Origin of the sequence: Pseudoalteromonas luteoviolacea CPMOR-1, from assembly GCF_001625685.1 — a bacterium.
GTDB classification, from domain to species: domain Bacteria; phylum Pseudomonadota; class Gammaproteobacteria; order Enterobacterales; family Alteromonadaceae; genus Pseudoalteromonas; species Pseudoalteromonas luteoviolacea_K.
In genome coordinates this window covers 115343-173013 of record NZ_AUYC01000021.1, presented here as the reverse complement: position 1 = coordinate 173013, position 57671 = coordinate 115343, and the positions used below count along the sequence as shown (strand labels likewise).

Here is a 57671-nt window from a genome sequence, read left to right as displayed (position 1 = left end):
TGCACAAATTGCACTCAGCCACGCTAAGAAAAGTACAAAGAGCCATTACCAGTTTTACCATCACGATATTAACCAACAGGTAAAACGCAATATTGAGATTGAGCGTCGCCTCACAGCTGTGTATAACGAAGAGCTGCTGTATAATTACTATCAGCCAATATTAAATGCCACTCAAGAGCATATTGAAGGGTTTGAAGTGATTCTGAAGTGGCCAGATGATCCACTTGTTAGCGCGAATGAATTTGCAAAAGCAGCTGAAAAAACGGGACTTGGCATCGAAGTCGTTTTGCAAACAATTGAACGGGCGTTAATAGAACTGAAAGTATGGCATTTAACTTGGCCTGACTTATATATTTCAGTGAATCTGTCTGCGCATGTCTTGCATTTTGAAGGTCTAGTAGAAGGTATACAGTCGACACTGAAAAAAACTAACTTACCCGCGAGTTGTCTTGTATTTGAAATATCAGAGTCCGTGATGATGCACAATGTGACTGAGTCTATTGCGCGAATGAACGCTTTGAGTTCGTTGGGTTGCCGTGTGTTCATGGATGACTTTGGGACTGGGTATTCTTCTTTGATGTATCTGACGCAATTCCCGGTGACAACATTGAAAATAGATGAAGGTTTCATCGTTGATATTGGTAAAAATAAAGACCATGAAAGTATTATTCATTCAACATTGTCATTAGCACATAGTTTAGGCAAGTTATGTATCGCTCAGGGCGTGGAAAATATAGAACAGCTGAGGTTTTTACGCATGCTTGGTTGTGAGCGTTTTCAAGGCTATTTGTTTAGTCCACCTTTACCAGGTGATATGATCGCTCATCTGATGGCCAACACTTGGGAAGATATGTTTAAAAGCTAGAGCTTTTCCCCGCAGTGTCGGCAATAAAGGCTTTGTGCTCGTTCAGAGGTCATCAACTTAATCGCTTGATTGGCCTCTGTAGCACTTAGACCAAGCTCTATTCTAAGTGTTTCAAGATGCTCAGCTTCGTTCTCATCCAACTCGCCATCGACCAAAGCGTGATGCACTGCTTCATGAAATGCATCTCTACGTTTGCGCAGTTGATCTGCAAAGCTGGATGCCAATAAGCCAGTTGGGATTGCTACCATACCCATGCTGAGCAATGTGATCACACCTCCAAAAAACCGCCCGAGCGGAGTGATTGGCACAACATCGCCATAACCGACGGTTGTTAAAGTGGCCATGGCCCACCACATAGCAGCAGGAATAGAACCAAATTTATCCGGTTGCACATCATGCTCAATAAGATAAATGCCACAAGATGCAACGATTAAGACCAAAGACATAATAAAAAAAGCAGCCATCAATGAGCTAGCTTCTTCTTTAAAGGCGGCTAACAGAAGTTGCATTGCTCGTGAGTATCGGGTGAGCTTAAAGATGCGCATCAGACGCACTACGCGCAAAAATCTCAGGTCGAATGTAAAAAATACCATCAGCAGCGTAGGTAAAATGGCTATTAAATCGATAACAGCGAGTGGGGAGCGAATGTACTTTAAGCGAATGTAGAAGTTGCTTTTAGATTTGTCTTTAAAATTAAGCTTATCAACACAACACCAAAGGCGAAGCAAATACTCAATACAAAATATGCCTACGGAGATGACTTCAATATAAAAAAAGGTCTGATAGTACTGCTGTGTTAATGCCGGAACAGATTCTAAAACAATCGCAACGACATTAAACACAATTAAAGCAATTAAAAAGATATCTAAACTGTGTGCTACTTTTCGATATTTACCGCTGCCTTCTAAAATGGCGGCTGCTTTTTGTCTTAGCGTTAAGCTCATAATATACGTGCTATCAATGCGTATTTTGAAGTGGCATGGTCATAATGGCAGCCCCTTCTTCGAAATCTCGTTTTACATCAAAGCCTAGATGTTTCGCTAGATTTATCATGCCTGTGTTTTCAAATAAGGTAATGCCTTCAATGGTATTCACTCCTTTTTCTCGGCAGTAATCAATCGCTGCACTCATTAAGATTTTTCCTAGCCCCAAGCCTTGAGAGTCTGATCGGACAACGACCGAAAATTCTGCCTGTATATTATCTGGGTCCATTAGTACGCGTGAAACCCCTAATGTTCGGTATGCGCTTTTATGGCGTTCACTGATAATAAATGCCATTTCACGATCGTAATCAATTTGCGTCATTTTGGCTAATTGATCATGCGTGAACTGGGGAAGTTGACCAAAGAAGCGCTTATACCGATCTTCTTTGGTGAGTGATTGGTCAAACTCTTGATGATTTCGCTCATCTTCAGGTCTAATTGGTCTTAAAGTCACTTGTTGGCCGTTTTTGAGTGTGATTGCGCGTTCCAGTTCTTTTGGGTAGGGCTTAATGGCCAAACGTTTACGGTGCGCTTTAGGCTGGTATGGAGACAGACCAATTTGAGCATCTAACACTAAGAATTGTCCAGAGCTTGCTAGAATAGGGTTAAGCTCTAGGCTATGTATATCGGGTTGCTCGATAACCATTTGAGAAACTCGCGTAAGGAGTGCACATAGACGATATTTATCTACCTTATCAGGCAGTGTACGTTCTTTTAACACGCCCTTGTCATGGGCTGCGGCAATTAAATACTTGGCTAAGTTCATGTTTAGAGGTGGTAAGGCTACGGCGGCTTGGGAAAAGTTTAATCCAGTACCGGCTTCACCTAATAAAATGACAGGTCCAACATCGGGCTCCGTTTTAATTGCAATACGCAATTCTTGAGTGCCTGCTCGAGAAGCCATTTTTTGTAGAGAAAACCCTTCTATTTCTGCCTCTGGGTAGGACTTTTTAATTCGCAGTAACATAGAAAAAGCCGTTTGCTCAACTTCATTTCCATCATTAAGGTTGAGCACGACACCACCGACTTCTGATTTTGACGGGATGGCGGCACTGATTAATTTTAATGCAACAGGAAAGCCAATTGCTTCTGCCTGTTCCTTGGCTTCACTGGGAGTGAGTGCGACTTCAGTTTTAATACAGTCTATACCATAACATGCAAGGATCTGGCTGGCAGAGTGGGTCGATAGGTATTTATGCCCCGCACGTAAAAAGGTGCCGATTTGCTGTTTTGCTGCACTGCTGTTTATTAATTCATCTTGAATGATAGACTCAGGTGTCTGAGTTAAATGCTTTTGGTTACGACGATAAGTAATTAAGTGCATAAATGCACTGACAGCACCCTCAGGCGTTCTATAGGTTGGGATATTGCTCAGCACGCAAATGTCTCGTGCTGATCGTGCGGCTTCTTCACCCATAAAATTGGTCATGACGAAAGGTCGTGCCATTTTAGGAATTTTATCCAATGTCTGAGCAATGATTTTGGCATAAGCTGAGCTCGGTGCCAGCGCTGAAGGAGTATGGATGATGAGCAGGTTTTTAACTTCATCGGCTTTTAATAGCACCTCTAAAGCTCGCTGATATCGTTCGGGTGATGAGTCCCCAAAGATGTCTACCGGATTGTCGGTTTGTGACGATTGCGGAACGATGTCATTTAACGCGGCAATGGTTTTATCACTCAATTGCGCGAGCTTGCCCGAGCGCATTAAGAGTGTATCTACGGCCATAATGCCCGGACCCCCTCCATTGGTTAGAATAGTCAGGTGCTCTACTTTGAGAAGCTTTGGGTGCAGTGCCAAAGTTTGCGTTGCAGCAAATAATTCTCTTAAATCATTCACTCTCAGCATACCAGCACGCTGAAACATCGCATCATAAACGGCATCATCGGATGTTTTACCACCAGTATGGTGGTATGCAGCACGAGCACCTGCAACTGTTCGGCCTGTTTTTATGGCGATCACCGGTTTACTAAACGCCGCAGCGCGGGCTGCGGATATAAATCGCCTGACATCTTTAATGTTATCGATATAGAGTAAGATGGCGGATGTTTTGCTATCTCGAGCTAAATAATCGAGCAGCTCGTCAAAGTCGATGTCTAGACAATCACCGACAGAAACAAAGTGTGAAAATCCTATGTGCTTATTTTGTGCCCAGTCTAATATCGTGGAACATACTGCAGCGGATTGCGACAAAAACGCTAATTTACCAGGTTTTGCAATGGTGTGTGAAAAGCTTGCATTGAGGCCTATATGCGGCAAAATAAGCCCTAAACTATTGCTCCCTAACAAAGTGACTTCCGCTTGTTGTGCACATTGATTGAGTGCTTGTTTCTCCGCATTATTTAATCCTGCTGCAACGACAATTGCGTGCTTGCAGCCGAGTGACCCGAGTTCTTGTATAAGCTGACAAAGTGTCTTTTTATTGGTACATATAATGGCCAGATCTGGGGTGCAGGGTAAGTGTTCAATATCTTGGTAGGCTAATACGCCATTAACAGCAGTATATTTGGGTGTGACAGGCATAATGGGGCCTTTGAAACCGCCTTGTAGTAAGTTTCTCATCACGACATTGCCAGCTCGATTCGGATTGTTAGAGGCACCGATGACCGCGACAGATTGGGGGTTAAAAAACTGACCTATACGTTTAACACTCATGCCTACTCCTTTGGTTACTTATATCAAGCTAGCTGCTTGCACATGACTGTAACATGTTTACATTGGATTTTGAGCAGATTAGAGAATAACTTTGATCTCACAGGCACTTTTTGACAATACAAAAGTGCCCGATGATAAATAGGGTCGTATGTTTAGACTTTAAATCGAGAGACATCTTCTTGCATTTTATGTGCATCAAACTCAAGCGCTTCGCAGTTTTTACAGTTTTGGCAGGAGTCGACATAGAGCTGCTCTGCCGATACTGAAATATTGGCTGCAGCATTTTCCACCCCTTGTACTGTTGCCATTTGCTCTTCAGTTGCTCCTGCGATTTGAATAACCATATCGCGGATTTTGTCCATGGCTTGTTTGTTATCATCCATACTTTGTTGTGCATCTGTGATCCCTTCGTACATCTGCTCACTTAGCGACAAGCTGGTTTGCATTGCTTGCTCTGAGTCATGAACTAAGCTCTGAAGGCCATGGATCATTCGTTCTATCTCAACGGTGGAGTTCTGAGTGCGTTTAGCCAGCGTACGCACTTCATCTGCAACCACGGCGAACCCTCTGCCGCTTTCTCCGGCGCGGGCGGCTTCGATAGCGGCATTGAGTGCAAGTAAGTTAGTTTGCTCAGTAATACCCCGTATAACAGACGTTACACTCTCAATCTCACTGCTGGCTGAGGACAGCTGTTGCATCAGTTGACTGTTTTCATTGATATGCCCTGTCAACTCAGACATATTGTGATGGGCTTTGTGCATGATCTCAGAACCACGTGCCATATTTTCATCTGCTTCGTTGACATTATTTTGCACAGCGACACTGTTCTCGGCAATTAATGACACCGCTTGGACTAATTCACTCACAGCCACTTTAACGGCGTGTGTATTATTTTTTTGCTCTTCAATGGCTTGCTGTGAACGTTTCGTCACTTCCACGGACTGATGAGCTCCGCTCTCTACGGTTTCCCCTGTATGCTTTATCTCTCGAACGATATCCGCGGTTGTATCTATAAATTGATTAACGGAACCTGCAAACTCGGTGACCTCATCACGGCCAGTTAGCTCAATATGGTGAGTCAAGTCACCTTCACCATGACTTATCGTCGCCATATTGGCGTTGGCAATTTTGAGCCTCTGCACAATGTGGGCACCTTTCCAAAGGAGTAAGCCGGCAATGATCACAGTCAGTATCCCTGCGAGTATCATGCCTTGGTTTTTGGCATGAATAAGTTCATGCTGGATCCCTTGGTCTATATCTGTGGAAAGTTGGTTGACGGTCCCTTCAACTTTATGGATGCTGCTTCTTAGCTCGCCTCTTAAGCCTGAGCTGGCATCTAACCCTCGTTCTACGAGTGCATTTGTGAGTGCACGTGCGGTACTCTCAAATTGGGTGAGATCATTTTGTCCGCCACTAAATTGGTCATTGAAATAGACTTTCATGACCGCGAGCTGCTCTGTCACTTCATTTTTAGTCGACATGTCTAAATTGGTCTGGAAATCATTTTCAAGGAGCACCAGCCTCAGTGCTTTACTCATAGCGGTAATATCGCCAATATTGGTGAGTGACTCATGCAATGCAATTTCTGCCTGGTTGAACTCTCCGCGCAACCCTTGATTGGGGGTTAAGCCAATTTTTTTGTCCAGCGCAACTAAATTACGTAAATTTAACTCATAGTTACTTAAGTCTTTTTCGGCAACAATCAGCGCCTGTTGCAGATCTGTGGGAAGCTCGGCGCTTAATTGTGATATGTTTTGCCTCATGAGTTTGATGCGTGTATCAAACTTGTCGATATATTTTTGTTGTTTGCGAAGTAAAAAGTCTTTTTCATGACGTCTGAGCATCAACAGATCATTGCTAATTTCTTTGCTGGTCGCCAGGCGCTGTCCCAAATTGGCTATATGGCTTGTTTCGTACCACAAAACGCCCACCATGCAGAACAGTGCGATCATGACTAGAGAAGAAAGTAAAATGAAAGTGTGACGGATGGTCATAGTCTACTCCTTAGCTTCGATACTCCCATCACAAAACTTAGAACAGAATTTTAAAATTACCAATCTGTGAAGAAATTTATTGAGATAATTTGTCTAACCACTTTTACATCGCAACGTAATATGTACTTTTTGTTACATTTATATTACATGCATACCTAAACGGTGCCCATGTGTTTGAGTCGTATTATTAAGGTATTAGTGAGGTGGAGGCTGGGGTATCGGTTGTTTTGTTGATGTATCAACCGATTGACTTTTTTGCACCAGATTAGGAGGCGCTAGTCGGTGTGTTTAGTACATGGATTGTTGTGCAACAGGACTATGCATTTCGTCCTGCTACTATTTATATTTATTCGGGTAAATGGGCTCAGTACGCTTATTTTGAGACTTGACTACTTAGTCACAGTTCAACCCCATAATCTCTGTTGCAACGGTCTTTAAAATGGTTAATTCTCGTTGAATAGATTGTCCTTTTTTATCACTATTGGCCAGCGTGTCACGGTTATGTGCGATGGCTTTTTGAATGTTTACCCAAACAGGACGCATGCCATTGGCTTGTTCATAGGACTCCATTTGAGGAGCTGTGAACGTACCGCAAATCTCTACTTCAAAACAGTGTGAAATAATATGTACATTATCGAACTCAGGTTTGTGCCAACGCTGGAACTCTTCATAAATGCCAAATGGCTTGATGTGTGTGATGGATTTTGCACCTGTCTCTTCCAACAGCTCTCTTTCTAGGGCAACTTCTATCTCTTCCCCTTCATCTACACCACCGCCCGGAAGTGTATAGTCATCATATCTTGCGGTATAGAGCAGTAAGATGTCTTGTTGTCGTGTCACGATTGCGCGCGCAGTATGTCTGATAAAGTGACTACCTGACAATGGCTTAGCAGGTTCGATATTGAGTTGCTTCATAAATAATTGTATTGGTTGAGAATGCAAATAGGCAGTGTACCACATTTACATCCTCATGGAATGAAGGCCTTTCGCTTAGAAAGGCACAGGGTAAGTTTTCAGTATGGTATCGATTTCTGCCAACGCTTCTGGGGGCAGTGGCTTATCAAAGGCAGTGATATTTTCTTTTAATTGGGTCATAGACGTCGCCCCAATAATTGTAGACGTTACCCCATCAACTTGATCACACCATGCCAACGCCAGTTGTGCGGTAGAGAGGTGGTGTTCATGTGCGACTTCTTGATATGCGGCTGTTGCTTGTTGTGAATACTGCGTGTCTCTGAAGAGGCCATGGCGCTGCATGAGTGTCCAGCGACTACCTTCAGGCCGAGCGCCGCCTAAATATTTCCCAGATAATAACCCACCAGCTAAGGGTGACCAAGGCAGGTAGGCGATATCTTCATTGACACAGTTTTCTAGCAGATAGGGCCAATCTTTTTCGTGCAGTAAATTAAACTCATTTTGAATAGATACAGGCTTCTCAATATTATGCTGCTCACATAAACTGAGATAGGTATGGATGCCCCAAGGTGTTTCATTGGACAGTCCCCAATGGCGGATCTTACCTTGGTCTAAACATATTTTTAAACCTTCGAGGATATCACTCATTTCTTCTAGCTGCTGTGCTTTGCTTACAGCATGGAGGTCCAACATACCATGCCAATGCTTGCCAAAGTGAGGTGATGTTCTATTTGGCCAATGCAATTGATAGACATCGATATAGTCAGTTTGTAGGCGTTTAAGAGATTGCTCGACAGATTCTATCACGGCTTGTTTGTTAATTGGTTTACCGCCTCGAACCCAGTTTAAGCCTGCGCCTGCAATTTTAGTTGCTAGCACGATTTCGTGCCTTTTCTCTTCATGACGTTTGATCCAGTCGCCGATGATTTTTTCGGTTTTTCCATAGGTATCTGGAGAAGGAGGAACAGCATACATTTCAGCAGTATCGATAAAATTAATACCTTGACTTAACGCGTAATTTATTTGTTCGTCAGCATCATGCTGATTGTTTTGCAGACCCCAAGTCATACTGCCCAAACAAACACGCGAAACCTTAAGTGGTGAGTGGCCTAATTGGCTGTACTTCATAGATACTCCTTGCAAAATTGAACGGGTTTAATCAGCTAAATAAAGTAATAAGATATACACAAGTTCACTTACAGCAGTGTAGAGCATTTCTACTTATTCTGCAGAAGTTTGTTTACACAGAGTTATTAAAGTTAGTCGTTGCATTCTTGTTGTAAACAGGTAATTGAATATACCTAATTAATAAATTATTGTACCTAAGTTCTTACAAGTAGACGATTGTTAGGTTTATCGGGAAGTGGATCATAATATTATTTTGGTAGTAATTGATAAATTAGGGCTCGTTATTCTTTTTTTTGGTTTATTTATTGGTTGGAGTAACCCATTTGCACGGTGGTTGGTTATCAGTTACCTCTTGCTTGAGCTTATTGATCTTACTTTCTATCAAATGACTAAACTCTGGAATACGCATTTCTATATCTTTGAAGCCTTTATGTGCCTTGTATATATGTTGCCGATACTTTTTAGGCGCGACATCACATTGTTTTTATATCAACGAACTCACAGTAGGTTCTTTTTAACGGTTGCAAAACGTAAAGGGCAGACTAAGTATGAAATTTATTTGTTGAAGCTCTTGGCCTTGACTACAGCTGTGAACTTTATCACTTGGATTGAGGTGCTTTGTTACAAGTATTGGCTAATAGACATCCCTTATATCAAGCTCTATTTTAGGGACTATTTTATTTATTTTGTTTTACTGTGTCAGAATATTGCACTGTATGCGTTTATTATGTATTGCTATGCGTCAGAGTCTGCTCCAGATTTAAAACGGCAAATTGATCAATCACCTTCAATAAAGCGATAGACAAATGGTAAGAAAACTGCCAGCATACTGTATAAGTAAACAGTGTTTTGGGGCGTTCATGAAAAAGTTCATTCATATCGATATGGATTGCTTTTATGCAGCGGTAGAAATGCGTGACGATCCTTCATTGGCTAATGTACCAATGGCAATCGGGGGTAGAAGCCACCGAGGTGTACTCTCAACCTCGAATTACATTGCACGCCAATACGGTGTGCGTTCAGCCATGTCTAATTATAAGGCCAAGCAACTCTGTCCTCAGCTTGTGATTGTGCCTGGGCGTATGCAGGTTTATAAAGAAGTTTCCCAACAAATTCGTGCTATTTTTTCGCGATATACGCATTTGATAGAGCCTTTATCATTGGATGAAGCTTATCTCGATGTGACTGATTGTGATGAATGCCACGGCAGCGCCACGTTAATTGCCCAGCAGATCCGAAAAGATATTTTTAATGAGACTGGACTTACTGCATCAGCAGGTATTGCACCGATTAAGTTTTTAGCAAAAATAGCCAGTGATGAGAACAAACCGAATGGACAATGTGTGATCACCCCAGATCATGTCGATGACTTTATTGATAAGTTACCACTGCGTAAAATTCCAGGTGTCGGCAAAGTAACACATGAAAAACTGTTGGCGTGTGGCTTAGTGCATGGTCAAGATGTGAAAGGCTTAAGTCTAGATGAAATGGCGCATCGGTTTGGTAAATTTGGTCGGGTTTTGTGGCGTCGTTGTCAGGGAATTGATGAACGAGGTGTTGAGACGGAGCGCGTGCGCAAATCCGTCGGAGTAGAAACCACATTCGAAAAAGATATTAAAGATTTAAGTCAATTGAAGGCAATTTTATGTGACAAGCTCGTGCCTGAACTGACTCGTCGAAGTACAGGTTACCAAGCTGAGCGCGCTTTTACTAAGCTGGGTGTAAAAGTGAAGTTTTATGACTTCTCTCAAACCACGAAAGAATGCCAGTGTAGCCATATTGATCAAGACATTCTGTGCACACTTTTAGAGCAAGCTATTGCTCGTCATGGTAATAAGCCTGTTCGGTTAGTCGGTGTACAAATTGGACTGGGCGATGCGCCGAGCAATCAGATCCAAATGGGTTTGTTTAATTAAGTATCAGAACTTTACTTCTACTGTAGGGCATTGGTGCGACTAAAATATAACTGAAATTGCAATTTTCCGTGTTAAAGTGGTGTTAATACAACAATAACACAGAGGACAACCCATGCAATCTATCATGATAGTATTGTTTGGTATCTTGGGGATGCTGTTTGGCTGGTTTGTATACTCCAAGTTTATCGCAACGAAGATCTTTAAGATGGACGATAATTTCGTCACACCTGCCCACGAATTTAATGACGGTGTCGATTACGTTCCCACGAATAAAGTGGTGCTTTGGGGGCATCATTTTACATCTGTAGCGGGGGCAGCCCCCATTGTCGGTCCCGCCATTGCCGTTTACTGGGGTTGGGTGCCTGCTGTTTTATGGGTGGTGTTTGGTACTATCTTTTTTGCCGGTGTGCATGATATGGGCGCACTATGGGCCAGCGCCCGGCATAAAGGCAAGTCGATGGGAGCGTTGTCTGAGTCCGTCATTGGCAAGCGCACTCGTTCACTCTTTATGATAGTGGTGTTTTTGGTGTTGCTGATGGTTAATGCAGTATTTGGTGTGGTTATTGCAAACTCATTTGTAGCCAACCCGAATGCGGTTTTCCCAGCTTGGGCTGCCATCGTGGTGGCGCTTATCATCGGCCAGTTGTTAAAGCGTAAAGTGCCTTTAATTCCACTCTGTTTGGTCGGTGTTGTCGTGCTGTATGCAACGATTTATGCGGGGAGTGGGATGCCAATTGCGCTGCCAAGTGATGTGTTTGGGCTAACAGATAAAGCAAGCTGGATATTGATTTTATTTGTCTATGCAGCGGTTGCTTCATTGTTGCCAGTTTGGATGTTGCTTCAGCCTCGCGATTTCATCAATGGGATGCAGTTACTCGTTGGTCTTGTTCTTTTATATGGTGCGGTATTTGTTGTTATGCCGGATATCACAGCACCTGCTTTTAACACGCAAACCGCAATAGATACACCAAGTATTATCCCACTCCTATTTGTCACGATTGCATGTGGTGCGGTCTCTGGCTTTCATGGCATTGTATCCTCTGGTACAAGTTCAAAGCAGCTCAATAAAGAAACCGATGGACGGTTTGTTGGATATCTAGGTGCAATTGGTGAAGGCTCCTTGGCACTGATCACGCTGGTGGCGGTCAGTGGTGTTATGTTGGCGGTTTCTCCAGAAGAGTGGCATGAGATATATAGTCATTTAGGCGCAGGCTCTGTGGGTGCGTTTATTCAAGGTGGGTCAAACTTAATAAGCACAGGCTGGGGGTTGTCTGCTGAGATAGCTTCTACCTTACTGGCGGTGATGGTGGTGTTGTTTGCAGGCACAACGATGGACTCAGGGGTGCGTTTACAACGCTATATAATTCAAGAGTGGGGGGATATTTATAAACTCCCTATTTTGAAAAATGGCATTATTGCTACTTTGGTTGCAGTAGGGTGTTGTTTACTGCTTGCGTTTGGAGCCGGTGGGGCTTCAGGAAGCGGTGGCATGATCATTTGGCCCTTATTTGGCTCTACCAATCAGATCTTAGCAAGTTTGACCTTATTAGTGATTTCTGTGTATTTAATCAAGCTTGGCAGGCCTGCAAAATTTACCCTTATCCCTATGATATTCGTTATTTTAATGGCTTTTTTTGCTGGTCTTATTAAGTTGGGTGAGTACTACGAAAAAGGTAATTGGCTACTGGTCGGTCTAGATATTGTGGTGTTAGTGGTGAGTGTTCTAGTTATGTTAGAAGCATGGAGCGTCGTCAGTAAACTCAAAAGTACAGCGGAAGCTGCTCCGGACAGTGAAGAATCGAGTAGCTAACTTGGCTCTTGAGTTTAAATAACCGATAATTGGCCCTTAAATTACAAGAACAAGGGCCATTTTTATGTCTTTTCCTCTCTCATTGCCAGTATCGAATTGGCAGCAAAGCGACGCTGACGCGGTAATTGTCATCACATCTGATGTAAACGACTTAGGCGATCAGCAGCTTAATGACATAGCCGCACCGTATATAGCCGTTGACGCGCGTTTGGCCACTCAAGCGAATGTTTTGTTAGCACCTCAGGTGCCAGGGCAACGTTTAATCATCGCGCCAACAGGTCCGCTTAATCGTGATTATGATGACGTTCGCCGCTTTTTTGCTGCCGGCCAAGCTGGCATCGCGCAAGCAAAAGCCTCAGGTGCTGTGAAACCTGTGATCGTTTTAGCGGGTGTACCAAGTGATACGCGTTACCAAAATGCGCTACAGGTTGCTTTTTTAGGCGCTTGTCAAACACTTTGGCAACCGCTTGAAGCCCGTGAATATCGTGGTGAGCAGATAGAGCCTGTTGAAAGTATTTTCCTCGTTGGTGCTGATGAGGCGACTTGCGCACAGATCAACGCAATTGCAGCGGGTCAGTATGCAGCACGCGATTTATGCGGTACTGAGCCAGAGCGCATGGCCCCGCCTCGTTTTGCTGACTACTGTGTCTCATTATTTGAAAACACTTCAGTCAAAGTTGAGGTGATCTCAGACATCAATGCCATTGATAAAGACTACCCAATGCTTGGCACTGTGGCGCGTGCATCGTATGCCGTTGAGCGCCATCACCCACGTGTAGTTAAGATGGAATACGTACCTGAAGGTGATATTGAGCGTACCTTGATGTTTGTCGGTAAAGGCCTTGTTTATGACACGGGTGGTGCAGACCTGAAAGTAGGCGGCTTTATGGCAGGAATGAGCCGCGACAAAGGTGGTGCAGCTTCAGTGGCGGGTTTCATGAAATCAGTCGCTGAGTATCAGCCTAAGGGCGTTAAAGTGATCGCATACTTAGCTGTGGTACGAAATTCAATTGGCTCTGACTGCTTTGTACCAGATGAAATCATTGAAACTCGTGAAGGCGTGCGCGTGCGCATTGGTAATACCGACGCAGAAGGCCGATTAGCAATGGGTGACCTATTAAGTGAAATGAAAGACTTAGCTAAGTCTGAAATCAATCCTGAATTATTCACTGTTGCGACGTTGACTGGTCATGCGGCACGTGCAATGGGTCCATACAGCGCGTTTGTAGAAAATGGCCCAGCAAGAGCCAATGCGGTTTCTCGTCAAATTGCTGATCAAGGCGACATTTGGGCTGATTGCGCAGAAGTATCGCGTAGCCGCCGTGAAGATTATGATTTTGTCCAGCCTCGCACACTGGCGGATGATGTGCTTTCAAGTAACAATGCGCCATCGGCAGTAACAGCGCGTGGTCACCAGTTCCCAATGGCGTTTTTGGCAATTGTGGGTGGCTTGGATAAACATGGCTGTGATTCTGAGCTACCTTTACCGTATGTACATATGGATATTGCAGGTAGCGGTGTCGAAGGCGGCGATTGGCAGCATGGTAAACCAACGGCTGCCACTGTGAGCAGTTTGTTTGCACGTTATTGCCTGTAAGCATTGATAGAGTCTTTTGTGCTCTAACTAAATAAAATTACCCTAAAGCAGATACTCGTTATCTGCTTTTTTATCGGAGTAGAAAACATGGCATTCGAACTTGCCCCAGAATTACAAAGAGATTGTATTGAATTAGCGCAGTGGCCTTTGAGTACGGTGCTTTTAATGAATGATAGCCAATACCCTTGGTTTATTTTGGTGCCTAAAGTTGACGGTGCGCGTGAGATCATTGATTTAAATGAGCATCAGCAACAGCAGTTTTGGCAGGAGTCAAAGCAGCTAAGTGAACTGCTGATAGAGGTATTTTCACCAGATAAACTCAATGTTGCTGCGTTAGGTAATATGGTGCCGCAACTACACGTACACCATATTGCGCGCTTTACGCATGATGTCGCGTGGCCAAAACCTGTTTGGGGTCTGTATCCTGCAATACCGTATACAGATGAGCAGCTCATAGAATTGAAAAAGGCGCTCGCACTGTAGCGCCTTTAGCCATTAAAGGCCCAATACTGTTTTACCTTGTTTGAATGTCACATCTACTGGAATATTTGCATTCGCAAGTTTATCTAAATCGGCTTGTAGAGCGGCTCTTATGTCACCATGGGTTGCAATGAGTTGGTCGACTTTTTGGTAATCACCATCCCCTTGTAGTGTAAGAATAAGACTTGATAGTTTTTCCATTGCTGCGCCCATCTTATCCATATTTACTTGATAAAGGCCTTGCTCGTTTTTAGAGAACGCACCCTCTTGTTCAAAGAAATTAAATCGGATCATATTTGCTTTTCCGTGGGCACTTGAGGCGCCAAAACGCACTGAACGGAAAATCCCAGCCATAAAGGTGACGTAATAGTCTTCTAATGTGCCTTCTGTAATTTCACCTTTTTTCAAAAGCTGTTCAACCATATACAAACCTAGGATATCGGCTTTGCCTTCTTCTATGGCACTGGCATGTTCTTGTAAAGATTGACGTACCGTACCTTTCCCTGTGATGGTATTTTTGATGCCTAGGCCATGGGCCACTTCGTGAAACATGGTATTGGCAAAAAATGCGTTAAAGGTAATGTGTTTACGTTGTTCTGGTATAATTAATTCATCAGCGATAGGGACTAAAATTTTGTCAAACTTCGCGCGCATAGCATTTTTAAGCTGGAGTCGGCGCGTACCTTTTTCTAACTGAACCTGTTCATCGTTAGGTAGGTTAATGGCAATGGTTTTACTGCCTGCGTTTGAGTGTCCCGCGTAGTAAATCACATCGTATGCGTTTAGATCTGCATCAGAACCTGGTACTTCTTGCTTGTATTGTTGTGCAACTGGTAGGCCTGTTTGTAATTCTGGTAAAAACGCAGCGAATTTGGCCAAACGTTTACTCCAAGCCAGATCTTTAATTAAAACATATGACTCAAATGCACTGCGATAACCAAATAATTGATCTTCGTATGTTTCTATAGGACCTATAACGACATCTATGGGATTATTCTTCATATCCATCCATGCAAAATCAGATGGCTGATAACTATTGTTCAATAAAGCATCTGCACGTAAATTTAGGTAGTGAGCAAATTGCTTATCAACGGCCAATGAACTGGCTTCTCTGAGAAGCTGGGCTGCTTGTTCGAGCTCTGCTCTAAACTCAGTTGCATAGGGCACAGCGTATAATTGACCGTGTTCGTCACGTTTTACCATAGAGTAGAGGCCTTGTCTGTCTTTAAACTCTGACTGATTTAGCTCTTCTTTGGTGATGTCGTGTGGGTAAAATTGCGCACCAGGTGCTTTTTCAGAAAACCCGCTAAGAAATACTTGGTCGCCATTTAAACGATCCCAAGGCCCATAGTTTATGTCGGCAAACTGGCGTGCCTGTTCATTTTTAATACCAGAAAGAAAGCTGTCTTTGCTTTGGCCGAATGCTTGTTTCCAAAATAAATCATCCATGATTTTCGATGCATCAATCAGCAGAGAAATCATCTTTTTTTGATTGTCATTAAGGTGACTCAAGTCACTTGTTAAGGTAACTGGAGTATAAATATTGAGACGCTGCTTATCGATATTCTGAAGAGTATATACCGCTGGTGCTTGCGTTTCTGCTTGATTGGTTTTTGGTGTATCTGATGCTTGTTGAGAGCATGCACTTACTAGCAGGCCCGAGGCGACCAAAATTGCACTGGACAGTTTAGAAAGTTCCATCATTTATCCTTGAGATTTTAGTTATTATGATTGTGAGGCACCTATGATGCTCAAAAAATATCAATTGAGCAAACGGTTCAAACAAAGTATTTTCTGGTACTGAAATGTTCAGAATAATTTTTATACTTTTCTTAACTTTATCGAGAAGTTAGACAATACTTAAAGTAGTAAAAATTATAAGGCCATAGTTAAGTGGCGAATTTAAAGGACTTTGACCATATGTCTACAGAAAACGCATTACTTACGATTCTTGTCGATAAAATCAATAATGACACACTTGTCTTGCCTACGCTCCCAGAGGTCGCAGTTCGAGTCCGTCAAGCAGCTGACGATCCTGAAGTCAACTTGCTACAAATGGCGGATGTTATTTCACATGATCCAGCACTCGCCGCGCGCATGATAAAAGTCGCGAACAGTGGTTTTATGGGACGTTCGATTAAGGTAAATACGCTGAACCAAGCTGTGACGCGGATTGGTTTAAGGCAAATAAAAAATATCGCGACAGCGATGGCGATGGAGCAGTTGTTCGTTTCAAACAATAAATTGATCAAAACCTATATGGATAAAGCGTGGCAGAAGACGCTAAAAGTCGCGTGCCAGGCTATTTCAACGATGGAGTTTTATCTGCGTTTAAACAAACATACTTCGCTGAATAAAGACACCATTACGCTTGCTTCTTTGGTCTTTAATATTGGCGTGCTGCCGATTTTAACAGAGGCTGAAAAACACCCTGAAGTGTTTGCCAATCCAAGCTTTTTAGCACATGCAATACAGAAGTTAGCTGGACGTATTGGCGGCGCGATTATGCGCGAGTGGGGATTTACCGATGATTTTGTTGAAGTGGCAGAGAGTTGGGCTAACCCTAATTACAAACCAGAGCATGTTTGCTACGTTGATTTTATTCGTGCTGGTGCCATTGTTGAGGGCATTTTACAAGTGTCAGACAAGGCCGCTGCACTGGGAGTTTACGAAGAGAAAGGCGTGCTGCGCTCCATAGACATGTTTACTGATGATGCCTATTTAGACTTATTGACTGATGTGAAGTCGATGTTTGCTTGATAGAAAAAATAGATAGTAAAAAGGGCCAATTGAATTAGGCCCTTCTTCTTTTTTATAGGTCGTCTTTGTCACCAAGTTCTTTGGTAAGGTCTTCAAGTAGTTCTTTGACCTCTTCAGAAACTAGGATAAAGTCAGCATCTAATTTGATTGCCAAATCTTCCTTTGGAATATCCGCATTTTGCTCTTTTAATGCATCATTGTAGCTTACGCGCTTGATTGACCCATCATTTTGCAATAAAAACTGAACGCGCTCTTTCCAGTCAAGTGCCAGTTTTGTAACACGCTTGCCATTTTCTAAATGAAGCTTAATTTCATCGCTAGCAAGGTCATGTTGTTTTAGTTTAACTTGCGCACCCTCATCAGCAGCATCTTGCAACTCAGCGTCGTTGCCAATGGCAAACCCTTCAGGAGCCTCAAATTTAGTCAACCAATCAGTTAGAAATACATCTAAGTCATAGTTTGCAAATGCTGGCACGATAGGCAAGGTACCCAAAGATTTACGCAACAAGGCCATCATCTCTTCGGCTTTGTTAAAGCTCGCGCTATTTACAATCACCCAACCACTTTCTTGGTCGATAAAAGCAAATTGTAAGCTCGACTTTTTAAATGCTTGAGGGAGCAATGTTGCTAAGATATTTTCTTTGAGCTCGTCTTTTTCTTTTTTCTTAACTGGGCGGTTTTCTTCACGCTCAATTTGCTCTACTTTTTCTGCAACCATGTCATTAATAACGGCAGCAGGAAGGACTTTTTCTTCGCGTTTAGCGCACAAAAGAATGCTATTTTGTGAAAAGTGAGACAGGGTTTGACCGTGTTTCCCTAATGCGTTTACCCAACCAAAGGTGCTCATATCTTGGCTACCACAAGCGCGAAATATGTCTTGCTCTAGTGCTTTTTCAAAGTCTTCTTGTGTGTACGAAACATCTTGTTTAAAACGGTAACAGATTAGGTTGCTGAACCACATATATTCAAATATCCAAGTTAAAAATCGACTTGCATCATAGCAAACCTATGGGGCTGGGCAAAACGAAAATTATAGTGCTGATTATTTTACAAAGCTGCGGGTTAGTGAAGCGTGAATAAAGAGGTTTATTCACGCCCCAGAGTGTGAGGTTAGCTAAACATAGCCTGTTGTGCTTTCATTTCTTTTGGAAAGCGAATATGGTAAGTAAGACCTTGACCTTCTTCAGAACTGACTTCAATATCGCCATTGAGGGTTTGCTTCACAAGATTGAATGTGATGTGAGTTCCCAAACCGCTACCGCCTTGATCTCTTTTGGTGGTGAAAAACGGGTCAAACAGTTTTTCTAGTTGCGCAGCCGATACGCCTTTACCATTGTCTTTATAAACGATTTTAACATCGTCGTTGTCATCTGTGATCTGAATATCTATGGTGCCTTTATTGACGCCTTCGAATCCATGGATCAACGAGTTCATAATGAGGTTGGTAAATATTTGACTGATGGCACCCGCAGGTAAGTTGAGGGTAAGATCAGCAGGGCAGTCTATGTTAACTTCATGTGCTGTTTTTTTCAGTTTGGGATGCAAAGAACGCAGCACTTCCTCTAAATATTGTTGAAAATTAATAGTCCGAACGGCTTCACTTGCTTGGTCTACGGCAATTTGTTTGAAACTGGCCACCAGCTCAGAAGCGCGTGCTAAGTTGTTGGTGAGCAAGCTTGCACTTTGCTTAGCTTCATGCATAAACTCTTCTAACGCTTTGGGTGATAGCGTTTTTTCTTTGTAAGCGGCTTCCAACTGATCTAAACGTTCTTGCAAAAAAGATGTGGCTGTGACACCTATTCCAACAGGAGTATTAATATCATGTGTTATACCCGCTACCAGACCACCTAAGGCCGCCATTTTTTCAGAACCAACCAAGCGTTCTTGCGCCATATTTAGTTCTTCAACATACTTTTCTAACTCATTTTGCTTAGTTAAAAGCTCTTCTTCTGTTTGGCGCCTCAGATCGATTTCTTCCGTCAACGTGAGTTTTTGTTTTTCAAGTTCATATTTTTGTTGTTGCAGATCCATCATAGCTTGGCTGAGGTTGGAGGTTTTTCTTGCGACTTCTTGTTCTAGTTGAATATTGTGCTGATCTAGCTTCTCATTACTTATAATGAGTTCTTTTTGAGTCTGATCTAACTGCTTTCGATATTCTGCCACTTTATCGATTAATTTGTTGAACGCTTCTTCCATTACTTTGAGTTCGTTGCGTTCGGTCGTATCTATTTCTATCTTATGGCCATCAACGTTGTCCACTTCGAAATCTTCAATTTGTTCGGTCAAATCGGTTAGGGGCTCAGTCAGGAGCTTTCTAAATGCGAGTAAAAATAAGATAATCAAGAATGTCGTCTTGACCATCGCATTCCCTATCAAGAAGTAGATAGAGATCATGATCCGGCTAAAAACCACTTCTCGGCTTGAAAACAGCGTGACATCACCCACTTGTGTGGCGCGACCAGAAAACTCGAAAATCAGAGGAAAAGTGTAACCAAATAGCCCCGATGGGGTATCTTCAATTAAAGCCTCTTCTTGCACTAGCTGTTGGCTATATAGCTCATGAATGTTAAGAGAACGGCCAAGTTGCGAGATGATTTCACCGCTGTCGTCTCGTACAATGATCCCTTCAATCATAGGGATCGCAAGTAAACCTTCCGCCGTTGTGACTGTCTGTTTGGTATTTAACTCCCAAATTGCACGAGTCAGGCTTCGGCTAAATGTTTTTTGTAGCATAGTCAGTTCGTTACGGATATAGTCTTTGGTATTGACATACTCAGCGACAACTTGTCCACAAGTGACGACGAACGTGAGTAGAAAGTAAACTGACAGAACGTTTGTAAGTAGTTTTTTCGACAGACTTTTCTGTAGCATGGAGTGTTCTTAGCTCCTGACAACCATGTTATAGCACGCGTATTAAACTTAAAGTTAGCCAATAAATGGCTAAAAATAAATGTTTATCTTGCTATCTTTACAACATATAAGCGAATATAAAAAACTTACTGGATGTTGATTATTGTGTTATAAGATTAGGACAACAATAACGTTTATTTGTTACTAGAACAATAAAGATTTACCTTCTTATGAGCTATTCCGTGTTAGTGTGTGACGATTCTACTGTTGCACGTAAACAAGTTGTGCGTTGCTTGAGCTCCAACCTAGATGTTGAGATCAGTCAGGCTAAAAACGGCCAAGAAGCTGTTGAAATATTGCAAAATTCGCAAGTTGATTTGCTGTGTTTAGACCTGACCATGCCCATTCTGGATGGTATTGGTGTACTTGAAGCGATTAAATCAAACAAAATTGAAACCTACGTCGTGGTTATTTCGGCGGATATTCAAGATCAAATGAAGTTAAGGGTTTCGCAGCTGGGCGCGCTGAAATTTCTTGAAAAGCCAGTCAAGTCTGAACAATTACTTTCTCTACTCAGCGAATATGGTATTCGTTAGATAAGCTTTGCACTTTTCTGTACGTATCTTGAACATTTTGCATATTTAATTTTCATTTATCGTCTTGACAGGTTGACTGTAAATCGGGCAATCTAATTCACGAAGACAATTTATAAGCAAATTTTATTTAGGTTAACGTATAAACCATGAACCCAATTACATGTAACGCGACAATTATTATTACGACCACCATCCTTACTGGATAGTGGCATAGGTCCGTGCATATTTAAAAAGGCCTGTGCTCACTGAGAGCACAGGCCTTTTTTGGTTTTGGAATGAGGAAAAGTAATTATGCGAGTATTAAAGTTTGGAGGCTCATCACTTGCTGATATGGCATGTTTGGAGCGAGTTCGGTCTCTCATTCTCAATTATGGCAGTGAGAAAGCCGTTGTGGTGTTATCTGCGCCGGGCGGCATGACGGATAGCTTGGTGTCATTGGTAGAGCACGCACAAAAAGGTGAAGACTTTAGCCAGCAATGGGATGCGTTTGCATCTCGTAGTGCAGCGCTTAAACATGAGGTTGAAGCGCAATATGGTGAAGTAATAAATTGGCCGTCGTTAAATTTACTTCGCGATAAATTAGAAGGCGTGAAGCTGTTGAAGCAATGTCCAGCGTCGGTGAATGCGTTCGCAATCAGCTTTGGTGAAAGGATCAGCGTATCTTTAATGGTCACTATGTTAAAAGCGTGTGGCGCGAAAGCATTAGAGGCAACAGAGTGCATTAAAACGCGTGCCGAGTATTTAGACTCTGAAGTTGATCTGGAGAGCACGCGAGACGCTGTAAGCAAACAAGTAGATATTGCAGAAGCTGGTATTTATATCATGGCTGGCTTTACTGGTAGCAATGCATTAAATGAATTAACGACACTGGGTCGCAATGGCTCTGATTATTCTGCAGCAGTCATAGCAGCAAGTCTGAATGCTGATATTTGCCAAATATGGACGGACGTTGATGGGGTTTATAGTGCAGATCCAAGGCTAATTAAAAAAGCAACAAAAGTTGATCGCCTTTCTTATAAAGAAGCGATGGAGCTGGCTTATTTTGGTGCAAAAGTGCTACATCCAAAAACTATTTTGCCGTGTGCAAAAGCAAATGTGCCGTGTGAAATTAAAAATACTCATGACCCAGACGTACCCGGCTCATTGATTTCTTCTAACGGAACAGGTGACGCCCCTGTAAAAGCTTTATCTAGTCTAGATGACCTTGCGATGTTGACCGTTTCAGGCCCTGGCATGAAGGGTAAAGTAGGTATGGCAGCAAGGGTATTTGGGGCGCTGGCCAATGATAATGTCTCAATTGTACTGATTACCCAGTCCTCCTGTGAGTTTAGTATCAGCTTTTGTGTCTATGAACAGGACTTGTCACTCGCGTTGAACGCTTTAGAAGTTGCTTTCGAATTAGAAACTCAAGCTGGGTTGATTGAACCAGTAGAAGTCAGAAAAGAGCTCGCCATTGTGACTTTGGTAGGTGATAACATGAAGTCGCATAAAGGCCTTGCCGCTAAGTTTTTCGCGTCACTGGCGCAGGCGCAGGTCAATGTTGTTGCAATCGCACAAGACTCAACAGAAAGTGCAATTTCTGCAGTGATATCTGGCGACCTATGTAAAGATGCGATGAAGGTATGCCATGAGAACTTTTTCACTCATGTGCCATCAATAGATGTCTTCTTACTGGGCTGTGGCTTGGTGGGCAAAGAGTTGATTAAGCAGTTAGAAAAACAGCAGGCGTGGCTAGCAAACCGCAACATAAAACTTAATTTATATGGTGTTGCTAACTCGAGGCAATGTGTTCTAAGTAGAGATGGAGTGGTATTTGACCAATGGGAAAGTGCGCTTTCGCAATCAAATTCGGCATTTTCTCTCAATCAACTAGAGCAGTTTGTAAAATGTAACCATCTAATCAACCCGGTCATTGTAGATTGCAGCTCATCGGAGCAATTGGCGGATCAATATGCAGATTTTCTGAAGGCCGGTTTTCATGTGGTCGCCGCGAATAAAAAAGCGAACACCGGCGATATGGCTTATTATCGAGCATTACAGCAAGCTGCTCAGTCATCAGGACGTAAATTCTTATATGAAACAAACGTGGGCGCGGGTTTACCTGTTTTAGATAATTTGCAGTTGTTATTCGGGGCTGGAGATGAATTATTATCTTTCAGTGGCATTTTGTCTGGCTCTTTATCGTACATGTTTGGCGCGATAGAGGATGGCTTAAGTCTGTCAGAGGCCACAACTCAAGCGAAACAAAATGGTTTTACTGAGCCAGACCCAAGAGATGATTTATCTGGTACCGATGTTGCCAGGAAGCTGCTGATCATTGCTCGTGAGGCAGGCCTGGAGTTGGAGTTGAGCGATATTCAAGTTGAGCCTGTGGTACCGGAGCAGTTTGCAGCAGGTACTTCTGTTGAAGACTTTATGGCGCAATTACCTGAATTAGATGCAGCCTTTGCCGATCGAGTGCAAAGCGCAGCGAGTGAAGGTAAGAAATTACGTTACGTCGGCAGCATTAAAGATGGAGTATGCCGTGTGGGTATTGAAGCGGTCGATGTTGACCATGCGCTATATGATATTCGCGATGGAGAAAATGCATTGGCAATTTTGAGTCAATATTATCAGCCGAAACCTTTTGTTATCCGTGGTTACGGTGCGGGTGCTGAGGTGACAGCGGCAGGTGTATTCGCTGATATTTTGAAAACATTGTCTCGTTAGGGGTGCACTATGAGAAAATTTTATGCCCCTGCATCTATTGGTAATTTTTGTGTTGGTTTTGATTCGCTTGGCGCGGCAATAACGCCGATTGATGGCCAATTATTAGGAGATGTTGTTCATATTCAAGAAGCTGATACAGACCGTTTTGAGTGCATTGGCGAGTACGCGCACAAGCTCCCGGCAGATCCACAAGAAAACTTGGCATTTCAATGCCTCACGCATTTTCGAGCGCATGTGAAGCCTGATATGCCCAGTGTTTTTTTGAAATTAGAGAAAAAACTTCCAGTTGGCTCGGGGCTTGGGTCCAGTGCATGTTCTGTTGTGGCGACTTTTGCTGCGCTTAACGCCTTTGCTAGCACTGCATTGTCACAGTCACAAATGATTGAACTGATGGCGGACTTTGAAGCGAAAGTGAGCGGTGCGCGTCATTATGACAATATAACGCCATGTTATTTGGGAGGGTTGCAGCTTACAGCGGAATTAGTGCCAGACAGAGCATTGGCATTACCCGTCGACCCGAGCTGGTATATTGTGGTGGCATATCCTGGATTTACATTAAATACAGCCAAGGCGAGGACGGTTTTACCTGCGACGCTCCCATTAAATGAGAGTGTTGAGTTTGCCCAGAGAATGTCCACATTTTGTACTTTGTTGCAATTAAATCGATTTGATGAGGCTGTTGCATTGATGCAAGACAATGTGGCAGAGCCAAGTCGTTCGCCGCTCATTGAAGGCTTCAAAGAGGCAAATCTGAGTTTACCAGAGTTGGGGGCCCGCGTGGTCAGTATATCTGGAGCTGGGCCGACGCTTTTTGCGTTGTGCGATTCACTAGAGATTGCTCAAAAGTGTCAAAATTGGCTGCAGTCACACTATCTGAACGAGCAAGGGTTTAGTCACATCTGTCAGTTAGACAGCATGGGTACCAGAGAATTGGTTTAAGGAATTAAAAATGAATTTAGTTAATCTTATGGAGCCTGAACAGCAGGTTTCATTTACAGAAGCGGTGAAAATTGGCCTAGGGCGCAATCAAGGTGTTTTTTTTCCTGAAAATTTAGCGGCCATTAAAGATGTCGATGCGTTGCTAGCGATGCCATTTAAAGCCCGCAGTAGTAAAATTTTACAGCATCTAATCGGTGATGAGCTACCAAGTGATACGCTGGATGAAATGGTAAATCGCGCGTTTGATTTTCCAGCCCCCATCGTTGAAGTTGAACAAAATACCTATTGTTTAGAGTTATTTCATGGTCCGACTCTTGCCTTTAAAGACTTTGGCGGTCGGTTTATGTCTGAGTGTATCGGTTTATTTAATGAAGGCGAGCGGGTTACGATTTTAACAGCGACCAGTGGAGATACTGGTGCCGCTGTGGCGCATGCCTTTTATGGTAAAGAAAATGTAGATGTTGTCATTTTGTATCCCAAGGGCAAAATTTCATTGGCGCAACAGAAGTTATTCACAACGCTTGGTAAAAATATTCATTGTTATGCTGTAGAAGGCAGCTTTGATGACTGTCAAGCCCTTGTAAAGCAGGCTTTTTTAGATGATGAAGTTAAGTCTAAGCTGGGTTTAAACTCGGCGAATTCAATCAACATCAGTCGTTTACTGGCACAAGTGTGCTATTACTTCGAAGCATATGCACAGTTATCTCAGTCTCAACGTGAGCAAGTACATATATCTGTACCCAGTGGCAATTTTGGCAATGTCTGCGCCGCGATGATTGCAGCTGCAATTGGTTTGCCGATTCAAAAGCTCAGCGCCACGACGAATCAGAATGATACGGTGCCTCGTTATATGGCGACAGGGGATTGGTCTCCAAACGCAACTCTAGAGTCTCTATCTAATGCGATGGATGTGAGTAAACCTAATAACTGGCCTCGCGTTGAAAGCATGTTGAATAGTGGAGTATTTAGTAAAGATGATTTTTATTCATGTTCCGTGTCTGAAACTCGTACTCGAGAAGTGATGAAACAAGTCAACAAGTTAGGTTACGTGGCTGAGCCGCATACCGCTATTGCCTACGAAGGCCTGCAAATCAATAAATCTGAGCATGAAACTGGGATCTTTTTAGCAACAGCGCATCCAGCTAAATTCAAAGAGTCAGTTGAAGGTGTTTTAGAACAACAACTTGACATGCCTCAGGTACTTTCAGATGCATTGAATAAGCCATGCCTAGCTGAATTCATTCAAGCAGACTACGACGGACTTAAACAGCGCTTATTTGAAAAATTAGGCTAGTTTAATTTCGCGTTCATTATGCCCGTGCATACATTCTTCCAATGTGAGTTAATGTATGCACATTTTAATTTTAAATGATCTAATCAATTCATATAAATATTTTTTATATTTAAATAAAAAAATATCATCCCAGAAACACTGTGAAATAAATTCAATCCTTGCTTAAATAGAGCCACGCAGATTTCGTAGGCAATTGGATGTAAATTGCGTACAATTGCATTCGGTAAATTTAATCATACGTGCACCTAGGAGAAACCATGTTAGAACGTAACATGAATATTGCAGATTTTGACCCTGAATTATTTAACGCGATCCAGTCTGAAACGACTCGTCAAGAAGAGCACATTGAGCTTATCGCATCTGAAAACTACTGTAGCCCGCGTGTTTTAGAGGCTCAAGGGTCACAACTTACAAACAAGTACGCAGAAGGTTACCCTGGCAAGCGTTATTATGGCGGTTGTGAGCACGTAGATGTGGTTGAACAACTTGCTATTGATCGCGCATGTGAACTATTTGGTGCCGATTATGCAAACGTACAGCCGCACGCTGGTTCACAAGCAAATGCTGCTGTTTTTCAGGCGCTACTTCAGCCGCATGACACTGTACTGGGTATGAGCTTGGCACATGGTGGTCACTTAACTCACGGTTCTCACGTTAACTTCTCTGGTAAGACTTACAATGCAATCCAGTATGGTCTAAATGAAGAAACAGGCGAAATTGATTACGCGCAAGTAGAAGCTTTAGCGCTAGAGCACAAACCAAAAATGATCATTGGTGGTTTCTCTGCATATTCAGGTATCGTTGATTGGGCAAAGTTCCGTGAAATCGCAGATAAAGTTGGCGCATATTTACTAGTGGACATGGCTCACGTAGCAGGCCTAGTGGCAGCTGGTGTATACCCTAACCCAGTTCCTCATGCACACGTTGTAACAACAACCACGCACAAAACACTGGCTGGTCCTCGTGGTGGCTTGATTGTATCAGCATGTGGTGATGAAGATGTTTATAAAAAGCTAAACAGTGCCGTATTCCCTGGTGGTCAAGGTGGTCCTTTATGTCACGTGATCGCTGCAAAAGCGGTTGCTTTCAAAGAAGCGCTAGAGCCTGAGTTCAAAACATACCAAACTCAAGTTGTTAAAAATGCACAAGCGATGGTTGCGGTACTTCAAGAGCGTGGTTATAAAGTTGTTTCTGGTAAAACAGACAACCACCTATTCTTGCTTGACCTAATTGATAAAGACATCACAGGTAAAGATGCGGATGCCGCACTTGGTCGCGCAAACATCACGGTTAATAAAAATTCCGTACCAAATGATCCACGTTCACCGTTTGTAACATCAGGTCTTCGTATTGGTTCTCCTGCTATCACACGTCGTGGTTTTAAAGAAGCTGAAGCAGGTGAATTAGCTGGTTGGATCTGTGACGTACTTGATAATATCAACGATGAATCTGTTCAGGCAGAAGTAAAAGAAAAGGTAAAAGCTATCTGTGCTAAATTACCTGTTTACGCATAATTAAACTCACAATTTGCGTTAATTTTGATATTATAAGGGCCGCATTTATGCGGCCTTTTTATTATCTGTTATTTTTGCGTTGTAAACGCATAGACCAGTTATGTTTTGGTATTGAGATATTTAAGCGCAGCATTAAAAAAAATTACCCAACAGTGAGAGTATATGCATTGTCCTTTTTGTACGGCAAAAGATACTAAAGTTATTGATTCGCGTTTGGTGGCATCGGGTCATCAAGTACGACGCCGTCGCGAGTGTATAGTATGTCATGAGCGCTTCACCACGTTCGAAGGGGCGGAATTATTAATGCCCAGAGTGATTAAACAAGATGGTACGCGAGAGCCCTTTAACGAAGATAAGTTACTCAATGGCTTGCACCGTGCGTTAGAAAAACGTCCTGTCAGTACAGAACAAGTCGAAGAGGTTGTACATCAAATCAAATCACAGATCCGTGCAACTGGCGAGCGTGAAGTAGACAGTAAAATGATCGGCGAATGCATCATGGAGGCGCTTAAAAAACTCGATAAAGTGGCGTACGTTCGATTTGCCTCTGTTTATCGCAGTTTTGAAGACATTAAAGAGTTTGGTGAAGAAATCGCGAGGTTGGGTGATTAATGGGCTTTACGCAGGCTGATCATAACTATATGGCCTTGGCCATTGAACTTGCGAAGCAAGGGCAATACACAACAACACCAAATCCCAATGTGGGCTGTGTCATTGTTAAAGAGGGCGAAGTCATTGGGCAGGGATTTCATATTCAAGCGGGTGGTCCTCATGCAGAGGTGCATGCACTCAGAGAAGCTGCTGGAAACACTCAAGGTGCGACAGCTTACGTAACGCTGGAGCCATGCAGCCATTATGGTCGAACACCACCTTGCGCTAAAGGCTTAATTGATGCCGGTGTCGCAAGAGTTGTGTGTGCCATGGTTGATCCAAATCCACAAGTTGCTGGTAACGGGTTAAAGATGCTCGAAGAAGCGGGTATTGAAACTGCTTTTGGTTTAATGGAAGGCGTTGCACGAGCTCTGAATAAAGGGTTTCTCAAAAGAATGGAAACAGGTAAGCCCTACGTGATTGCAAAGCTAGCAGCAAGTTTGGATGGAAAAACAGCATTACATAATGGACAGAGTAAATGGATCACTGGACCGCAAGCTAGACAAGATGTTCAGCGTTTTCGGGCACAAAGCTGTGCAATTTTATCTGGTGCAGATACGGTTCTGATTGACGATGCTAAACTTAATGTGCGGGCAAATGAATTCAGTGACTTTGGTAAAGTGGAGTCAATGGCTAAATTGCGCCAACCCGTTCGTGTCATTATTGATACTCAAAATCGCTTGCATCCGGATCTAAATTTATTTAGTCATGATTCTAAAGTCATTATTTTACGTACCAAACTTGATAATCAGCATCAATGGCCTCATTTTGTAGAGCAAGTTTGCTTACCTGAGGTGTCAGGTAAGTTAGATTTACATGCTGCGATGGCGTTTTTAGCGGCGCAAAATATTAACCAAGTATGGTTGGAAGCCGGTGCGACCTTGTGTGGCGCTATGCATCAGCAAAATTTAATTGATGAATATATCATTTACATGGCGCCCAAAATTATTGGCGAAGGGGGTAGAGGGTTGTTTAACAGCTCGGTATTGACTGAGATGGATCAGATCCCCGAGCTAGAAATAACTGAGTGTGTCCAAGTTGGCACAGATATCCGCATTAGTGCAATCAATAAATAAGAGTAAATATGTTTACAGGTATCATTGAAGCAACTGGCACATTAACCGAACTGACCTTAAAACAAGGCGATTTGAGCGTTAAAGTGCAATCGCATAATTTGGATATGGCTGATGTAGCGCTTGGAGACAGTATCGCAACCAATGGTGTTTGTTTGACTGTGGTAGAAAAGTTCAACGATGGCTTCAGAGCTGACGTATCAAATGAAACTTTGTCGCTTACGCGATTTGGCGAATATAAAGTTGGCCAAAAGGTTAATTTAGAAAAAGCACTGCAGCCAACATCTCGCCTAGGTGGACACCTTGTATCAGGCCATGTGGATGGTGTTGCAAGCATTGTCGCTGTAGAGGCAAATGCTCGCGCAACCGATTATTGGTTGTCGGTGCCACATGCATTATTAAAGTATATTCCGTATAAAGGTTCGGTGGCTATTGATGGGATCAGTTTGACCGTCAATGCCGTTGAAGAAAACAAGTTTAAACTCACCATAGTGCCTCATACAGCACAAGAAACAACAATAGCTGACTTTAAAGTGGGCACATTGGTGAATCTAGAAGTTGATCAAATTGCTAGATATTTGGAGCGTTTAGTGCAAGGCAATCAAAGCGCGCCAAGTGAATCGACTCTCACAACCAGTTTGTTGGCGCAAGCTGGCTTTATTAAGTAATTGGCCATTCAAACAAAGTAATTAATGGGAAAATTATGAGCTTAAACAGCGCAAAAGAAATCATCGAAGACATTAAAGCCGGCAAAATGGTTATCTTGATGGATGATGAAGATCGAGAAAATGAAGGCGACTTAATCATCGCGGCGGAGCATATCACGCCCGAAGCGATTAACTTTATGGCGACTTATGGCCGTGGTCTTATATGCCTAACTATGACGCAAGAGAGATGTCAGCAACTCGATCTTCCGCTGATGGTTAGAAATAACGGCGCTCAGTTTTCTACTAACTTTACGATGTCAATTGAAGCGGCTAAAGGTGTTACAACGGGTATTTCAGCGGCGGATAGATCAAGAACTGTGCAAGCTGCGGTTGCTAAAGGCGCGGTGCCAGAAGACATTGTTCAGCCGGGTCATATTTTCCCTATTATGGCGCAGCCTGGTGGTGTATTGACTCGTGCGGGCCATACTGAAGCGGGTTGTGACTTGGCACGTTTAGCGGGTCTTGAGCCTTCATCGGTGATTGTCGAAATCTTGAATCCTGATGGCACGATGGCAAGGCGCCCTGAACTTGAAGTGTTCGCAAAAGAACATAATATTAAAATCGGCACAATTGCCGATTTAATTGAATATAGAAATTTAAACGAAACGACGATAGAAAGAGTGGCGAAGTGTAAGCTACCAACAGAATTTGGTGAATTTGACCTAGTTACTTATAAAGACACTATTGATAATCAGCTTCATTACGTATTGCTTAAAGGTGAAGTAAAAGAAGACGAACCGACATTAGTGCGTGTGCATTTGCAAAGCACGTTTAATGACATCTTATTGTCTGATAGAAGCGCAGACCGTAGCTGGACACTTCATGGTGCAATGAAGCACATTGCCGAAAATGAAGGCGCGCTGGTTATTTTAGGCAAGAGTGAGCAAACCGAAGATTTAGAACAGCTAGTTAAGGCATTTGCTGCTGAAGATCAAGGCGAAAAAATTAATTATCGTAAGTTTCAAGGCACGTCTCGTACAGTTGGAGTGGGTTCTCAAATCCTCGCTGACTTAGGCATTCAGAAAATGCGCCTTATGAGTTTGCCGAAGAAATACCACGCACTTTCGGGCTTCCACTTAGAAGTTGTCGATTATGTAGAGCCGAAATAATTTCGGTCATCACTTTTTACACCTACTGTCTAGTTGGACAGTAGGTGTTTTTCTTTAAGATGTGCTATTATGCGCGTCAATTTGGCTATTGCTAATACTGATCAGGAATCATCTAATGAAAATAATTGAAGGTAACAAGTTCGCTCCAGGTAAAAAATTTGCCATTGTCATTTCTCGTTTTAACGATTTCATCGGCAGCAGCTTACTAGAAGGTGCAGTAGATGAGCTTAAGCGCACCGGTGGCGTGAAAGATGAAGACATCACAGTGGTTTATGTACCAGGTGCAGTTGAGTTACCTCTTGCAGCTAAACGTGTTGCAATGAAAAAAGAGCATGATGCTATTATCGCGCTAGGCGTTATTATTCGTGGTGGTACACCACACTTTGATTTGGTTGCAAACGAATCAAATAAAGGACTAGCATGCGTTTCATTAGACTACGATATTCCAGTTGCTTTTGGTGTATTGACGACAGAAAGTATTGAGCAAGCTATCGAACGTGCGGGAACTAAAATGGGTAACAAGGGTGGCGAAGCTGCACTTGGTGCTCTAGAAATGGTTAACGTACTTGAGCAAATTTAAGAGGAATCTAAGTGAAACCAGCAGCTAGACGTAAAGCGCGTGTGCTTGCATTGCAAGCTGTCTACTCATGGCAGTTAAGTGGCAACCCTATTGCTGATATTGAACAGCAAATGCTAATCGAGAACGACGTATCAAAAGTAGATGTGGAGTATTTTAAAGATTTAGCACGCGGTGTTGCAGTAAACCATAAACAGTTGGATGAAGCGATTCAGCCTCACCTATCTCGTCCATTTGACGACTTAGACATGGTTGAATTAGCGACTTTACGCGTCAGTGCGTATGAGCTTAAGTTCCGTGAAGATGTGCCATATAAAGTGGCTATCAACGAAGGGATTGAACTGGCCAAAATTTTTGGTGCAGAAGACAGCCATAAATTTGTAAATGGCGTGTTGGACAAAGCAGTTAAGAAAATCCGCAAATAATCAGAATCATGAGGAGAGCCGGCGTTGGCCGGCTTTTTTAATGTATGAAGGAATTTGAGTTAATTAATCATTACTTCAAAGGCAGAGGCATAACTCGCCGTGATGTTGCCGTTGGTATTGGTGATGATTGTGCTGTTGTTGATATTCCAGAGAACTGTCAACTTGCAGTAACCACAGACACCTTGGTTGAAGGTGTACACTTTTTCCCCGACATTCCTGCCAGAGCGTTAGGTCATCGCGTGTTAGCGGTCAATCTAAGTGATCTTGCTGCGATGGGTGCTGAGCCTACATGGATATCTATCGGACTCACATTACCTAATGTAGATATGGCTTGGTTAGAAGAGTTTACTGAAGGGTTGCACGAAATTGCTGAGTACTACAATGTGCAGCTAATAGGTGGAGACACGACGCAAGGGCCTTTAACTATCACGATTTGCGCCAAAGGCATTATTCCAAAGGGTAAATCTTTAACACGTTCTGGTGCTAACGTGGGTGATTGGATTTATATTACTGGCCCTCTAGGTGACGCTGCTTTAGCGATTGAGTCTCGTAAACGTGGCATTGAATTAAGTCCCGAACAACACAAGCGCGTAGTAGAAAAATTGCACTATCCAAAACCTCACGTTGCGGCTGGGCAAGTTCTAAGAGGCCTTGCAACTTCCTGTATTGATATTTCTGACGGCTTACTTGCGGATCTGCAACATATTGTTGATCGCTCAATGGTCGGGGCTGATATCGATATCAACAAGGTACCCATCTCTGATGATTTACGCGCGTTAGAGGACACAGCTCTAAGAGAGATGCTGAGCTTATCATACGGTGATGATTATCAATTGCTGTTTACAGTCAATGACAACAACAGAAATGCCGTCGAAGCAAGATTAATGCAATATGGTGTTGAAGCAACATGCATAGGGCAAGTAACAAATACACCTGGCTCCGTAGAGCTTTACAAAGATGGCGAGAAGTACTCTATTTTAGAGCAAGCTGGCTATGAACACTTTAATTAGGAGCGAGCTTGGATAAGTCGTTAAAATTCAATCTCAAACGCCCACATCAATTATTTGCATTGGGATTTGGTACGGGCCTTGCGCCTAAAGCCCCTGGTACTGTTGGGACCTTAGCAGCACTACCTTTCATATTTGCTACGATGACTTTGCCAATTTGGTTTCAGGTGAGTCTCGCGGTTTTGATGACAATATTTGGCGTGTGGGTCTGTGGTAAAACTGCACGCGACGTTAATGTCCATGATCATCCTGCTATTGTTTGGGATGAAGTCGTAGGTTTCTACATTACTATGATAGGCGCCGCAATTAATTGGCAATCTTTGTTAGTCGGTTTTTTACTGTTTCGCTTTTTTGATATTGCGAAGCCGGGTCCTATCAGGATGCTAGATAAAAAGTTACATGGCGGTCGTGGGATCATGGCTGATGATGTATTGGCAGGCATTTTTTCATTGATTTGTATTCAAGCTTTGTTTAAAACAGGGGTCCTTGGCGGCTAAATTAAAGTTGAGAAAGAGGGAATCTATGCACAAGTTTTTCCTACTGTTCATTATGGCGGTCGTATTCAATGTGAATGCAGCGATTAACGACTATGTTGTAAAGCAGTGGAATATGCAAAATGATTTACCATCACAAAGTATTAAAAGTGTGGTGCAAGATCAGCAGGGCTATATTTGGCTTGGCACACAATTTGGTTTGAGTCGGTTTGATGGGCACCAGTTCGTTAACTTTAATACTCAAAATACCAATTTTCTTGTGAGTAATGCGATCAATAAGCTTGTGGTTGATCGCTTTGGCATGTTGTGGGTAGGGACGCGACGAGGTGTATTGCGCATAGATCCTCAAACTATGAAAGCGCAGAAGTTCAAAATTCAAGCTGATGTCAAGGATATCATTGAGGATAATAGCGGTAATATTTGGGTCGCGGCCAATGGACTCTATTACATCTCTGCAAAGCGTTTAATGTTGGATAAAAACAACTTAGATGACAGTAAATTGTCGCTTACTCATATCAGCCAAATAGTCGGTGCTGTGACAAAAATGGCGCCATCCCCCGATGGCATTTGGGTGGTAAACGAACGTCATTTATTACGTATCGGAGAGGCTCAATTTGTTGGTTCCAATGGTATGCGCTTGGAATTGTCTAGCAAAATTTCCTTACCCAGGCAGCTTGCACAAACTAATATCCACGATCTTGCATGGGTAGATGGTAAGCTCTTTTTGGCATCTCAATTAGGTGCTTTTTTCCTCGACTTTGATGAAGTACTGCGTCGATTTGATGAAATTGGCAATAGTGCCGTATATAAATTCTTAAGTGATGACCAAGGGGGCTTATGGGTCTCTACTTACGGCCGCTTACTATATAAAGAAAGTGGTGGTGAATGGCAATCAGTTGATCTAGTACAACTAGATCAGGGGATTTGGTTTACCGACTTATTCATAGATAAAAGCAATAATGTATGGCTGGCAAGTATTAACGAAGGTTTGTGGCTCGCTCATTCAGGTCGGGTAGAGCGTTTTCAGGCAGGCCTTCGCGGCAAACAAGCGATATCAGCGATGACTATGGGTCCTCGAGGTAATGTTTGGGTTGCTACCCGAGAAGGGGTGGGAATGCTTGATCAGGATGATAATTACCAACCCGTTATCACACCAGCCCAGCTTAAAGGTGTTGAAGTCCATGATATGGAGTTTTTGGATGGTCGCCTATACCTAGGTACCGGTCGTGGTGTCGTTATTTATGACAATGGTCAGTTGTTGGCCATACCCAATCGTGAATTCCGACAGACACAAGTATTTACGATTAGCCCTTCTAACCAAGGTGGGCTGTGGATAGGCACTGGTAGGGGGTTATATCGCCTTGATTACAATGGGTTGACGCCTTTTACATACAATGCGTTTCTCGGTAGCCAGTTTGTTACTTATGTTGTGGATTTCCCGCGCTATGGGTTTATTGGGACTGATAAAGGTGCCTACAAATATAACGAACGAGGCATCGAAAAAATTGGCGGACAAACATCATTAGAAACCGCCTACGTTACCAGTATCTTACATGTAGAAAATTACACTACTTTGGTTGGTACTTTTTATGATGGACTTTACTATCGTACGGAGTCCGGTGATTGGTTCCAATTAGATGCCTCTCATGGCTTACCTTATGGTCCAATCTTGTCCTTACACTTTGATAAAGAACAGAACTTTATATGGGTCAGTTCTATGAAGGGTGTTTATCGCATGTCGATCGAGCAGTTCACTCAAGAAATTGAGAACCTGAAGGTTGAGCAAGTTATCAATCCCTTCGATCGCCAGCTTGATGGCATGCCGAGCCAGTGTTGTACTGGTCTTGGACATGACTCGGTGGTGGAAGTCGATGACGTATTATTGTATCCCAGTTTACAAGGTGTAGTGCGTATTCCGAAAAGTGTTAAGTTATTCAGCGACAGCGAACTTGAACCTCGCTTTGAAGGGATCACTACGCCAACGAGAGAGCTTACGCCGAATAAAATAGTTGAAAGTATTGTACTGGATACTAACGAAAGAGACTTGACCATACGCTACACTGCGATTGATTTTTATGCACCACAAAGTATTGAGTTTCGGTATAAACTTGAAGGGCATGATGAGCAGTGGCGAGACGCATTAGCGCGCCGCGAGGCAATCTACACCAATTTACCTCCCGGTGAATTTACCTTTAAATTGGAGGTTAAACGCCGTGGTGAAGACTGGCAAGAAGCACACTCTAAAACGGTAAAGCTCACTTTGCCTCGTCGCTTTGATGAAACTGTGTTTTTTAGGCTGATTATCACCTGCGGATTTATATTCTTATTCTACCTAGTATTTTGGGTGTTTAGAGCACAAGAAAGGCGCAAGCAAGCAGCATTGGAAGAGTTGGTTACTGAGCGAACGACTGAATTGAGAAAAGCGAATGAAAAACTCAATAAGGTCAATACGCAATTAAAACTGGTGAGTCATTCAGATGAATTAACCGGACTGAAAAGCCGTAGGTTCTTATTTGATCAATTGCCTAAAGACATTGAACATTACCAGCGCAATGCAAACTCTTTGAAAGCGCAGGGTAAGAGTCTGGTGTTGATGATCCTGAATATTGATAAGTTCAGTAAAATAAATGACGCCAATGGTCCTATAGGCGGTGATAGCTGCCTACAACAATTGGCGACGTTACTTAATACACGAACACAAGGGTCTGACTATGTTGCACGTTGGAGTGGTGATGAGTTTTTACTCCTCTTACGAGACTTTCAATGTGCTGATGTCGATCAATATGTTAAAGAGCTGTGTAAAGCCGTCGGTGAATTCGACTTTACTCTGCCAAATGGTAAATCAACTAAGATGACGGTGTCTGTGGGGTGGTCATTCTATCCATTGCAAATGCTAGGCGGTCATGTGATTGGCTGGGAAGCCTCTGTTAACCTTGCAGACATTGCACTGCACCAAGTGAAACGGAGCGGTGGTGATGGGGCTGGTACTGTGGTATTTGACGATGAATTAGATGCATTTGAGTTTGAGCAAAGCCAAAATGTCGAATCTCAGCTGCAGTTGTTACAGTCAAATGGTTTAGCTGATATTAAAGTATGGATGCGCTAAGACCAACTTTCCCTGTGAGATAATAACATCATAAAGAGGTGCCCTCTGGGGTAACCTCTGATGGTGTTTAGTCTGGTTTCGTCTAAACACGACCTATTCATTCATCTGCTGTTGTACACTTAACAATGCTTCATTCATTCTTTTAATAAAGTCGTATTTATATGGGAATTTCTCTCCATTATCTTTGGTGTAGCCTATGTGTGCGGTCCGGCTTAAAACAACTCGGTCTTCTCTGAATTGTTTGAGATCTAACTCTTTAAGCTCTCGTTTTACCGACTCAAAACCCATGAGTGTCGAAAGTCTATCGTTAACGTAGCAATCTAGGCGAAACTTAGAGAGCTTTTTGATATTTGTGAGTGTATCTTTATTTTCCCAAATTTTTATCAATCCCTTCTGTTTCGCCGTCAGAAGTTCTTTATCAAGGATTAAGAAGCCAGCATTTATGCCAATATTGATAGGGGGGCGATTTGGTGAGCGTGTTAGAATGTTGTTTAACGTGATATCCGGGTTGCAAAACGCAACAACCGCTTCTTCCCCGAGGGAAGTGGAATAAGGCCAAATATAAGGCCGTTTGTCTTTATGTATATAGGGAGGCAGTAAAGCAAATGCCTCGCCATTTTCCATTGCTGCAACACCTCGTTTCCAAGGGATAGGCTCTAGAATTACTTGATAATGCTCGGATAAACGCCTTGCTGCGAGCCTTACTTGCTCAATATAAATCCCATACAAATATCCATTACTTTCATAGGAGTAGGGCGGATAGCTATCGTCGACTAGAATTGTCACACGCGGTTTAGTGTCCTCATTTGCACTGGCTGGTACAAGTAGACACAAAGCAATGAATAACACAAGCAGTTCAAACGAGGGACGCGTCATAGTTTATATAATAGTTTATTTTAAGGCAGCCATTGATAACTTTAGGCAATTTTGATTGAGATTACCAGAGACCGTCATATTGAAACGTGCGCTGATTGGGATAGAAGCATTCTGCGTGTAATGAAGCGTAATTTATTTGTTGGGCTATTAAGGTTACACTATGAGAATGATTCAAGAGGTGATCCCTCTTTCATCATTGTCGCAATACAGAGTATCAAAAGAGGAATAGGTGACCCCATGGCTAAGCTTAAAGTAAAGGATTGTTCTGATGTTATCTACTTAAAAGCGTTTCACCGCTTTGGGAGATTAACTTATTCTGTTGATACTCATGTCAGTGGCGTTGAAATTTCACGCATTCATGCGGTGATTGAACATAATGGTCAAGATTGGGAGCTCCGTGATCTAAGTAAAAATGGGGTATGGCTGAATGGTCAACGCATTGCTTACAATCAAGCGATACATCTTAAAGTAGATGATGAAATAACCTTTTCTGAAATGCACCCGAAAACATTTATTGTCGACTCAATTTCACCGCCTAAAGATTTATTAATTCCTTCTTGTAATGAACAGCCTGATGAAGTGATTCCATTGGAAAAATATCATTTCTTACCGTCAGAAACGAATCCTGAATTGGTTGTATTTTACGACAATGAAAAGCTTTGCTGGTGTTATGAACACTTAGAAAGTGGCAAAATTGTGCCTTTGACGGACAGTGATAACCTTTGTGTTGCTAATGAGTTATGGTACTTGTTTCAAGTTGAGGCTGCCTCTCAGGAAGCCACGATGCCAATTGATAGCACACATCAATCGAGTCTAGAGTTTGTATTTGACATCAGCTTAGATGAAGAAATCACTGAGTTGAAGGTGAATCATAATGGCGCATTGCTAGACTTTGATATCAGAACGCATCATTATTTAACGGCGTTATTAGCGCGATATAAAGCCCGTGATGAAGAGGCGGTTGACGAGGAAAATGAACGAGGTTGGGTAAGTGTGTCACAGCTCTCAAAAGATTTGGGGATCAGTGAGAGTCACATTAATATACAGATACATCGTGCCCGCAAACAGTTTGTTGATTTGGTAAATGACAAAGGCCTAGCTGAGCAGATCATTGAACGCAAGCGAGGCAGAGTTCGCTTTGGCGGTAAACATTTTACAATTAAAAAGGGCTCACATACAGAAGCTTCCTATGATGGCATGCAAATGGCGCTATAATTAGGTAAATTTAATTCTTAGTGGCAAAGCGTAAATATGGGGCAATTGTGCCGCTGTATTATAGCAATATGTATATCGAGCTTCAGTTTTAGTACCATTAGTGCCGACGTTCAGGTTATGTGGCAAAATGGCCAAACACCTGAGCGGCATATCGTTGAAAAAGTGTCGAATTGGCTAGACTATGGTCTAGCGCAAGTCGCTTCGACACTGACAGACTTGCAACAATCTTCTGTACCTGTATTTATTCATCTTAAAGAATATGCTAATGAGCCTGTACCTTGGGGTGAGGTAGCTCGTGGTGATTTAGATGGTATCACGCTTCATATTCACAAAAATGCATCGTTGGCTCAGTTAAAAGCAGACTGGACGCTGTATCATGAGCTTGCACACTTGTATCATCCGTTTTTTGACTATGGTGATAGCTGGCTTGGTGAAGGGCTGGCAACCTACTTACAAAATGTTGTTATGTTGCAGGCTGGTATGATCTCCAAAGATGACTTTACACAACGTATTAGCGCTGGCCTTACACGCGGTGAAGCTGCCACGCCAACATTTCAGGGCAAGTTGTCAACAGTGTCAGCAAATATGTGGCAGTTGGGTGCGTATCAGCGAGTGTATTGGAGTGGTACAGCATTTTTTATTGAGTCAGAAGCACAGTTAAAAGCCGCGGGAAGCAAGTATAACTTGACTGCGCTTTTGGCGCGCTATCAAACTTGTTGTAAAAAAAGCATCGTACAGAGCACGAACCAGACTGCGGTTCAATTTTTGACAGCACTAGATAATTTAGCGAAAGCTGACGTGTTTATACCTCTTTATTTGAAATATCGCGTAAGAGGTGATTTCCCTAATATTTCACAACGACAAATTCGTTATTTATCCAACCAATACGCTCGATAGGAAGTGTAATAGGTAAAGAGTCATCTCTTTACCTATTGGCGTTATTACAATCTCGCTTTGACGTACTCTCCAGGTGCATCATAGATCCCAGGGTTAGCTTTAGTCTTAACTGCGCGAGCGGGTACTTTTTCGTCGGTGAATTGAGTGATCCATTTACCCCAATGACCCCACCAAGAGCCTTTAGTATGATCTGCTTTTTCAAGCCATGCATTGGCGTCGCCTTGTGGCGCCGGACCAGACCAAAACCCGTATTTGTTTGCTTTCGGCGGGTTGATAACCCCAGCAATATGGCCTGACTCACCCAACACAAATGTGGTTTTAGAACTCGTGTATTGGAAGCCTTTGAAAGTAGCCTGCCACAGTGCAATGTGGTCATCTCGTGTTGATAGAGCATAGATAGGCTGCTTGACCTTGGCTAAGTCTATCTTTGTACCTCTGACCTCTACTTCTTTTGTCGCGATCAACTTATTTTCAAGATACAGATCTCGCAACATAAAATTATGACATTTAGCCGTTAAGTTTGTGCTATCACCGTTCCAGTACAATAGATCTAAATCCATTGGAGGTTGGCCTTTGAGGTAGTTATTTACATAATAATTCCAATAAAGGCTATTTTCTCTAAGCATGCTGAACGAGACGCCTAACAAATGTCCGTGCATAACACCATTTTGGAGGTTGTAAGCTTCCAGTGCTGATATGGTACCTTCGTTAACAAATACGCCTAACTCGCCAGGCTGTGAGAAATCTAGTAAGGTTGTGAGCAATGTAGCGCTTTTAATCTTTTGCTTCATACGTTTAGACGTAAAATACGCCATGGCGGTTGCAACCAGTGTGCCTGCGATACAATAGCCAATGGCATTAACATAGGCTTCGCCAGTTTGCTTTTCTATTTCATCTAAAGCCGCGATGACGCCATCGACAACGTAATCCTCAAAACCGACTTCAGCCATACTTGGATCGGGGTTTTTCCATGAGATCATAAATACGGTATGACCGTTATCAACGGCCCATTTCACGTAAGAATTCTCTTCCTTTAAGTCCAAGATGTAATATTTATTTACGTAAGGAGGTACAAATAGAAGCGGTGTTTTGTGTACCTGTTTGGTCGTTGCTGTGTATTGGATCAGCTCAAATAAATGGTTTTGGAAAACGACTCTGCCTGGTGTTGTCGCGAGATCTTTACCCAACTCGTAAGCATTTTCATTGGTCATGCTGATCCGTAGCATGTCCCCACTTTTTGCCATATCTTTTTTGAATAATTCAAGGCCGTTAATCAGGTTTTGTCCTTCGGACTCAATGGTTAATTTCAGCAATTCAGGGTTGGTGGTAATAAAGTTACTGGGAGAAATTGAGTTGATAACCTGTCTTGCAAAGAATTCAAGCCGTTCCTTGAGCTTCTCATCTAACCCAGGTGTCTGGCGAATTGAGTCTAACAATGATTGGCCAAAAAGTAAGTAGCTTTGTTTGATATAGCTGAACCAGGGGTTATCTTGCCATTCGTCGGCGAGAAAGCGTTTGTCGCCACGCTCTGTAGAAATAATCTCTTCGCTAGACGCGTTGAGCGTTTGTTCCCAAGTTTGTTGAACAATTTTTAATTGTTCTTGCCACCAGTTAATTTGTTGTTTTGCGAATAGTTCTGGTTGTTTGGTGATCTCTTTAGCCCACTGGCCAAAATCCTCGGCGCTTTGTTCGTTGAGCGCTTTTTGAACCGGACTATTATTAAAAAGATTTTGTGAAAAAATACTGTAGAGATCTTGATTATACTGCCACCAAGCGGTCATGGTCTGAGTAAAATCTTTATTGTCGGTATCCATTTTATGCTTCCTAGTCGGAGGTGTGACAGACGAGTCATTGCTTTAAAAGGTGCGCTGCATGTGCTGAACAAACTTTTAAAAGAGAGTTTGAGTCGACGTTGTTTATTGGCACACATGTATTCGAGTACTCATTCTCACAGTCTTGATGACGAAATAATTAAGCTTGTCAGTGGTTTTTGCATTGAATAATGCAGATCAGCCTAGCACAAAGTGAATTTGGCTAGGCTGATAAACGCGTTATACTTTTGCCGCTTTAACAGTCTCGTTTGAGATAGTCTCTAGGTTATCTTTGAACTCTTGACCTAGTTGAGTTAGCTTTTGACCATCTTCGATAAGCTGTTGGCTTAGCTTATTAACAGCGCTTAGTTGACTTGCGTTGAAGTCGATAAATGACTTAACGTCTTTTACTTCTGCCGCTGTTTTAAGTTGCTCAACAGATGTTTCTGTGAACGAATGCGCTGCATCTAGTTGAATCTTAGCAAGTTGCTCAATATTTTTTGCAACAAGTTGGTTGAACTGAATAGCAGGTGAAAAAAACTTTTCGCTTTGCTCTGTGATTGATTTAAAAAAGTCGTTGTACATGGCTTGCTTCCTATTGAGAGATAATCCGTTTAAAATGCAATACCCATCTACTACAGAAAAGTTGCCTTTTCTAAATGGTATCGTGAGTTCTTAGTTCATATACAGGCCGCCATTTAAGGCAAGTGTTTCACCTGTGATGTATGCCGCACCATCAGAAGCTAAAAAGCTAACTGTTTCAGCAACTTCTAAAGGCGTCGCCAGTCGCTGCATAGGTACTTGTGCCTTAATGCTTTCCAATACGTCTTCACGCATTTTGGCAACCATAGGTGTTTCCGTATAACCAGGTGCCACAACATTAACGGTCACACCGGCTCTTGCACCTTCATAGGCGAGGGATTTGCTAAAGCCAATCATGCCTGCTTTGGCTGCTGCATAGTTTGCTTGACCAAATTGGCCCTTTTGACCATTCACACTAGAGATGTTGATAATACGCCCCGACTTGTTGCCACACATATGGGCAAAAAGTGGTTGAGTCATATTGAACATCGAATTCAAGTTTGTATCGATGACATCGTGCCATTGCTGTGCATTCATCTTTTTGAATGAAGCATCACGAGTAATACCGGCGTTGTTTACCAACACATCAATTTTTCCATGATTGTCGATAATTGCTTCGAGGCTGTCACTACATGCTTGCGCATCAGTCACATCTAAAAATAAAGGTGAAACAAATTTTGGGTTGATATTGGATTCATTACACCAAGTATCAAAGTCTGCTTCGGTACGTCTGGGGCTTGCGACTGCAATAACAAAGTAATTGTTTTCAACGAGCTTTTGGGCAATAGCTGTACCTATCCCACCTAAAGCGCCTGTTACTACTGCTATTTTTTTATTTTCCATAATGTGCTGTTCCGAACATAAAGTGGCAAAACGACCGCACAACTAAGCCACGTATCACTGAAGTGGTTTACTGTCAGTGATGGGTTAAAACTAACGTTATTGTTCATGTCTATTGTGACGAAATAATAACTAATTTGTTTAATATAAAAGACAAATACTCATTATTTTGTATGTATTTCAGGCACGGTTGATGATCGACTTAGTCACAATATAATTTTACTTTAGACTAAAAACTCAATATTTAACAAATATAAGTTGTCTAACCAATTGTCCAATCGTGCGTGCAGTAAGTAATAGTCGGTATTGGGGTTTTCGGTATTAGACTAAAGGATAGTAGACGCATTTTTTTCGATGAAAAATATGAATTTTACATAATAATCAAACAATTAAAATAAATTGAAATCGATATTTTTTTTCGATTAGATCTTAATCAACCAACTTTGTTCGTATTGAATTATGCTTTCAGGTAGGCTGATTATATAGGCTATTTTGGCTACCATTTTGGAAGGGAATGTGATTATGCTAATGTCAGGACACACGTTGAAAGTAACTTTTGTAATGTGTTTGATTGTATTGTCGTTATTTTTGAGTGCTGGGGCGAGTGCAAATGTGCAGGGTGTTAAGGCCAGTGAGCTATTGGTCAACCAGATGTCAGATACACCGTATACGATCATAGATGTCCGTACAGTAGAGGAATATACTGGCGGTCATATCAAAGGAGCGATAAACATTCCCTATGACCAAATAGAAGCACAGTCGTTTCTACTCAATGAACTCAAAGATAAAACATTGGTCGTCTACTGCCGTTCAGGAAGGCGGGCCCATATTTTTGAAAGTGCGTTAAGTAAACGCGGTTTTACGTTATTGCACTTGGAAGGTGATATGTTGGGCTGGCAGGCACAAGGGCTACCACTGATAAAGTAGCTGCCCTCTATAATGATTAAATGAGAGACGCTAGCATCTGCTCATCGTATTCGACTAATGGCTGTTTACTTTTGACTTTTGCAATGTAATCGGGGTTTGCAATTAAAGGTCTGCCGATTGCTAGTAGGTCAAATCGATTTGCATCGATGGCAGCAGCTCCAGTCTGCGGGGTAAATCCGCCAACTCCAACCAAGGTTTTTTTGTATCTTGATCTGACATAATCAGACGCTCTTCCACCTAAGTGTTCAAAGGTCATTTCATCATCAAATATCCCAATATGTAAAAAGGCTAAATCACGTTTTTCTAATTCAGGTAAAAGGTAATCAAATACTTGCTTGTCACGAGGGTCTGAAGCCATATTAAAATAGGCACCGGGAGAAAGGCGCAATGCGGTTTTATCTTGACCGATACGATCAACAATTGCATCAACCACTTCTAATGCGAAGCGGCTCATATTTTCAGGGGTTTCACCGTAATTATCTGTGCGTTTATTGCTGTCAAAATGCAAAAACTGGTCGATGAGGTAACCATTTGCTCCATGGATCTCTACGCCATCGAAACCTGCATCAATAGCATTCGCAGCTGCTTGGGCATAGTCATTGACAAGTACTTGAATTTGCTCTGTTGTTGCTGGTGTAGGTATTTGATAGGTCAGTTCTCTCATGCGTGGCACTGTTCCTTCTACCCTCTGCGCACTGGGGGCTATTACAGTGTCTCCCGCATAGAAATGTGGGTGTGCTACTCGTCCAGTATGCCACAATTGAGCAAAAATCTTGCCGCCGTTATTGTGCACCGCATCTGTGACTTTTCTCCACCCAATAATTTGCTCTGGTGTGAATAACCCAGGTGTATTTGGATAGCCTTGTCCGTCTGGACGAATTATCGTTGCTTCAGAAATGATTAATCCTGTATCTGCGCGTTTTGCATAATAGGCTGCCATATCATCAGTCGGAACGAGATCATCGTCTGCCATACATCGAGTGAGTGGCGCCATCAATACGCGATTTTGTAATGAGATAGTTGAGTTGAGTTTATAAGGCTGAAATAGTATGTCTGTCATGGGTTGTCGTTCTCTTTATTTTGAATGTTTATTCAAGATAGCTTTATTTGAACGATCATTCAATAGTATTTTTGAACATTTGTTCAAATTTGTTTAAGATACTCATAAAGTACTTAGCTGAGTTTGTTTATGAGAAGCGCAGAGTTTGATAGAGAAGTTGTTCTAAGAGCGGCTATGAATGCATTTATGGAAAAAGGGTATAACAAAACCAGTATGCAAGACCTAAAGCTCGCCACAGGATTGCATCCGGGCTCCATTTACTGTGCATTCGAGAATAAAAAAGGATTATTACTGGCATCATTAGAGCAGTACAATTTGGACCGGAGTGAAGAGCTTAAATCAATATTTAATGGTCAAAGTGATGCGCTTAGTGGGTTGAGGGCATATTTAGATAGTATCGTCTCAGAGTGCATAAGTGGAGATCCTGCCCAATCTTGTTTAAGCCAAAAAGCAATTAACGAAATTGCACAAACAGATGAGCAAGCGCAAGCGGTATTGAGCCAACAGTGTGTGATGTGGCAAGGTTTTATGAAAGAGGTGTTTTCCCAAGCAAGCCAACAAGGTGTGATAACTGGCCCACGGTCGCCTCAGCAGCGAGCTCAAAGTTTAATTGTGGGTATTTATGGTCTCAGAACGTTTTCTCAAGCACAAAAAGATCCTGATGTCATTTCAGGCATCGCAAATCAATTGTTAATTGATGTTTGCCGCTAATTTAACGCATTCAGAAATGTAAGTTGGCAGACTATTAGACATTATTACTAGCAAGTGAGTCTAGCTCTGTTGAAGAGTTTGGTATAGTCTATGAATTCTTATGGTTGTTAGTTAATTAAATGGAAATCATAGAGATATGGAATATCAATTTTCCAATGCAGTGTTAAATAGTAGAGAGCAAAGCTTCAAAGTTGATGGGAAAAGAGTGGTACTTGAAGAGCGCGCTTTTAAACTACTTGCCTACTTAATTGATACCCACCCAAAAGTTTGTACCCAAGATGAGCTGGTTGCATTTTTGTGGCCTGATTCTGTCGTTTCTTCATGGTCTTTACCCCGTTTAATATCTGATACTAGAAGTCTGCTGAGGCGCATTGGCGTAAAGCATGACTTAATATTTACTGTAAGAGGTCAGGGGTATAAGTTTAATCCTGAAGTGAAAGTACATTGCCCTCAAACTACAGATGCCGCGCAGATACAATTAGCAATGCTAAAAGCAGAGCATCATTCGGACGGCGCCCATCTTAAATTTTGGATAGGGGTTACCCTAGTGATGTGCTGTGCTTGTATATGGCTGATAGTTAACCATGCTTTTGTCCACGAACAAAATGTAAGTTTCAAAGCCAGTGAGCCAACAGATGCAAAAGGGCGCATCTTATGGGTGGATGATAATCCTAAAAACAACATAAAAGAGCAAGGATACTTTTTAAAGCAAAAGATCGGCATTTATAACACAACGTCGACGCAAGAAGCGTTATTGCTCCTGAGTATGTATGACTATACCGTCGTTATTTCAGATATGGGACGCAGTGGTGAACCATTGGCTGGATTAAAGCTGCTCAGAGCAATGCGAGCGACAGGTGATGATACGCCGTTTTATGTTTACACTTGGGTCGAGTCAAAAAAACAGCAAGAAGTGATTTTGTCGGCAGGCGGGCAGGGCGTCGCAACTAAAAAACAAGATTTATATGACTATGTATTACTGCATTTTGATGATGAAAAAATTTAAAGGTTAATTATAAGTTTTTGATTATTTTGCTTTTCATTTTTTTTCAAAGCGATTCAAGGGACAAATTCATGCAACTATGTCAACGTTTAATGGCTGCTCTCTTACAGCAAATGTCTTGGCCTTAACATTCGTACTGTGGTGGGTACTGGGTTGTTAAGGCCGTTTTCCTCTCATTCTTTTATCTGCAAGAGCAAATGTGTATACCTACCAATCGATGCATAAGGCTCCGATTTATTATATTTAAGCTCAAGAGATAATAGTGCTTCAAATTCATCTTGTGCTTTATCTAAGTCACGTAAATAATCATGAAAGCAGCGAACACCGGTTTTACTGAGGGTGTGTAGCGATAACGCATTGAGCCAACATTCAACATCTTCACTTTCTAAGGGCTGGTTTGGACTAAGTCCAACTTTTTGTTTTACTTTTAGCCCATTTGATACGTAATCAAAGTTGCCATAAACCATGTTGGCTAGACGCTGTGCAGCCTTATTAAAATACATCAGTGATAGAACCCCTTGAGGGGTTAAGCAATTTTTTAATATAGCTAAAGCGTGCTTTTGTTCAACAATCCATTCTAAAACGGCATGACACAGTACCAGATCAAACTGTCCAATATCCAAAGCTGGTAGGTCTTGTAGCTGTGCATGGATAAAAGTCATACTTTCTGACAAGTTACTGGACTCGGCTCGCTCTTGAGCAAGTTCTAACATAGGGGCGGAGACATCAAGCAAGGTGACCTGATGCCCACAGTCAGCAAGATAGAGTGCCAGTTGTCCTTGGCCACCACCTACATCGAGTATTTTTAGCGGCGTGTTGGCAAAATGACCGTGGATCAGATCATCTAAATCGCGCTTTAATACGGCTTCTCGGATCTGACCTTTGGTCGTGCCGTAGATGTTATTTCTGAACTTACCCGCGATATCACAAAAGTGACGATCTTTGGCAACTGGCTTGCCTTGCTTTTTTGCCATGAAGTTAAACCGGGTTATTAATATCGATAAACTCAACATCGAGGTCATATTTATCAGCTAAATATTCACCCAGAGCTTTAACACCGTATCGTTCTGTCGCGTGGTGGCCTGCGGCAAAAAAGTGAATACCCTGCTCGTTTGAGCTATGAATTGTTTGCTCAGAGGCTTCCCCGGTTAGGTAAGCATCAATACCTTGGCTGGCTGCGAGATCAATAAAACTTTGTCCCCCACCAGTGCACCATGCAATTGTCTTAATCTCATGATCACCAGCTTGGTTTACTAGGGGGGCCCTCTCTAATTTGTTTTCTATTAATTGCGTAAATTCGCTGACTGTCATTGGCGTTTTTAACTTTCCTTTAACGGCGACACTGTTTTTATTCCAAGGCTCTAGTGGACGTTCTACAACAAGATCTAGTAATTCTCCCAGTTGGGCATTGTTACCAAGCTCTGGGTGGACATCAAGCGGCAAGTGGTAGGCCAATAAGTTGATATCATGGGCTAAAAGACTTTGGATCCGGCGCTTTTTCATGCCTGTTATTGGTTGATCTTCGCCTTTCCAAAAATAACCGTGATGAACTAAAATAGCGTCGGCTTGTTTCTCTATGGCAGCATCGATTAAAGCTTGGCTGGCAGTCACACCAGTAATGACCTTTTTAATCTCTGATTTCCCCTCAACTTGTAAACCATTAGGACAAAAGTCATTTATCTGAAAGGGCTTAAGTAACTCTGTAAGTTGATTGACTAATTTTTTGCGCTGCATAGTGACCCCAAAATGCGATAAAAACGCATAGTTTAGCGTTTTTTTTACGGAAGGAAAGCAGGATATTGAGATCTGTTTAGTCAGGGAGCACGCTAAGTAGATAGTTGTACTTTAGTCATATTAAGCTAGCTTTAGTGGCATACCATATCTCAGGAGAGTGAAATAATGGCGGTCAAAGCAATTCCCCAAGGATACCACGCAATAACGCCTTATCTTATCGTCCAAGGCGCAAGTGAGGCTATCCAGTTTTACCAAAAAGTCTTCAGTGCCAGTCTTGTTATGCAATTAAATATGCCTGATGGGTTAATTGCACATGCTGAACTCAAAATTGGAGATTCTCATATTATGATCAGTGATGAATGTCCTGATATGCATTTCAAAGGACCAAAGCAGCTGGGTGGTACAGCAGTCTCCTTGATGCATTATGTTGAAGATGTGGATTTCGTGTTTTCACAAGCTTTGGCGATGGGGGCAAAAGAAGTGAGAGCGGTTGAAGATCAGTTTTATGGTGATCGGGCGGGTACACTTGAAGACCCCTTCGGTCACGTGTGGACGATTGCCACTCATATTGAAGATTTATCGGAGACTGCGTTGCAAGAAAGAATGAGTGAGTTCATGTCAAAACAGTCTGATAAATAATACATAGTTCAGCACCTTTGAAGAGGTGCTGAACGCGTAAACTCATTGGTCGTTTCTTTTGTCTTGGGTGTTCACGTCAAAGTCGCTTGCTTGGTGCCTTTCATGAAGCTGCTCGCTGTCTTCTCCCCAGGTACGATTGACCATTCTGCCACGTTTAACAGCATTTCGGTTACTGATGAGCTTTGCCCAGCGTTGTACGTGAGGATAGTCTTGTACATTTAAAAACTCTGCAGCATCATAAAGACCACCCGTTACCAGTACGCCATACCAAGGCCAAATTGCTATATCAGCAATGGTGTACTCATCGCCGCATAGGTAGGTTTTATCTTGTAAATGGATATTTAAGACATCTAGCTGCCGTTTTACTTCCATGGTGTATCTATCAATCGGATATTGAAACTTTTCTGGCGCATAGGCATAAAAGTGACCAAACCCTCCGCCAAGAATAGGCGCAGACCCCATTTGCCAAAACAACCAGTTCAGGCACTCTGTTCGCATACTAAGAGATTTTGGAATGAACTCGGAGAATTTTTCAGCGAGGTATAACAAAATAGCACCAGACTCAAATACGCGAATGGCAGGCTGCTCACTATTGTCAATCAACGCTGGAATTTTTGAATTGGGATTGATATCGCAAAATCCGGATGAAAATTGATCTCCTTCCATAATATCAATTAAAAATGCGTCATATTCTGCTTCAGAAATGCCTTTTTCAAGCAACTCCTCAAGCAGGATGGTTACTTTAACGCCGTTAGGCGTGGCTAAAGAATACAGTTGAAGCGGATGTTGCCCAACTGATAATGACTTTTCGAATCTGTGCCCGGCTGTAGGGCGGTTGATATTGGCAAATTTCCCGCCATTGCCGCTTTGCCACTGCCATACCTTTTCGGGGGTGTAAGTACTTTTTGTCATACGTTTTCCTTTTTAGTAATTACTGTACATCGAGTTGACCGTGGATCGCTTATGTTACGTTCAGTATTTAAGTATAAGTCTGGGTCGTTCTGCGTAGTACGACGAATGTGATCGTTGAAAGCTTCCTCAAAAATAGACATTTATTTTCTTACAGCACTGTGGTTAAAGGTTTATTTCGCTAAGGTATTTAGTTCATTACTTTTACCATTTTATTACATTACCTCAAAATTCTTCTTATTTTTTTAAAAGCTTAAAATTCAATATTATAGAGATAGGAAAGACATAAATGTGAAATTTTAGCTCCGGAGCTAGCTAGGTTTGTGAAATTTTTGTCCCTGTAATGGGTTGTTTTTTTATATATATTAGGTACATTAGTGTTAATAATATTTGTTATTTTGTTAACTCACCTTAAGGGGCTCTTGGCAATGCGTAAAGCTTTTCGCCCAATCTTTATCTTTTTAGCGCTCAATAGTGCATTTCTTTCCAACGCTGATGACAGCGCTGTCTCATCTTTTACGAATTCGAATGAAAAGGCATCTGAACGGCGTATCGCTGGTTTATGGCATGACGTAAATAACAGTAATTTTAGCAATGGCCACCTAATTATATCTCAGCAGGGAAATCAAGTGTTTACTGCACATTACTTAGAGTTCAAAGGCACTCCCTTTGTTGAGCATGGTAATGGGGTGCGTGAACAAGACACTATTACGGTTGAAGTAAAAGTGACACAGCAGATCCCAGGCTGGACGACAGAGGGGATACATACACTGACATTGTCTGACGATGGACAGTATTTAATTGGTGAATACGCTTCGGGCGGAAGTAAGGGTCCACTGAAGTTTAAAAAAGCAGGTAAGTAATACGTGCACAAAAATAAAAACATGTAAAAGGATATAAAATGAAAACAACACACAGCAGTGCATTCACGCGAGTTAAGCAGGCGCTGCTTCTCTCTGGTTTGTTCGCCTCTTTGTCTACATTGGCCGCCGCTCCGGGCGCACCAAAAGTAGAATGGATGGTCGAAAAGCATAGTTTGGTTACGATAACAGATTCACTGGCATACAAAGATGTTGTCGTTGCGCCAAGTGTTGATGTTTCTGTGCCTTGGTCAAAATGGACTGGAGAAGCTGGAGAAACAGTTAAAGTACTGTTGGATGGACAAGTTGTCCATAGTCGCATTTTAACTGAAGTAGGTAGCTCACAATCGGGTGTAGAAACATTAACATTTACACAGGGAGGAAAGTTTAATTTAACAGTTCAGCTGTGTAATATTGATGGTTGTAGTGACAGCACAAATAATAAGGTGCTTGTGGTGGCAGATACGGCGGGGAGTCATTTAGACCCACTGCCGATGAAAGTGAATGATCCACGTTTTCCAATTGAGATGACTAACCGCTCTTATGTGAATACGACAGGCAAAGTTGTTGCTGCATATGCAGCTGAGTGGTCAGTTTATCGTGTAGAGGGCATGGATTATTACATTGACAATATCCCAGCTGAAAACTTGACGCATATTTTTTATGGGTTTGTTGCGATTGCTGGTCCTAATGAGTCTTTCAAAAAGGAAAACCCGACAGGTTATGATACCTTTCAGCGCGTTACAGCTGGCTTAAGCGACTTTGAGCTTGCGCCACCAGATCCGTGGGCTGCTTACATGAAGCCGGTTGGCGATCAAGTGAATCAGGATGCGATCAAAGGAAATTATGGGCAAATGATGGCGTTAAAGCAGCGCTACCCTGACCTTAAAATTATTCCATCTATCGGCGGTTGGACGTTATCTGATCCATTTTATTTTATGGCAGATGATGCGAAACGAAAAACGTTCGTTGAATCTTGCCGACAGTATTTAAGAACATGGCAGTTTTGGGATGGTATTGACATAGATTGGGAGTTTCCTGGTGTCGCTGCCGCAAATCCCAATTTAGGCGCGCCAAGTGATGGTGCAACTTATATCAAGTTGATGAAAGAACTACGCGCAATGCTTGATGAAGAAGAGTTGCGTACAGGCCGTAAGTATGAACTGACGTCTGCAATCAACGTTGGGTTTGATAAGCTTGATAAAGTGAATTATGGCGAAGCAATAAAGTATATGGACTACATCTTAATGATGTCCTATGACTACTTTGGCGCGTGGGATTTAGAAGGTCTAGGCCACCAGACAGCAGTATATCCATCAGACTTTAAACCTTCTGATGTACGTACAACACAATATAACCTAAAAACAGGTATTGATTTACTTAAAGCGCAAGGCGTTCCTGGTAGTAAGCTGGTCGCAGGTATCGCCATGTATGGCCGTGGCTGGACTGGTGTTGAACACACTCCTGGTACACATCATATGCAAGGTAAAGCGACGGGTCCTTCAGCACCAGCTGATGCCTTCAAGCTAGAGCCTGGTACACTGATGTACGCAAATATTGCACAGTGGGCGAAACACCCTGATTGGGAATATCATTATGATACTGTCGCACAGGCGCCATATATTTATCGCCCGAGTACAGGTGATCTGATCTCTTACGATGATCAAAGATCGATTAAAGCCAAAGGTGAGCTTGTGTTCCAAGAAGGGCTTGCTGGTATGTTCGGTTGGGAGATCGATACAGACAATGGCGATATTTTAAACTGGATGCACGAGTCGCTTGGCCATCCTCTTGTAGATGGCTCTAACCGTGCTCCTGTTGTTAATGCTGGCGCGGATCAAAGTGTGTTATCAGGTTCAGTGGTTAAACTGGCTGCGACTGCGAGTGATGCAGAAAACGATGCACTTACCTATCAATGGCAGCAAGTATCCGGTCCTGCGGTTACTTTAGGTGTCACTAGTGCATTGAATCTAGAGTTTGTAGCACCTGATGTGGTAGGTGAAGCGACTGTGACGCTACGTTTTAGTGCGAATGATGGCAAAGGCGGCAATACCAGTGATGAAGTGGTGATCACGGTTCGTGATAGCGTTGTGAATACGCCACCGGTAGTGAATGCAGGTGTAGATCAACAAGTTGAATCTGGCTTTGCTAATGTGACGTTAGATGGCAGTGCGACGTCAGATGCTGATAGTGATGTGCTTACTTACATCTGGACTCAAGTTTCAGGGCAAACTGTTGTGCTTGCAGGAAGTGATAGCTCTAAAGCAAGTTTTTCAGCACCAGAGGTTACGCAGCCTGAACAGTTAGTGTTCCAGTTAAGCGTATCTGACAATGGTATTGATAGTTACACAGATACTGTGTCTGTGACTGTGACCCCTAAAGGAACAGGTGGCCATCCAGCCTATGATGCAGCTGCAGTGTACAATACTGGCGATCGAGTGAGCCACTTTGATCTAGAAGTGAAACAGATATTAGTTTGGGAAGCGAAGTACTGGGTATCTGGTGTTGAGCCAACACGGTTTGCGGATGCATGGACTTTGATCAGTCAAGCTGAATTCCCGTGGCATATTGATGTTGCTTATAACACAGGCTCTGAAGTGAACCATTGTGATGCAACAAACCAATGCACACGTTACAAAGCGCTTTGGTGGACCAAAGGGGATGAGCCAGGTAAAAGTGGTGCATGGCAAAAACTATAAGCTAATACGTGTGGGCGGATAGTCCACACCTCTTTTTTGTAGGAAAAGGTTTAAGTTAAATCTTTTCCTATCCATACCACTTTACCAATAATTTCAAGTTGTTCCATTTCATCAGGTTTGACTACCTGCTCAACATATTCTTTATTATCGCTGATAAGTCTCACAGAACCGTCTAAATATTGTTGTAGACGTTTTGCGTAGAGTTCTTCACCAAGCCTTACAACATAAATGAGCCCTTCACTGAGCTTTTTATCACTCAAGTCGACCAAAATGGTGTTGTTATTATGAATGGTCGGTTCCATGGAGTCACCTTTGGCGAACACCACTGCTAATTTACTTTTTTCAAGATTTTTGTACTCAAGCCATTTTTTTCTAAAAGCTAAATGCCTAGAAACTTGCATTTGGTCATTAAATGCGCCGTAGCCAGTACTAACCGAAACATGATATCCAGGTACTAATACAAATGCATCGTTAAACTCATCCAGTTTAACGACGGGATGTAGTGAACTTTCATCATCTATGTCACTTTCTTCTCCGGTGATTAACCAGAGTAAGTTGACTTTGGCCTCAGTCGCGATTCTTTCAATGATGCTAAGTTTTGGATCTTCACCTTTTAATATTCGACGCAATGTGCCTTCAGAGACATCAATTTTTGACGCAAATGCCCTTATACTGTGCGGTTTAATTGCTTCCTCGACTCTAGCTGCCAAGGTACTGAGGTAATTTACTCCGTCCATAATGGGTTTATTTCCTGTATCACATTTATTAAGCGTCATGCTCGTCATTATAAGGAGCTTTAAATATAAACTCAATGCAATTTTTTACGCAGAGTTAAATTAATTAATGGTTGTGGTGCGTAACTTTTTGAACTATACTTTATAAAAAATTACGCATTCGAGCTTTTCTATGGTTCAGTATGCATTAATTACGGTAAGTTATAACAGTTAGTAGGGCACCTCGGGGTGCAGACGTACTCACTTGCGTAAAAAAATAAGGAAAGTGAACATGGCCAAACACCTAACATTCAACACACAAATGAAAACTAGATTATCTCAGCACTTGGTGTCTGCGCATCGAAGTGATGATGTAACTCCCCAATCATCTAAACTTGTTCGTACGCCAAAGGGCGCACAATTACTCAAGTATGCTAGAAAGTGCAGAGGTTATACTCAAGCTGAATCAGCGGCTTGTTATGGGATTGAAGAGAGAACGCTGAGACGCTGGGAAAATAATGAATATAATCCGAGGTGGAATGATGTTATTTCGTTAATTGAGGATGTCTACTTGATGGATATTACTCAGGTTATCGAAGGCGTGAGAAGTGACCCAGATGTGATTGCGTAAAATATAACGCAAGGTGAGTAACATTAGTAACTATTTAGCTTATTACGCATGTTGATACAGTGCGTAACTTAATGAGTATTAGTGCAATGTAAAAATTGATAATGAATTCTGGTGAATTACATAGGAATGCTATTGTGTCATGAGGAAGTGTTATTTAAGTCTAAGTGGTATCTAATGGGGGAGTATAGCTGAGGTTTAAGTTTATAAATTTATTGAATAAATTTTTGTATTTTACGGTTGTTTCGGGGAGGGGAGAATTTTGTAGATGGCGTAAACGGCTGCTAGGGTTATCTCAACAGATAGCTGATTATGCAGTACAGACTATACAGATTTCTCTCAATGAAAAGGAAATTGTCATGTCTATGTCTAAACTTTCGATCGCACTGGGCTCTGTGTTGACGAGCTTAAATGCATTTGCAGTTGCGCAAAATATTGCAGATGAAGATGGTTTTGAGCGGGTTACACACTACGATATGGGCCCAGTGAGCAGCGCTATGATCACCAGTGAACATGCACATAAATTAACGCTCAATGTTCAACTTAGAGATGAGCTGAGTGTCTGTAACAATGCCAATGTTTATTCCAACGAGACGCACACCAATCTTGCAAACTTAAGTGTGTCTGTAGATACGCATAGTACAACGAGTTTAACGTTAGAAGCAGATCTACACGATGAAAACGTATTACAAGATTCCAAGACGGTTCACATTAATTGCATCGATGCACTTGGCGAAGACTATAACGTCCTAGTTAATGTGCCTGGCGCGCCGATTGTGGATTGGCAAGTAACTTTGGCACCTGAAGGGAAGTTTATTCATATCCCTTATTCGTATGGATATCATTCGGCATATCGTATTAATAGCCTTTTGAAGGTCAATAATCAGAATACACAATCTTATTGTACAACAGTTGCAAATCGTGGAGTGTCATTAGGCTTATTTCATGGCGAAGATCGCAAAGGACCATTTCATTCTGATGTGTTTGTTAAAAATGAAGTTATAACAAACCCTGCACATCAAGTTTTATATCAAATCATTGAATGTGAGAATGCAGCGGGCAAAACCATGGTTGTTAAAGTGTTTAATCTGACTAATCCAAATAAGATCCATCTTTGGGAAGATCAAACAATTGTGAAGTAATGAAATAAGCACAAAAAAAGCAAGCTCCGAGGCTTGCTTTTTTGAGCGTTAAATAACGTTATTTAACTTCTTTACCTGCAGCTTGCTGATCTGCATGATAACTTGAGCGGACAAACGGGCCGCATGCCGCATGTGAGAAGCCAATTTCATCGGCATACTCTTTGAGGGCATCAAACTCTGCTGGTGGCACATAGCGTTTAACCGGCAGGTGATGCTTGGATGGTGCTAAGTACTGACCAACAGTCAACATGTCTACATTATGTTCACGAAGATCTCTTAATACTTCTTCGATTTCAGGTATCTCTTCACCTAGCCCTACCATTAAACCTGACTTGGTCTTAACTTCTGGATGAGCTTCTTTGAATCGACGTAATAACTCAAGAGACCACTTATAATCTGCACCTGGACGCGCTAGTTTGTATAGCCTAGGCGCAGTTTCTAAGTTGTGGTTAAACACATCTGGCGGTGTTTCCGTTAGGATCTCAAGAGCTCTGTCCATACGACCACGGAAGTCAGGTACTAGAATTTCAATGGTGATCCCTGGGTTATGTTTACGGATCTCTCTGATACAATCAGCGAAGTGCTGTGCACCACCATCACGCAAGTCATCTCGGTCTACCGATGTGATAACCACGTACTTCAGTTTCATATCTTTGATGGTTAGTGCAAGCTTTTCCGGCTCAGCTGCGTCAGGTTTTAACGGACGACCGTGTGCAACATCACAGAATGGGCAACGACGAGTACATATAGCGCCTAAAATCATGAATGTTGCAGTGCCATGGTTAAAACATTCAGATAAGTTTGGACAAGATGCTTCTTCACAAACTGAATGTAAGCCATGCTTACGCATTGCACTTTTAATGCCTTCAATTCGCTCACTTGATTTTGGCAAGCGGATCTTTAACCACTCAGGCTTACGGAGCATTTGCTCTCGTTCAGTTGGTAGTACTTTGACCGGAATTAATGCCATTTTCTCGGCATCGCGTAATTTTACACCCGGCTCCATTTTGACTGGTTTACTCATTCGTTCTCAAACCCTTCAGTGTGAACAACATGCTCAGCATTAACACGCTTAAGCATATGCTTAATGAGCCCATTACCCGCTTCTTCAAGCGTAGTAGGCCCATTTAAATCGCTAGTTTGTACCATCTCCATGCCAGCATAGCCGCATGGGTTAATACGCAAAAATGGACTGAGGTCCATATTGACATTGAGTGCAAGTCCGTGAAATGAGCAGCCTCGTCTCACTCTTAAGCCTAAAGAAGCAATTTTGCAATTGTTAACATAAACACCTGGCGCATCAGCTTTAGCATAGGCATTGATGTTGTATTCTTGCAAAGTTTCAATAATGGTCTCTTCAAGCCAAGTAACCAATTCTCGTACGCCAATCTTTAAACGACGTAGGTTAAACAGGACGTACATCATTTGTTGGCCAGGGCCGTGGTAAGTTACTTGGCCGCCTCTATCGACTTTGACGACAGGAATATCACCTGGTGCAAGTACGTGTTCGGCTTTGCCGGCTTGACCTTGAGTAAAGACAGGGTTGTGCTCAACTAACCAGATCTCATCAGCTGCTGAATCATCACGCTGATCAGTAAAGTGTTGCATTTTCTGCCAAATAGGCTCGTAACTTTGTCGCCCAAGGTGGCGAATGATGACGCTATGGTTGCTCATGGACTTCCTTCACTACAGTACGTAACGAACAGCTTCGATACTACCCAGTTCAGTGTATATCTGCTCAATGTGCTCTTTTGAAGTCACTGTCGCAACTAAAGTCACAGACTCATATGTGCCTTTGCTACTCGGCTTGACCTTTGGCGCGTAATCGCCAGGCGCAATTGCTTGCATTTTGGTAAGAATTTGATCTGTCAGATCAACATTTGCCAAGCCCATGACCTTAAAAGTGAATGGGCAGGGAAATTCTAAGTACTCATCAAACTTAGTGTTTTTTACAGGTGTTACCACGACGGTTTCCTCACTACAGATACTAAGCAATGATTGTGTAATGTGAATTGTTTTCACTTAGGCATCATTACCTCAATAATGGCGGCATTCTATCATTTTTATGGCAAAAAAAAACGCCTCTAATTGAGGCGTCGTTGCTTTATATACATACTCAATACAGGGTTATTGCATGATCTGTAAACGTAAGTAGTCGTATATGCGGCTGAAGAAACTGCCTTCTTCAATTTCTTCAAGTGTCACCAATGGATACTGCGCAATATCCTCGCCATCTAATTGCAAGAATAATGTGCCCACTGTACTACCTTTAG

The 57671-nt window shown here is 42.3% G+C and carries 51 protein-coding genes (2 of these 51 running past the window's edge); 30 read left to right on the top strand and 21 right to left on the bottom strand.

The annotated features are described in order from the left end of the window. Nucleotides 1–865 carry the end of an EAL domain-containing protein gene (locus N473_RS08990; protein ID WP_196766382.1) on the top strand. 3590 nt of this gene lie to the left of the window's left edge, so the window shows 865 of its 4455 coding nt (coding positions 3591–4455); the start codon falls outside the window, past its left edge; the stop codon is at nt 863–865. Here N473_RS08990 and N473_RS08985 read toward each other — a convergent pair. From N473_RS08985 to N473_RS08965, 5 genes are all read right to left on the bottom strand, one after another. After that, nucleotides 862–1809, bottom strand: a complete 948-nt coding sequence (locus N473_RS08985; RefSeq protein ID WP_063367608.1) for an ion transporter — start codon at nt 1807–1809, stop codon at nt 862–864. The genes N473_RS08990 and N473_RS08985 overlap by 4 nt on opposite strands. Nucleotides 1810–1822: 13 nt before the next feature. Next, on the bottom strand, nt 1823–4501 hold the full coding sequence (locus N473_RS08980) for a bifunctional acetate--CoA ligase family protein/GNAT family N-acetyltransferase (RefSeq protein WP_063367607.1): 2679 nt from the start codon (nt 4499–4501) through the stop codon (nt 1823–1825). A gap of 152 nt (nt 4502–4653) precedes the next feature. Then, nucleotides 4654–6495, bottom strand: a complete 1842-nt coding sequence (locus N473_RS08975; protein WP_063367606.1) for a methyl-accepting chemotaxis protein — start codon at nt 6493–6495, stop codon at nt 4654–4656. A gap of 393 nt (nt 6496–6888) precedes the next feature. Then, on the bottom strand, nt 6889–7410 hold the full coding sequence (locus N473_RS08970) for an NUDIX hydrolase (protein ID WP_063367620.1): 522 nt from the start codon (nt 7408–7410) through the stop codon (nt 6889–6891). 75 nt (nt 7411–7485) lie between these two features. Further along, on the bottom strand, nt 7486–8538 hold the full coding sequence (locus N473_RS08965) for an aldo/keto reductase (RefSeq protein ID WP_063367605.1): 1053 nt from the start codon (nt 8536–8538) through the stop codon (nt 7486–7488). A gap of 860 nt (nt 8539–9398) precedes the next feature. On the opposite strand from N473_RS08965, the gene dinB reads away from it, so the two are divergent. The 4 genes from dinB (at nt 9399) to N473_RS08940 (ending at nt 14344) form a co-directional block, all read left to right on the top strand. Continuing rightward, a complete protein-coding gene (gene dinB, locus N473_RS08955; RefSeq protein WP_063367604.1) occupies nt 9399–10454 on the top strand; it encodes a DNA polymerase IV in 1056 nt (351 codons plus the stop codon). Nucleotides 10455–10566: 112 nt separating this feature from the next. Continuing rightward, entirely contained in the window at nt 10567–12264 is a 1698-nt protein-coding gene (locus N473_RS08950; RefSeq protein ID WP_063367603.1) for a carbon starvation protein A, read from the top strand. A 64-nt stretch (nt 12265–12328) separates the two neighbouring features. Beyond that, entirely contained in the window at nt 12329–13861 is a 1533-nt protein-coding gene (locus N473_RS08945) for a M17 family metallopeptidase (RefSeq protein ID WP_063367602.1), read from the top strand. Nucleotides 13862–13948: 87 nt separating this feature from the next. Beyond that, nucleotides 13949–14344, top strand: coding sequence for an HIT domain-containing protein (locus N473_RS08940; RefSeq protein WP_039611635.1), 396 nt, complete (start codon nt 13949–13951; stop codon nt 14342–14344). 12 nt (nt 14345–14356) lie between these two features. Here the strand turns inward: N473_RS08940 and N473_RS08935 are convergent, their stop codons facing one another. After that, nucleotides 14357–16042: a dipeptidyl-peptidase 3 family protein gene (locus tag N473_RS08935; RefSeq protein WP_063367601.1), complete on the bottom strand. Its 1686-nt coding sequence runs from the start codon at nt 16040–16042 to the stop codon at nt 14357–14359. 219 nt (nt 16043–16261) lie between these two features. Here N473_RS08935 and N473_RS08930 point away from each other — a divergent pair, with 219 nt between their 5' ends. Further along, entirely contained in the window at nt 16262–17101 is an 840-nt protein-coding gene (locus tag N473_RS08930) for an HDOD domain-containing protein (protein ID WP_039611633.1), read from the top strand. Between the two features lie 52 nt (nt 17102–17153). On the opposite strand, the gene rdgC is transcribed toward N473_RS08930, so the two are convergent. Next, the gene (gene rdgC / locus N473_RS08925) at nt 17154–18062 is read right to left on the bottom strand and encodes a recombination-associated protein RdgC (RefSeq protein WP_023398512.1); all 909 of its coding nucleotides are present in this window, start codon (nt 18060–18062) and stop codon (nt 17154–17156) included. 149 nt (nt 18063–18211) lie between these two features. After that, nucleotides 18212–19972, bottom strand: a complete 1761-nt coding sequence (locus N473_RS08920; protein WP_063367600.1) for a sensor histidine kinase — start codon at nt 19970–19972, stop codon at nt 18212–18214. A 209-nt stretch (nt 19973–20181) separates the two neighbouring features. Between N473_RS08920 and N473_RS08915 the strand changes: the two genes are divergently transcribed. The 14 genes from N473_RS08915 to N473_RS08850 all read left to right on the top strand — a co-directional run bounded on the left by N473_RS08915 (nt 20182) and on the right by N473_RS08850 (nt 36152). Then, a complete protein-coding gene (locus N473_RS08915) occupies nt 20182–20547 on the top strand; it encodes a response regulator (protein WP_063367599.1) in 366 nt (121 codons plus the stop codon). A gap of 291 nt (nt 20548–20838) precedes the next feature. Beyond that, nucleotides 20839–23256 (top strand): bifunctional aspartate kinase/homoserine dehydrogenase I, encoded by a 2418-nt coding sequence (thrA, locus tag N473_RS08910; RefSeq protein WP_063367598.1) that lies wholly within the window; start codon nt 20839–20841, stop codon nt 23254–23256. 9 nt (nt 23257–23265) lie between these two features. Continuing rightward, nucleotides 23266–24195, top strand: coding sequence for a homoserine kinase (gene thrB, locus N473_RS08905; RefSeq protein WP_063367597.1), 930 nt, complete (start codon nt 23266–23268; stop codon nt 24193–24195). Nucleotides 24196–24205: 10 nt separating this feature from the next. Beyond that, entirely contained in the window at nt 24206–25489 is a 1284-nt protein-coding gene (gene thrC, locus N473_RS08900; protein ID WP_063367596.1) for a threonine synthase, read from the top strand. A gap of 257 nt (nt 25490–25746) precedes the next feature. Beyond that, nucleotides 25747–27003 carry a serine hydroxymethyltransferase gene (gene glyA, locus N473_RS08895; protein ID WP_023398518.1) on the top strand — a complete coding sequence of 419 codons (1257 nt, stop codon included), beginning with the start codon at nt 25747–25749 and terminating at the stop codon, nt 27001–27003. A 162-nt stretch (nt 27004–27165) separates the two neighbouring features. After that, nucleotides 27166–27615 carry a transcriptional regulator NrdR gene (gene nrdR / locus N473_RS08890; RefSeq protein WP_039611626.1) on the top strand — a complete coding sequence of 150 codons (450 nt, stop codon included), beginning with the start codon at nt 27166–27168 and terminating at the stop codon, nt 27613–27615. Then, nucleotides 27615–28730, top strand: coding sequence for a bifunctional diaminohydroxyphosphoribosylaminopyrimidine deaminase/5-amino-6-(5-phosphoribosylamino)uracil reductase RibD (gene ribD, locus N473_RS08885; RefSeq protein ID WP_063367595.1), 1116 nt, complete (start codon nt 27615–27617; stop codon nt 28728–28730). Before nrdR ends, ribD begins: the two co-directional genes overlap by 1 nt. Before the next feature lie 8 nt (nt 28731–28738). After that, nucleotides 28739–29395 carry a riboflavin synthase gene (locus tag N473_RS08880; RefSeq protein WP_039611624.1) on the top strand — a complete coding sequence of 219 codons (657 nt, stop codon included), beginning with the start codon at nt 28739–28741 and terminating at the stop codon, nt 29393–29395. A gap of 35 nt (nt 29396–29430) precedes the next feature. After that, nucleotides 29431–30543, top strand: a complete 1113-nt coding sequence (ribBA, locus tag N473_RS08875; RefSeq protein ID WP_039611623.1) for a bifunctional 3,4-dihydroxy-2-butanone-4-phosphate synthase/GTP cyclohydrolase II — start codon at nt 29431–29433, stop codon at nt 30541–30543. Between the two features lie 115 nt (nt 30544–30658). Further along, entirely contained in the window at nt 30659–31123 is a 465-nt protein-coding gene (gene ribE, locus N473_RS08870) for a 6,7-dimethyl-8-ribityllumazine synthase (RefSeq protein WP_039611622.1), read from the top strand. Between the two features lie 11 nt (nt 31124–31134). Further along, complete coding sequence (gene nusB / locus N473_RS08865) at nt 31135–31545, top strand: transcription antitermination factor NusB (RefSeq protein WP_023398524.1); 411 nt, start codon at nt 31135–31137, stop codon at nt 31543–31545. A gap of 44 nt (nt 31546–31589) precedes the next feature. Beyond that, nucleotides 31590–32555 carry a thiamine-phosphate kinase gene (gene thiL / locus N473_RS08860; RefSeq protein WP_063367594.1) on the top strand — a complete coding sequence of 322 codons (966 nt, stop codon included), beginning with the start codon at nt 31590–31592 and terminating at the stop codon, nt 32553–32555. Nucleotides 32556–32563: 8 nt separating this feature from the next. After that, nucleotides 32564–33049: a phosphatidylglycerophosphatase A gene (locus N473_RS08855; protein WP_039611619.1), complete on the top strand. Its 486-nt coding sequence runs from the start codon at nt 32564–32566 to the stop codon at nt 33047–33049. Between the two features lie 25 nt (nt 33050–33074). Next, a complete protein-coding gene (locus N473_RS08850) occupies nt 33075–36152 on the top strand; it encodes a ligand-binding sensor domain-containing diguanylate cyclase (RefSeq protein WP_063367593.1) in 3078 nt (1025 codons plus the stop codon). A gap of 93 nt (nt 36153–36245) precedes the next feature. Here the strand turns inward: N473_RS08850 and N473_RS08845 are convergent, their stop codons facing one another. Then, entirely contained in the window at nt 36246–36938 is a 693-nt protein-coding gene (locus tag N473_RS08845) for a substrate-binding periplasmic protein (protein ID WP_231099547.1), read from the bottom strand. 327 nt (nt 36939–37265) lie between these two features. On the opposite strand from N473_RS08845, the gene N473_RS08840 reads away from it, so the two are divergent. Continuing rightward, complete coding sequence (locus N473_RS08840) at nt 37266–38243, top strand: FHA domain-containing protein (protein WP_063367618.1); 978 nt, start codon at nt 37266–37268, stop codon at nt 38241–38243. Between the two features lie 36 nt (nt 38244–38279). Continuing rightward, a complete protein-coding gene (locus N473_RS08835; RefSeq protein WP_063367591.1) occupies nt 38280–39140 on the top strand; it encodes a hypothetical protein in 861 nt (286 codons plus the stop codon). Nucleotides 39141–39184: 44 nt separating this feature from the next. Here the strand turns inward: N473_RS08835 and phaC are convergent, their stop codons facing one another. The 3 genes from phaC to N473_RS08820 form a co-directional block, all read right to left on the bottom strand. After that, complete coding sequence (gene phaC / locus N473_RS08830) at nt 39185–40954, bottom strand: class I poly(R)-hydroxyalkanoic acid synthase (RefSeq protein WP_063367590.1); 1770 nt, start codon at nt 40952–40954, stop codon at nt 39185–39187. A 237-nt stretch (nt 40955–41191) separates the two neighbouring features. Further along, a complete protein-coding gene (locus N473_RS08825) occupies nt 41192–41536 on the bottom strand; it encodes a phasin family protein (RefSeq protein WP_039611615.1) in 345 nt (114 codons plus the stop codon). A 90-nt stretch (nt 41537–41626) separates the two neighbouring features. Then, nucleotides 41627–42376, bottom strand: coding sequence for an SDR family oxidoreductase (locus N473_RS08820; RefSeq protein WP_039611614.1), 750 nt, complete (start codon nt 42374–42376; stop codon nt 41627–41629). 519 nt (nt 42377–42895) lie between these two features. Here N473_RS08820 and N473_RS08815 point away from each other — a divergent pair. Further along, the gene (locus N473_RS08815) at nt 42896–43300 is read left to right on the top strand and encodes a rhodanese-like domain-containing protein (RefSeq protein WP_231099546.1); all 405 of its coding nucleotides are present in this window, start codon (nt 42896–42898) and stop codon (nt 43298–43300) included. 16 nt (nt 43301–43316) lie between these two features. On the opposite strand, the gene N473_RS08810 is transcribed toward N473_RS08815, so the two are convergent. Next, on the bottom strand, nt 43317–44360 hold the full coding sequence (locus N473_RS08810) for an alkene reductase (protein WP_063367589.1): 1044 nt from the start codon (nt 44358–44360) through the stop codon (nt 43317–43319). A gap of 129 nt (nt 44361–44489) precedes the next feature. On the opposite strand from N473_RS08810, the gene N473_RS08805 reads away from it, so the two are divergent. Both N473_RS08805 and N473_RS08800 read left to right on the top strand, forming a co-directional pair. Next, nucleotides 44490–45071 carry a TetR/AcrR family transcriptional regulator gene (locus N473_RS08805; protein ID WP_063367588.1) on the top strand — a complete coding sequence of 194 codons (582 nt, stop codon included), beginning with the start codon at nt 44490–44492 and terminating at the stop codon, nt 45069–45071. 136 nt (nt 45072–45207) lie between these two features. Then, nucleotides 45208–46077 (top strand): winged helix-turn-helix domain-containing protein, encoded by an 870-nt coding sequence (locus tag N473_RS08800; RefSeq protein WP_063367587.1) that lies wholly within the window; start codon nt 45208–45210, stop codon nt 46075–46077. A 170-nt stretch (nt 46078–46247) separates the two neighbouring features. On the opposite strand, the gene N473_RS08795 is transcribed toward N473_RS08800, so the two are convergent. Then, nucleotides 46248–47048 carry a methyltransferase domain-containing protein gene (locus N473_RS08795; RefSeq protein WP_063367586.1) on the bottom strand — a complete coding sequence of 267 codons (801 nt, stop codon included), beginning with the start codon at nt 47046–47048 and terminating at the stop codon, nt 46248–46250. 4 nt (nt 47049–47052) lie between these two features. Continuing rightward, nucleotides 47053–47808 (bottom strand): Nif3-like dinuclear metal center hexameric protein, encoded by a 756-nt coding sequence (locus N473_RS08790; protein ID WP_063367585.1) that lies wholly within the window; start codon nt 47806–47808, stop codon nt 47053–47055. A gap of 165 nt (nt 47809–47973) precedes the next feature. Here N473_RS08790 and N473_RS08785 point away from each other — a divergent pair, with 165 nt between their 5' ends. Beyond that, the gene (locus N473_RS08785; protein WP_063367584.1) at nt 47974–48447 is read left to right on the top strand and encodes a VOC family protein; all 474 of its coding nucleotides are present in this window, start codon (nt 47974–47976) and stop codon (nt 48445–48447) included. Between the two features lie 42 nt (nt 48448–48489). On the opposite strand, the gene yghU is transcribed toward N473_RS08785, so the two are convergent. Further along, nucleotides 48490–49359, bottom strand: a complete 870-nt coding sequence (gene yghU, locus N473_RS08780) for a glutathione-dependent disulfide-bond oxidoreductase (protein ID WP_063367583.1) — start codon at nt 49357–49359, stop codon at nt 48490–48492. Nucleotides 49360–49784: 425 nt separating this feature from the next. Here yghU and N473_RS08775 point away from each other — a divergent pair, with 425 nt between their 5' ends. Both N473_RS08775 and N473_RS08770 read left to right on the top strand, forming a co-directional pair. Next, nucleotides 49785–50219 carry a hypothetical protein gene (locus N473_RS08775; RefSeq protein WP_063367582.1) on the top strand — a complete coding sequence of 145 codons (435 nt, stop codon included), beginning with the start codon at nt 49785–49787 and terminating at the stop codon, nt 50217–50219. A 38-nt stretch (nt 50220–50257) separates the two neighbouring features. After that, nucleotides 50258–52915, top strand: a complete 2658-nt coding sequence (locus N473_RS08770; protein ID WP_063367581.1) for a glycosyl hydrolase family 18 protein — start codon at nt 50258–50260, stop codon at nt 52913–52915. 50 nt (nt 52916–52965) lie between these two features. Here N473_RS08770 and N473_RS08765 read toward each other — a convergent pair whose 3' ends face one another. Further along, complete coding sequence (locus N473_RS08765; protein WP_063367580.1) at nt 52966–53652, bottom strand: XRE family transcriptional regulator; 687 nt, start codon at nt 53650–53652, stop codon at nt 52966–52968. A gap of 268 nt (nt 53653–53920) precedes the next feature. On the opposite strand from N473_RS08765, the gene N473_RS08760 reads away from it, so the two are divergent. Next, nucleotides 53921–54259 (top strand): helix-turn-helix transcriptional regulator, encoded by a 339-nt coding sequence (locus tag N473_RS08760; RefSeq protein ID WP_231099545.1) that lies wholly within the window; start codon nt 53921–53923, stop codon nt 54257–54259. Nucleotides 54260–54615: 356 nt separating this feature from the next. Then, nucleotides 54616–55398, top strand: coding sequence for a hypothetical protein (locus N473_RS08755; RefSeq protein ID WP_231099544.1), 783 nt, complete (start codon nt 54616–54618; stop codon nt 55396–55398). Between the two features lie 58 nt (nt 55399–55456). Here the strand turns inward: N473_RS08755 and lipA are convergent, their stop codons facing one another. From lipA to N473_RS08735, 4 genes are all read right to left on the bottom strand, one after another. Then, nucleotides 55457–56422, bottom strand: a complete 966-nt coding sequence (gene lipA, locus N473_RS08750; protein ID WP_039611604.1) for a lipoyl synthase — start codon at nt 56420–56422, stop codon at nt 55457–55459. Next, on the bottom strand, nt 56419–57072 hold the full coding sequence (gene lipB, locus N473_RS08745) for a lipoyl(octanoyl) transferase LipB (RefSeq protein ID WP_063367579.1): 654 nt from the start codon (nt 57070–57072) through the stop codon (nt 56419–56421). The genes lipA and lipB overlap by 4 nt, the downstream gene beginning before the upstream one ends. A gap of 12 nt (nt 57073–57084) precedes the next feature. Further along, nucleotides 57085–57363: a DUF493 family protein YbeD gene (ybeD, locus tag N473_RS08740; RefSeq protein WP_039611602.1), complete on the bottom strand. Its 279-nt coding sequence runs from the start codon at nt 57361–57363 to the stop codon at nt 57085–57087. Between the two features lie 162 nt (nt 57364–57525). Then, nucleotides 57526–57671 carry the end of a serine hydrolase gene (locus tag N473_RS08735; protein ID WP_046356657.1) on the bottom strand. The gene runs 1018 nt beyond the window's last position, so the window shows 146 of its 1164 coding nt (coding positions 1019–1164); the start codon falls outside the window, past its right edge — the gene reads right to left on this strand; it ends in the stop codon at nt 57526–57528.

Bases quoted from the DNA above. Each gene is read 5' to 3' on its own strand.
- N473_RS08935 (WP_063367601.1), bottom strand. From the start codon at position 16,042: ATGGAACTTTCTAAACTGTCCAGTGCAATTTTGGTCGCCTCGGGCCTG.
- glyA (WP_023398518.1), top strand. From the start codon at position 25,747: ATGTTAGAACGTAACATGAATATTGCAGATTTTGACCCTGAATTATTT.
- N473_RS08945 (WP_063367602.1), top strand. From the start codon at position 12,329: ATGTCTTTTCCTCTCTCATTGCCAGTATCGAATTGGCAGCAAAGCGAC.
- N473_RS08815 (WP_231099546.1), top strand. From the start codon at position 42,896: ATGCTAATGTCAGGACACACGTTGAAAGTAACTTTTGTAATGTGTTTG.
- thrA (WP_063367598.1), top strand. From the start codon at position 20,839: ATGCGAGTATTAAAGTTTGGAGGCTCATCACTTGCTGATATGGCATGT.
- N473_RS08920 (WP_063367600.1), bottom strand. From the start codon at position 19,972: ATGCTACAGAAAAGTCTGTCGAAAAAACTACTTACAAACGTTCTGTCA.
- N473_RS08975 (WP_063367606.1), bottom strand. From the start codon at position 6,495: ATGACCATCCGTCACACTTTCATTTTACTTTCTTCTCTAGTCATGATC.
- N473_RS08770 (WP_063367581.1), top strand. From the start codon at position 50,258: ATGAAAACAACACACAGCAGTGCATTCACGCGAGTTAAGCAGGCGCTG.
- N473_RS08950 (WP_063367603.1), top strand. From the start codon at position 10,567: ATGCAATCTATCATGATAGTATTGTTTGGTATCTTGGGGATGCTGTTT.
- ribBA (WP_039611623.1), top strand. From the start codon at position 29,431: ATGAGCTTAAACAGCGCAAAAGAAATCATCGAAGACATTAAAGCCGGC.
- N473_RS08760 (WP_231099545.1), top strand. From the start codon at position 53,921: ATGGCCAAACACCTAACATTCAACACACAAATGAAAACTAGATTATCT.
- N473_RS08805 (WP_063367588.1), top strand. From the start codon at position 44,490: ATGAGAAGCGCAGAGTTTGATAGAGAAGTTGTTCTAAGAGCGGCTATG.
- N473_RS08820 (WP_039611614.1), bottom strand. From the start codon at position 42,376: ATGGAAAATAAAAAAATAGCAGTAGTAACAGGCGCTTTAGGTGGGATA.
- nrdR (WP_039611626.1), top strand. From the start codon at position 27,166: ATGCATTGTCCTTTTTGTACGGCAAAAGATACTAAAGTTATTGATTCG.
- N473_RS08835 (WP_063367591.1), top strand. From the start codon at position 38,280: ATGGGGCAATTGTGCCGCTGTATTATAGCAATATGTATATCGAGCTTC.
- N473_RS08915 (WP_063367599.1), top strand. From the start codon at position 20,182: ATGAGCTATTCCGTGTTAGTGTGTGACGATTCTACTGTTGCACGTAAA.
- thrB (WP_063367597.1), top strand. From the start codon at position 23,266: ATGAGAAAATTTTATGCCCCTGCATCTATTGGTAATTTTTGTGTTGGT.
- N473_RS08930 (WP_039611633.1), top strand. From the start codon at position 16,262: ATGTCTACAGAAAACGCATTACTTACGATTCTTGTCGATAAAATCAAT.
- N473_RS08850 (WP_063367593.1), top strand. From the start codon at position 33,075: ATGCACAAGTTTTTCCTACTGTTCATTATGGCGGTCGTATTCAATGTG.
- N473_RS08840 (WP_063367618.1), top strand. From the start codon at position 37,266: ATGGCTAAGCTTAAAGTAAAGGATTGTTCTGATGTTATCTACTTAAAA.
- N473_RS08965 (WP_063367605.1), bottom strand. From the start codon at position 8,538: ATGAAGTACAGCCAATTAGGCCACTCACCACTTAAGGTTTCGCGTGTT.
- lipA (WP_039611604.1), bottom strand. From the start codon at position 56,422: ATGAGTAAACCAGTCAAAATGGAGCCGGGTGTAAAATTACGCGATGCC.
- dinB (WP_063367604.1), top strand. From the start codon at position 9,399: ATGAAAAAGTTCATTCATATCGATATGGATTGCTTTTATGCAGCGGTA.
- N473_RS08755 (WP_231099544.1), top strand. From the start codon at position 54,616: ATGTCTATGTCTAAACTTTCGATCGCACTGGGCTCTGTGTTGACGAGC.
- N473_RS08790 (WP_063367585.1), bottom strand. From the start codon at position 47,808: ATGCAGCGCAAAAAATTAGTCAATCAACTTACAGAGTTACTTAAGCCC.
- N473_RS08880 (WP_039611624.1), top strand. From the start codon at position 28,739: ATGTTTACAGGTATCATTGAAGCAACTGGCACATTAACCGAACTGACC.
- N473_RS08765 (WP_063367580.1), bottom strand. From the start codon at position 53,652: ATGGACGGAGTAAATTACCTCAGTACCTTGGCAGCTAGAGTCGAGGAA.
- ribD (WP_063367595.1), top strand. From the start codon at position 27,615: ATGGGCTTTACGCAGGCTGATCATAACTATATGGCCTTGGCCATTGAA.
- N473_RS08810 (WP_063367589.1), bottom strand. From the start codon at position 44,360: ATGACAGACATACTATTTCAGCCTTATAAACTCAACTCAACTATCTCA.
- N473_RS08940 (WP_039611635.1), top strand. From the start codon at position 13,949: ATGGCATTCGAACTTGCCCCAGAATTACAAAGAGATTGTATTGAATTA.
- N473_RS08775 (WP_063367582.1), top strand. From the start codon at position 49,785: ATGCGTAAAGCTTTTCGCCCAATCTTTATCTTTTTAGCGCTCAATAGT.
- N473_RS08980 (WP_063367607.1), bottom strand. From the start codon at position 4,501: ATGAGTGTTAAACGTATAGGTCAGTTTTTTAACCCCCAATCTGTCGCG.
- N473_RS08795 (WP_063367586.1), bottom strand. From the start codon at position 47,048: ATGGCAAAAAAGCAAGGCAAGCCAGTTGCCAAAGATCGTCACTTTTGT.
- yghU (WP_063367583.1), bottom strand. From the start codon at position 49,359: ATGACAAAAAGTACTTACACCCCCGAAAAGGTATGGCAGTGGCAAAGC.
- thiL (WP_063367594.1), top strand. From the start codon at position 31,590: ATGAAGGAATTTGAGTTAATTAATCATTACTTCAAAGGCAGAGGCATA.
- rdgC (WP_023398512.1), bottom strand. From the start codon at position 18,062: ATGTGGTTCAGCAACCTAATCTGTTACCGTTTTAAACAAGATGTTTCG.
- N473_RS08825 (WP_039611615.1), bottom strand. From the start codon at position 41,536: ATGTACAACGACTTTTTTAAATCAATCACAGAGCAAAGCGAAAAGTTT.
- ribE (WP_039611622.1), top strand. From the start codon at position 30,659: ATGAAAATAATTGAAGGTAACAAGTTCGCTCCAGGTAAAAAATTTGCC.
- thrC (WP_063367596.1), top strand. From the start codon at position 24,206: ATGAATTTAGTTAATCTTATGGAGCCTGAACAGCAGGTTTCATTTACA.
- lipB (WP_063367579.1), bottom strand. From the start codon at position 57,072: ATGAGCAACCATAGCGTCATCATTCGCCACCTTGGGCGACAAAGTTAC.
- N473_RS08800 (WP_063367587.1), top strand. From the start codon at position 45,208: ATGGAATATCAATTTTCCAATGCAGTGTTAAATAGTAGAGAGCAAAGC.
- phaC (WP_063367590.1), bottom strand. From the start codon at position 40,954: ATGGATACCGACAATAAAGATTTTACTCAGACCATGACCGCTTGGTGG.
- N473_RS08970 (WP_063367620.1), bottom strand. From the start codon at position 7,410: ATGAAGCAACTCAATATCGAACCTGCTAAGCCATTGTCAGGTAGTCAC.
- N473_RS08785 (WP_063367584.1), top strand. From the start codon at position 47,974: ATGGCGGTCAAAGCAATTCCCCAAGGATACCACGCAATAACGCCTTAT.
- N473_RS08985 (WP_063367608.1), bottom strand. From the start codon at position 1,809: ATGAGCTTAACGCTAAGACAAAAAGCAGCCGCCATTTTAGAAGGCAGC.